General features: G+C 70.1%; 45 protein-coding genes and 1 pseudogene (2 of these 46 only partly in view). 26 read left to right on the top strand and 20 right to left on the bottom strand.

Translation table 11 applies throughout. The features are described from left to right. Together OG440_RS08765 and OG440_RS08760 are read left to right on the top strand one after the other, a co-directional pair. Positions 1 to 253 carry the 3' portion of a nucleotide pyrophosphohydrolase gene (locus OG440_RS08765; RefSeq protein WP_406006277.1) on the top strand. The gene continues 77 nt to the left of window position 1, outside the view, so only the last 253 of its 330 coding nucleotides appear in the window; its start codon lies beyond the left edge, outside the window; the stop codon is at positions 251 to 253. Between the two features lie 236 nt (positions 254 to 489). Continuing rightward, positions 490 to 969, top strand: a complete 480-nt coding sequence (locus OG440_RS08760; protein ID WP_406006276.1) for a DUF6099 family protein — start codon at positions 490 to 492, stop codon at positions 967 to 969. Positions 970 to 1,346: 377 nt separating this feature from the next. Here the strand turns inward: OG440_RS08760 and OG440_RS08755 are convergent, their stop codons facing one another. After that, a complete protein-coding gene (locus OG440_RS08755) occupies positions 1,347 to 1,532 on the bottom strand; it encodes a hypothetical protein (protein WP_406006275.1) in 186 nt (61 codons plus the stop codon). A 244-nt stretch (positions 1,533 to 1,776) separates the two neighbouring features. Here OG440_RS08755 and OG440_RS08750 point away from each other — a divergent pair, with 244 nt between their 5' ends. The 4 genes from OG440_RS08750 (at position 1,777) to OG440_RS08735 (ending at position 8,256) form a co-directional block, all read left to right on the top strand. Then, positions 1,777 to 2,700, top strand: a complete 924-nt coding sequence (locus OG440_RS08750; RefSeq protein WP_406006274.1) for an LLM class F420-dependent oxidoreductase — start codon at positions 1,777 to 1,779, stop codon at positions 2,698 to 2,700. A gap of 207 nt (positions 2,701 to 2,907) precedes the next feature. Next, positions 2,908 to 3,849, top strand: coding sequence for a DUF4232 domain-containing protein (locus OG440_RS08745; protein ID WP_406006273.1), 942 nt, complete (start codon positions 2,908 to 2,910; stop codon positions 3,847 to 3,849). Between the two features lie 319 nt (positions 3,850 to 4,168). Continuing rightward, complete coding sequence (locus OG440_RS08740) at positions 4,169 to 5,641, top strand: 3' terminal RNA ribose 2'-O-methyltransferase Hen1 (protein WP_406006272.1); 1,473 nt, start codon at positions 4,169 to 4,171, stop codon at positions 5,639 to 5,641. Beyond that, on the top strand, positions 5,638 to 8,256 hold the full coding sequence (locus tag OG440_RS08735; protein ID WP_406006271.1) for a polynucleotide kinase-phosphatase: 2,619 nt from the start codon (positions 5,638 to 5,640) through the stop codon (positions 8,254 to 8,256). Before OG440_RS08740 ends, OG440_RS08735 begins: the two co-directional genes overlap by 4 nt. A 225-nt stretch (positions 8,257 to 8,481) precedes the next feature. Here the strand turns inward: OG440_RS08735 and OG440_RS08730 are convergent, their stop codons facing one another. Beyond that, the gene (locus OG440_RS08730) at positions 8,482 to 9,417 is read right to left on the bottom strand and encodes a hypothetical protein (protein WP_406006270.1); all 936 of its coding nucleotides are present in this window, start codon (positions 9,415 to 9,417) and stop codon (positions 8,482 to 8,484) included. Next, positions 9,414 to 10,550, bottom strand: a complete 1,137-nt coding sequence (locus OG440_RS08725; protein ID WP_406006269.1) for an SPFH domain-containing protein — start codon at positions 10,548 to 10,550, stop codon at positions 9,414 to 9,416. The genes OG440_RS08730 and OG440_RS08725 overlap by 4 nt, the downstream gene beginning before the upstream one ends. A 216-nt stretch (positions 10,551 to 10,766) precedes the next feature. Between OG440_RS08725 and OG440_RS08720 the strand changes: the two genes are divergently transcribed. Together OG440_RS08720 and argF are read left to right on the top strand one after the other, a co-directional pair. Next, positions 10,767 to 11,990, top strand: a complete 1,224-nt coding sequence (locus OG440_RS08720) for an arginine deiminase (RefSeq protein WP_406006268.1) — start codon at positions 10,767 to 10,769, stop codon at positions 11,988 to 11,990. Between the two features lie 138 nt (positions 11,991 to 12,128). Then, complete coding sequence (argF, locus tag OG440_RS08715) at positions 12,129 to 13,142, top strand: ornithine carbamoyltransferase (protein ID WP_406006267.1); 1,014 nt, start codon at positions 12,129 to 12,131, stop codon at positions 13,140 to 13,142. Between the two features lie 149 nt (positions 13,143 to 13,291). Here the strand turns inward: argF and OG440_RS08710 are convergent, their stop codons facing one another. Further along, positions 13,292 to 13,753, bottom strand: coding sequence for an ATP-binding protein (locus OG440_RS08710; RefSeq protein WP_406011297.1), 462 nt, complete (start codon positions 13,751 to 13,753; stop codon positions 13,292 to 13,294). A gap of 312 nt (positions 13,754 to 14,065) precedes the next feature. On the opposite strand from OG440_RS08710, the gene OG440_RS08705 reads away from it, so the two are divergent. Beyond that, entirely contained in the window at positions 14,066 to 14,893 is an 828-nt protein-coding gene (locus OG440_RS08705) for an enoyl-CoA hydratase family protein (protein ID WP_406006266.1), read from the top strand. A 2-nt stretch (positions 14,894 to 14,895) separates the two neighbouring features. Then, on the top strand, positions 14,896 to 17,283 hold the full coding sequence (locus tag OG440_RS08700) for a bifunctional salicylyl-CoA 5-hydroxylase/oxidoreductase (RefSeq protein WP_406006265.1): 2,388 nt from the start codon (positions 14,896 to 14,898) through the stop codon (positions 17,281 to 17,283). Between the two features lie 136 nt (positions 17,284 to 17,419). Here the strand turns inward: OG440_RS08700 and cysC are convergent, their stop codons facing one another. The 3 genes from cysC to OG440_RS08685 form a co-directional block, all read right to left on the bottom strand. Then, positions 17,420 to 18,016: an adenylyl-sulfate kinase gene (cysC, locus tag OG440_RS08695; protein WP_406006264.1), complete on the bottom strand. Its 597-nt coding sequence runs from the start codon at positions 18,014 to 18,016 to the stop codon at positions 17,420 to 17,422. 109 nt (positions 18,017 to 18,125) lie between these two features. Next, entirely contained in the window at positions 18,126 to 18,953 is an 828-nt protein-coding gene (locus OG440_RS08690; protein WP_406006263.1) for a PaaX family transcriptional regulator C-terminal domain-containing protein, read from the bottom strand. Positions 18,954 to 18,968: 15 nt separating this feature from the next. Then, positions 18,969 to 20,687, bottom strand: coding sequence for an AMP-binding protein (locus OG440_RS08685; RefSeq protein ID WP_406006262.1), 1,719 nt, complete (start codon positions 20,685 to 20,687; stop codon positions 18,969 to 18,971). A 457-nt stretch (positions 20,688 to 21,144) separates the two neighbouring features. Here OG440_RS08685 and OG440_RS08680 point away from each other — a divergent pair, with 457 nt between their 5' ends. Next, complete coding sequence (locus OG440_RS08680; protein ID WP_406006261.1) at positions 21,145 to 22,281, top strand: acyl-CoA dehydrogenase family protein; 1,137 nt, start codon at positions 21,145 to 21,147, stop codon at positions 22,279 to 22,281. After that, a complete protein-coding gene (locus OG440_RS08675) occupies positions 22,278 to 22,679 on the top strand; it encodes a RidA family protein (RefSeq protein WP_406006260.1) in 402 nt (133 codons plus the stop codon). The genes OG440_RS08680 and OG440_RS08675 overlap by 4 nt, the downstream gene beginning before the upstream one ends. Positions 22,680 to 22,881: 202 nt before the next feature. Here OG440_RS08675 and OG440_RS08670 read toward each other — a convergent pair whose 3' ends face one another. Next, complete coding sequence (locus OG440_RS08670; RefSeq protein WP_406006259.1) at positions 22,882 to 23,085, bottom strand: DUF5999 family protein; 204 nt, start codon at positions 23,083 to 23,085, stop codon at positions 22,882 to 22,884. A 230-nt stretch (positions 23,086 to 23,315) separates the two neighbouring features. Here OG440_RS08670 and OG440_RS08665 point away from each other — a divergent pair, with 230 nt between their 5' ends. Further along, positions 23,316 to 23,744, top strand: a complete 429-nt coding sequence (locus OG440_RS08665; RefSeq protein ID WP_406006258.1) for a DUF6299 family protein — start codon at positions 23,316 to 23,318, stop codon at positions 23,742 to 23,744. A 126-nt stretch (positions 23,745 to 23,870) separates the two neighbouring features. Here OG440_RS08665 and OG440_RS08660 read toward each other — a convergent pair whose 3' ends face one another. The 5 genes from OG440_RS08660 to OG440_RS08640 form a co-directional block, all read right to left on the bottom strand. Then, complete coding sequence (locus tag OG440_RS08660; protein ID WP_406006257.1) at positions 23,871 to 25,013, bottom strand: ABC transporter ATP-binding protein; 1,143 nt, start codon at positions 25,011 to 25,013, stop codon at positions 23,871 to 23,873. Continuing rightward, a complete protein-coding gene (gene modB / locus OG440_RS08655) occupies positions 25,010 to 25,828 on the bottom strand; it encodes a molybdate ABC transporter permease subunit (protein WP_406011296.1) in 819 nt (272 codons plus the stop codon). The genes OG440_RS08660 and modB overlap by 4 nt, the downstream gene beginning before the upstream one ends. A gap of 38 nt (positions 25,829 to 25,866) precedes the next feature. Beyond that, positions 25,867 to 26,694 (bottom strand): molybdate ABC transporter substrate-binding protein, encoded by an 828-nt coding sequence (gene modA, locus OG440_RS08650; RefSeq protein ID WP_406006256.1) that lies wholly within the window; start codon positions 26,692 to 26,694, stop codon positions 25,867 to 25,869. Between the two features lie 286 nt (positions 26,695 to 26,980). Next, on the bottom strand, positions 26,981 to 27,445 hold the full coding sequence (locus tag OG440_RS08645; protein ID WP_406011295.1) for a cadmium resistance transporter: 465 nt from the start codon (positions 27,443 to 27,445) through the stop codon (positions 26,981 to 26,983). After that, on the bottom strand, positions 27,442 to 27,837 hold the full coding sequence (locus tag OG440_RS08640) for a molybdopterin-binding protein (RefSeq protein ID WP_406006255.1): 396 nt from the start codon (positions 27,835 to 27,837) through the stop codon (positions 27,442 to 27,444). The genes OG440_RS08645 and OG440_RS08640 overlap by 4 nt, the downstream gene beginning before the upstream one ends. A gap of 527 nt (positions 27,838 to 28,364) precedes the next feature. Here OG440_RS08640 and OG440_RS08635 point away from each other — a divergent pair. Beyond that, on the top strand, positions 28,365 to 29,636 hold the full coding sequence (locus tag OG440_RS08635) for an MFS transporter (RefSeq protein WP_406006254.1): 1,272 nt from the start codon (positions 28,365 to 28,367) through the stop codon (positions 29,634 to 29,636). A 211-nt stretch (positions 29,637 to 29,847) separates the two neighbouring features. Here the strand turns inward: OG440_RS08635 and OG440_RS08630 are convergent, their stop codons facing one another. From OG440_RS08630 to OG440_RS08620, 3 genes are all read right to left on the bottom strand, one after another. Further along, positions 29,848 to 31,377 carry a UDP-N-acetylglucosamine 1-carboxyvinyltransferase gene (locus OG440_RS08630; RefSeq protein WP_406006253.1) on the bottom strand — a complete coding sequence of 510 codons (1,530 nt, stop codon included), beginning with the start codon at positions 31,375 to 31,377 and terminating at the stop codon, positions 29,848 to 29,850. 64 nt (positions 31,378 to 31,441) lie between these two features. After that, complete coding sequence (locus tag OG440_RS08625) at positions 31,442 to 31,642, bottom strand: DUF4236 domain-containing protein (RefSeq protein ID WP_267021210.1); 201 nt, start codon at positions 31,640 to 31,642, stop codon at positions 31,442 to 31,444. Positions 31,643 to 31,743: 101 nt separating this feature from the next. After that, on the bottom strand, positions 31,744 to 32,118 hold the full coding sequence (locus OG440_RS08620) for a hypothetical protein (RefSeq protein ID WP_406006252.1): 375 nt from the start codon (positions 32,116 to 32,118) through the stop codon (positions 31,744 to 31,746). Between the two features lie 67 nt (positions 32,119 to 32,185). On the opposite strand from OG440_RS08620, the gene OG440_RS08615 reads away from it, so the two are divergent. The 5 genes from OG440_RS08615 (at position 32,186) to OG440_RS08595 (ending at position 39,987) form a co-directional block, all read left to right on the top strand. Then, positions 32,186 to 32,761: a hypothetical protein gene (locus OG440_RS08615; RefSeq protein WP_406006251.1), complete on the top strand. Its 576-nt coding sequence runs from the start codon at positions 32,186 to 32,188 to the stop codon at positions 32,759 to 32,761. A 150-nt stretch (positions 32,762 to 32,911) separates the two neighbouring features. Further along, the gene (gene acnA / locus OG440_RS08610) at positions 32,912 to 35,635 is read left to right on the top strand and encodes an aconitate hydratase AcnA (RefSeq protein WP_406006250.1); all 2,724 of its coding nucleotides are present in this window, start codon (positions 32,912 to 32,914) and stop codon (positions 35,633 to 35,635) included. Between the two features lie 328 nt (positions 35,636 to 35,963). Continuing rightward, a complete protein-coding gene (locus OG440_RS08605) occupies positions 35,964 to 36,689 on the top strand; it encodes a response regulator transcription factor (protein ID WP_406006249.1) in 726 nt (241 codons plus the stop codon). Between the two features lie 203 nt (positions 36,690 to 36,892). Further along, positions 36,893 to 38,422 (top strand): ATP-binding protein, encoded by a 1,530-nt coding sequence (locus OG440_RS08600; protein WP_406011294.1) that lies wholly within the window; start codon positions 36,893 to 36,895, stop codon positions 38,420 to 38,422. A 500-nt stretch (positions 38,423 to 38,922) separates the two neighbouring features. Further along, positions 38,923 to 39,987 (top strand): lytic polysaccharide monooxygenase, encoded by a 1,065-nt coding sequence (locus OG440_RS08595; RefSeq protein ID WP_406006248.1) that lies wholly within the window; start codon positions 38,923 to 38,925, stop codon positions 39,985 to 39,987. 411 nt (positions 39,988 to 40,398) lie between these two features. Here OG440_RS08595 and OG440_RS08590 read toward each other — a convergent pair whose 3' ends face one another. Continuing rightward, positions 40,399 to 41,391: an acetylxylan esterase gene (locus tag OG440_RS08590; RefSeq protein ID WP_406006247.1), complete on the bottom strand. Its 993-nt coding sequence runs from the start codon at positions 41,389 to 41,391 to the stop codon at positions 40,399 to 40,401. Between the two features lie 272 nt (positions 41,392 to 41,663). Here OG440_RS08590 and OG440_RS08585 point away from each other — a divergent pair, with 272 nt between their 5' ends. The 6 genes from OG440_RS08585 to OG440_RS08560 all read left to right on the top strand — a co-directional run bounded on the left by OG440_RS08585 (position 41,664) and on the right by OG440_RS08560 (position 49,698). Then, positions 41,664 to 42,656, top strand: coding sequence for an ABC transporter permease (locus OG440_RS08585; RefSeq protein ID WP_406006246.1), 993 nt, complete (start codon positions 41,664 to 41,666; stop codon positions 42,654 to 42,656). Next, a complete protein-coding gene (locus OG440_RS08580; protein WP_406006245.1) occupies positions 42,653 to 43,567 on the top strand; it encodes a carbohydrate ABC transporter permease in 915 nt (304 codons plus the stop codon). The genes OG440_RS08585 and OG440_RS08580 overlap by 4 nt, the downstream gene beginning before the upstream one ends. Positions 43,568 to 43,600: 33 nt before the next feature. Then, positions 43,601 to 45,256 (top strand): extracellular solute-binding protein, encoded by a 1,656-nt coding sequence (locus tag OG440_RS08575; protein ID WP_406006244.1) that lies wholly within the window; start codon positions 43,601 to 43,603, stop codon positions 45,254 to 45,256. Next, the gene (locus OG440_RS08570; RefSeq protein WP_406006243.1) at positions 45,253 to 46,761 is read left to right on the top strand and encodes a GH39 family glycosyl hydrolase; all 1,509 of its coding nucleotides are present in this window, start codon (positions 45,253 to 45,255) and stop codon (positions 46,759 to 46,761) included. The genes OG440_RS08575 and OG440_RS08570 overlap by 4 nt, the downstream gene beginning before the upstream one ends. Before the next feature lie 208 nt (positions 46,762 to 46,969). Next, positions 46,970 to 47,656, top strand: a complete 687-nt coding sequence (locus OG440_RS08565) for a hypothetical protein (RefSeq protein WP_406006242.1) — start codon at positions 46,970 to 46,972, stop codon at positions 47,654 to 47,656. Further along, on the top strand, positions 47,653 to 49,698 hold the full coding sequence (locus OG440_RS08560) for a beta-galactosidase (protein ID WP_406006241.1): 2,046 nt from the start codon (positions 47,653 to 47,655) through the stop codon (positions 49,696 to 49,698). The genes OG440_RS08565 and OG440_RS08560 overlap by 4 nt, the downstream gene beginning before the upstream one ends. Here OG440_RS08560 and OG440_RS08555 read toward each other — a convergent pair. The 3 genes and pseudogenes from OG440_RS08555 to OG440_RS08545 all read right to left on the bottom strand — a co-directional run bounded on the left by OG440_RS08555 (position 49,692) and on the right by OG440_RS08545 (position 56,274). After that, positions 49,692 to 51,819, bottom strand: a pseudogene (locus tag OG440_RS08555) (alpha-glucuronidase). The gene OG440_RS08560 and the pseudogene OG440_RS08555 sit on opposite strands and share 7 nt — an antisense overlap. 26 nt (positions 51,820 to 51,845) lie before the next feature. Next, positions 51,846 to 52,370 carry a hypothetical protein gene (locus OG440_RS08550; protein ID WP_406006240.1) on the bottom strand — a complete coding sequence of 175 codons (525 nt, stop codon included), beginning with the start codon at positions 52,368 to 52,370 and terminating at the stop codon, positions 51,846 to 51,848. A gap of 109 nt (positions 52,371 to 52,479) precedes the next feature. Beyond that, entirely contained in the window at positions 52,480 to 56,274 is a 3,795-nt protein-coding gene (locus OG440_RS08545; protein ID WP_406006239.1) for a GH92 family glycosyl hydrolase, read from the bottom strand. A gap of 382 nt (positions 56,275 to 56,656) precedes the next feature. Between OG440_RS08545 and ngcE the strand changes: the two genes are divergently transcribed. Then, positions 56,657 to 57,671: the 5' portion of an N-acetylglucosamine/diacetylchitobiose ABC transporter substrate-binding protein gene (ngcE, locus tag OG440_RS08540; protein WP_406006238.1), read on the top strand. Its footprint extends 449 nt past the window's final position; only the first 1,015 of its 1,464 coding nucleotides appear in the window; the start codon lies at positions 56,657 to 56,659; the stop codon falls past the right edge of the window.

The raw sequence follows: 57,671 nt of genomic DNA, 5'->3' as shown, positions 1-57,671 counted from the left end.
CTTCCACACCCCCAAGAACCTCGTGTCGGCGCTCAGTGTGGAGGCGTCCGAACTGGTCGAGATCTTCCAGTGGTTGACGCCGGAGGAGTCCGGGCGCGTGATGGACGATCCGGACACCGCCCACCGGGTGACGGACGAGGTCGCCGACGTGCTCGCCTATCTGCTCCAGCTGTGCGAAGTGCTGGGTATCGATCCGCTGGTGGCGCTGGACGCGAAGATCGACCGCAACGAGCGCAGGTTCCCGGCGCCGTAGCGGTGAGGTGGCGGTGCCGTGAGTGGCGGCGCCGTCGCGTCGGCTCGAAGGTGAGCCGAACAGTCCGTTTTCACTCTCCGGAGTCGATGAGCGGACCGAAATCGATTTGTTGTCCACAGATTTCGGTCTTCCTCTGGCTTTTCGCACCACACGCCCTCACTCTGGGTAGTGGAGTAGTGGACACGGATGTTCGGGCGGACGTGCGGGCAGCACGTCGGGGCAGACGGGGGCAGCGCATGGACGCGGTGCGGCTCATCCTGACGAGCAGGCGCGCGCTCGCGGGCGGTGGCGAAGGAGCGAGGATCCTCGCGGAGGTGTGGCAGGCGCAGGCCCTGGCGCAGGCGATCGGCAGTCGCCTCGCCGTATCGGGCCCGCCCGAACTGCGCGGCGAGGCACTGGGACTGACGGAGCTGGCGGGCAGAGGCTGCGGTGTGCTGGGCGCGCCGGATCTCGACCCCGGGGACCTGCTCGCCGCCCGGCTCACCGAACTGGACGACGCCCGCCGGGCGCTGCTCGATCTGAGCGGCCTGCTGGGCGAGGTCGGAATCGCCCTGGTCGGCCTGGCGAGCTCGGCTGACGAACACGGCACGTACTGGAAGTGCATGGAGGCCATCGACGCGGCGGACGAGTCCCGCGACCGGGTCCTGGAGATGCTGCGCAAGCTGGCGGCGAGAGAGGAACGGGAGGAAAGAGAGGGCGCATTGCCGGAGAGATGAGGAAGGCCGACCTGCCCGGGGGTGCGGTACCTGCTCTTGGCGTTGGGGGTCAGGGGTCCGCCTCGGGCGTCTGTCGCCCGCGTCCCCCCTCCGGCGTCCCGCGTTTGGTGTCTGGTGTCTGCGACGGGCGTCCGGCGTCCGGTACCTGGCGGTGGCTCGCGCCTGGCGTCCAGTTGCCCGCGTCCGGCGTCCGGTGCCCGCATCCGATGCCTGGCGTCCGCGTCCGGTGCCCGGCCCTCACGCCCTGACCGACGTCCGGAACCCGCACCCGGTGCCTGGCGTCCGGCGGTCGGGATCAAGAGGGGGCAAGGCGGAGAGGGGGAGGGAGGGAAGGGGAGGGAGGGAGGGGGGAGGGGGCGGGGGCGGGGGATGAAGCGTCAACCCACCAAGCCACCGTCCTCCCCCAGCCCTCGCCGCGATCCCCCGGTCGCCTGGAATTCCGAGTCCAACGCCGAAAGATCCGCGTTCAGCGCCGCCATCAGCTCCTCCATCTGCTCCAGCAACCCCTTCGGCTCGGCTGTGGCGGGCGACCCGCCCTGCTGCGGCACGGCCTCTTCGGACACGGCGGCCTCCTCGGCCCTGACCGGCTCCCCGCGGAGGGCCGATGCGGGTGACGTCCCGGCGCCGACCGGCCGGGTACGGGTGCCGGGCCCCCGGCTCCGCCCGCCCAACGATCACCAGAGGGGCGGGTCACCGGGCCGGGCAACCCCCCACGCACGACACGGACGTTTTTCACCCGACCCGGGGACGGCCGGGGGAGACGGGACCGGTGGGGTTGACGGGAAGATCGGAGTGCAGGATGGAGGTATGGATCTGCGTATCTTCACCGAGCCCCAGCAGGGGGCGACCTACGACACCCTCCTCACCGTGGCGAAGGCCACCGAGGACCTCGGGTTCGACGCCTTCTTCCGGTCCGACCACTATCTGAAGATGGGCGACGCCAGCGGTCTCCCGGGCCCCACGGACGCCTGGATCACCCTCGCCGGGCTCGCCCGCGAGACCAAGCGCATCCGCCTCGGCACGCTGATGACCGCCGGCACCTTCCGGCTGCCCGGCGTTCTCGCCATCCAGGTCGCGCAGGTGGACCAGATGTCCGGTGGACGCGTCGAACTGGGCCTGGGTGCGGGCTGGTTCGAGGACGAGCACACCGCGTACGGCATCCCCTTCCCGAAGGAGAAGATCGGTCGGCTGGAGGAACAGCTGGAGATCGTCACGGGTCTTTGGGCGACGGAACTCGGCAAGACCTACGACTTCCACGGCACGTACTACGACCTCACCGACTCACCCGCGCTCCCCAAGCCCGCGCAGGCGAAGATCCCGGTGCTGATCGGTGGCACCGGCGCGACCCGGACGCCGCGGCTGGCCGCGAAGTTCGCGGACGAGTTCAATATGCCGTTCGGCTCGATCGAGGACAGTGAGCGTCAGTTCGGCCGGGTGCGGGCCGCCGCGCAGGAGGCCGGCCGCGCCGCGGACGCGATCACCTTCTCCAACGCTCTCGTCGTCTGCGTCGGAAAGGACGACCAGGAACTCGCCCGGCGTGCCGCCGCGATCGGCCGCGAGGTCGACGAGCTGAAGGCCAACGGGCTGGCCGGTTCCCCGGCGGAGGTCGTCGACAAGATCGGCCGATACGCCGAGGCCGGTTCCCGGCGGTTCTACCTCCAGGTTCTGGACCTGCACGACCTCGACCACCTGGAGCTGATCTCCGCCCAGGTGCAGGCGCAGCTGAACTAGTACGGGCGGCAGGGGCGCGGGGGTGCGGAGGCGCAGGGACGCCGGCACGCAGCGACGCGGGCGGCGGGGGCTCGGGTACCGGCTTGGACATCGTTGTCCTGCTTGTCGGGCAGCCCGGGCGCGCCGTCGGTCATCTGTGACACGGCTGTGACCGGAGCTGTGGCTTCCGTCACAGTCGGCGGGGTCAGGCCCTGGTGAGGTGGCCTGATGCGCAGACCTCTCCCACTCCTGCCGGCCTTCGCCGCCCTGCTGCTCCTCACGGCATGCGGGTCGGAGCACGGCGGCACGCGGAACGGCGGCGTCGGCGCGAGCGGTTCGACGCCGGGGGCGCAGGTCACCGAGCCCGCCGTGGACGGGGTCCGGATCACCTCGGTGACCCTCCCCTCCGCGTCCGCGACCCTCAGCGCGTCCGGCGGCGGCCCCGTCGAGGCCGAACGTCTTCCGGCCGACCCGGGCGCCGGCTCCGACATCTCGGCCGCCTACGAGGTCACCAACTCCGGTACCGAAGAGCTGACGTACACCATCCGCTTCGAGTTCAGGACGAGCGCGGGCGAGGTCATGAGCAGCGAGCCGGTGACCGTGCGGTCCGTGGGGGCAGGCCGTACGGTACGGGGCACCGTCCGGCGGGGGATGCTCGAGCCGGGGTCGTCCCTGGTGACGACGGTGAAGGTCGGCGAGGTGACCAAGGTCCCGGCGGACGAGGCGCCGACCGAGGCGGGGGTCTGCCCGCCGTCCGGGATCCGCGTCTCGGCGGACGACGGCGACGCCGCGATGGGGCTGCGCGTCGTGGGACTCGTCCTGGAGAACTGCGGGAAACGGGACTACACCCTGGACGGCTACCCACAGGTGAGCCTCCTGGACGGGGACCAGGAGCCGATCGACGGCGTCGAGATCTTCCAGGGCAGCGGCGGCATCTCGACCGTCACCGGCTTCGACGACCCGCCCCGGCCCGTCACCCTGAAGCCCGGTGAACGCGCGAGCGCCGGCCTGATGTGGCGCAACACCACTGACTTCGGCACCGCGGTCGACGTCCCCTACGTCCGGGTACGCGCCAGGTCCGATGCCGCTCCCGTGACGGTGACCCCCCACCTGGACCTCGGCACCACCGGAAAACTGGGCGTCAGCCCCTGGCGAAACATGCCGGAGTAGAGCCCCCCGACCGGCCCCGGCGAGTCACCCGTCCCCGCCGCCGCCCGGGCGATCTCGCGGTCCTCGTCACCTCGCGTTCCCTGAGCCCCCGTGCCCAGCGCCCCGTGCCCCCGGGCGGTACCTCCCGCCTGCCCGACCCTTCCGGGAGATCCCCGATCCCACCGTCAACGCACCCGTCCCGGTGTCTGACCAGCGCGGACGGCGGTCGACCGGCTGGAAAATCGCGGGTGGCGCGGAAACGTTCTCTGTACGTTGTAGGGGTGCGCGAGCGCACGATCAGCGCTTTCGCTCCTTCTTCCGAACCCACCGAGGCACCCACGTGTTCCTGACGATCAGCACCACCGGCACCCCCGCACGTCCTGCCACCGACCTGGGCTTTCTGCTGCACAAGCATCCCGACAACGCGCAGGCGTTCTCCACCTCCTACGGCAAGGCCCACGTGCTCTATCCCGAGGCCGATGCCGAGCGCTGCACCGCGGCGCTGCTGTTGGAGGTGGACGCCGTGGCGCTGGTCCGGCGCGGCAAGGGCAAGGGCCGGGGCGGTGCGCCGGACGCGGCTCTCGCGCAGTACGTCAACGACCGTCCCTACGCGGCGTCCTCGCTGCTCGCGGTCGCCCTGAGCGGTGTGTTCTCCAGCGCGATGCGGGGCGTGTGCGCGGCGAAGCCCGAACTCCCTTCGCAGCCAAGGCCGTTGCGCGTGGAGGTGCCCGCGCTGCCCGCCCGTGGCGGCGTCGACCTCGTACGCGGCCTCTTCGAGCCGCTCGGCTGGGCCGTGAGCGCCGAACCGGTGGCTCTCGACCCGGAGTTCACGCAGTGGGGCGACTCGCGGTATGTGAGCCTGGTCCTGGAGGCGGAGACGCTCACCGTCGCCGAGGCCCTGCGTCATCTGTACGTCCTGCTGCCCGTCCTCGACGACGCCAAGCACTACTGGGTCTCCTCCGACGAGGTCGACAAGCTGCTGCGCGCCGGTGAGGGCTGGCTGTCCGAGCACCCCCAGCAGAAACTGATCACCAGCCGTTACCTCTCCCGCCGGTGGTCGCTGACCCGGCAGGCCATGGAGCGGCTGGAACTGGTCCGGCTCGCCGAGGCAGACGACAGCGAGGTCGACGAGATCGACAACGCGGTCGCGCCGGAGGCCGAGACGGAGGAGCGCCCGACCCCGCTGGCCGTGCTGCGCCGCGAGGCGATCGTCACGGCGCTGACGGAGTCCGGGGCCGCCCGGGTCCTCGACCTCGGCTGCGGCCAGGGCCAGTTGGTGCAGGCACTGCTGAAGGACCCGCGCTTCACCGAGATCGTCGGCGTCGACGTGTCGATGCGCGCGCTCACCATCGCCTCCCGCCGGCTGAAGCTGGACCGCATGGGCGAGCGGCAGGCCTCTCGCGTCCGGCTCGTCCAGAGCTCGCTCGCCTACACCGACGCCCGCCTCAAGGGCTACGACGCCGCCGTGCTGAGCGAGGTGATCGAGCACCTCGACCTGCCCCGGCTGCCCGCCCTGGAGTACGCGGTGTTCGGGGCGGCCCGCCCGCGTACGGTCCTGGTGACGACGCCGAACGTCGAGTACAACGTCCGCTGGGAGAGCCTCCCGGCAGGTCACGTCCGGCACGGTGACCACCGCTTCGAGTGGACCCGCGAGGAGTTCCGCGGCTGGGCGGCCACCGTCGCCGAACGGCACGGCTACGCCGTCGAGTTCGTCCCGGTCGGCCTGGACGACCCGGAGGTCGGACCGCCCACCCAGATGGCCGTTTTCACCCTGAGCAGCGTGACCGAGAAGAAGGAGGCGAAGGCAGCATGACCGACACCCAGGTTTCCCCGGAGCAGGGCCGTGTACTGCCCGTCACCGACCTCTCCCTCGTCGTCCTGATCGGCGCGTCCGGGTCCGGCAAGTCCACCTTCGCCCGCCGCAACTTCAAGTCCACCGAGATCATCTCCTCCGACTTCTGCCGAGGTCTGGTCTCCGACGACGAGAACGACCAGAGTGCGACCAGGGACGCCTTCGACGTCCTGCACTACATCGCGGGCAAGCGCCTCGCGGCGGGCCGGCGCACGGTGGTGGACGCCACCAGCGTGCAGCCGGACGCCCGCCGCCAGCTGGTCGAGCTGGCGAAGCAGTACGACGTGCTGCCCATCGCCATCGTGCTCGACGTGCCGGAGGAGGTGTGCGCCGAACGCAACGCGGCCCGCACCGACCGCGCCGACATGCCCCGCCGGGTCATCCAGCGCCACACCCGCGAACTCCGCCGCTCACTGCGCCATTTGGAGCGCGAGGGCTTCCGCAAGGTGCACGTCCTGCGAGGTGTCGAGGACGTCGAGCACGCCTCGGTCGTCACCGAGAAGCGCTACAACGACCTGACCCACCTCACCGGCCCCTTCGACATCATCGGCGACATCCACGGTTGCGCCTCCGAACTCGAAAGCCTGCTCGGCAAGTTGGGGTATGCCGACGGAGTCCACCCGGAGGGCCGGCAGGCCGTCTTCGTCGGCGACCTGGTCGACCGGGGACCGGACAGTCCGGGCGTCCTGCGCCGCGTGATGGCGATGGTCAGGTCGGGCAACGCCCTCTGCGTGCCCGGCAACCACGAGAACAAGTACGGCCGCCACCTGCGCGGCCGCAAGGTCCAGCACACCCACGGCCTGGCCGAGACCATCGAGCAGATGGAGAGCGAGAGCGAGGAGTTCCGCACCGAGGTACGGGAGTTCATCGACGGCCTCGTCAGCCACTACGTCCTCGACGGGGGCCGGCTCGTGGTCTGCCACGCCGGTCTGCCGGAGAAGTACCACGGCCGCACCTCCGGCCGTGTCCGCTCGCACGCGCTGTACGGCGACACCACCGGCGAGACCGACGAGTTCGGCCTGCCGGTGCGCTACCCGTGGGCGGAGGACTACCGGGGCCGTGCCGCGGTCGTCTACGGCCACACGCCCGTCCCGGAGGCCACCTGGCTGAACAACACCATCTGCCTGGACACCGGCGCCGTGTTCGGCGGCAAGCTGACCGCGCTGCGCTGGCCGGAACGCGAGCTGGTCGACGTACCGGCGGAGCAGGTCTGGTACGAGCCGACGAAGCCGCTGCGCTCCGAGGCGCCCGGCGGCCACGACGGCCGTCCGCTGGACCTGGCGGACGTGCACGGCCGACGCATTGTCGAAACCCGTTACGAGGGTCAGAACCGTGTCTCGATCCGGGAGGAGAACGCGGCCGCGGCCCTGGAGGTCATGAGCCGCTTCGCGGTGGACCCGCGGCTGCTGCCGTATCTGCCGCCGACGATGGCCCCCACGGCCACCTCGCACGTCGAGGGCTACCTGGAGCACCCGGTGGAGGCGTTCGCGCAGTACGCGCAGGACGGTGTCGCCCGGGTCGTGTGCGAGGAGAAGCACATGGGCTCGAGGGCGGTGGCCCTGGTGTGCCGGGACGCGGAAACAGCGCGTAAGCGTTTCGGCGTGGACGGCCCCACCGGATCCCTCTACACCCGCACGGGCCGGCCGTTCTTCGACGACGAGAGCGTGACGGAGGAGATCCTCGGCCGGATCAGGACGGCGGTGGACGAGGCGGGCCTCTGGTCGGAGCTGGCCGCACCCGACAGCGCCTCCGGCACGGTGGACTGGCTTCTGCTGGACGCCGAGCTGATGCCCTGGTCGCTGAAGGCCTCGGGGCTGCTCCGCTCGCAGTACGCGGCCGTGGGCGCCGCGTCCCGCGCGGTCTTCCCGGGCGCCCTGTCCGCACTGGAAGGCGCGGCGGCGAGGGGCGTCGACGTCGGCGACCTCCTCTCCCGCCAGCGTGAACGGGCATCGGACGCGGCCGCGTTCACCGAGGCGTACCGCCGCTACTGCTGGCCGACGGACGGCCTGGACGGCGTACGGCTGGCCCCGTTCCAGATCCTCGCGGTGCAGGGCCGCAGCCTCGCCGACCTGCCCCACGACGAGCAGCTGTCGCTCCTCGACCGGCTGGTGGAACACGACAACACGGGCCTGCTCCAGACGACCCGGCGTCTCTACGTCGACACGGCCGACCCCGAGTCGGTCCAGGCCGGCGTCGACTGGTGGCTGGAGATGACGGGCCGAGGCGGCGAGGGCATGGTCGTCAAGCCGCTGGGCGCCCTGGTCCGAGGGGGTGCGCCCCCCTCGGGCGACGCCGGGAGCGGGGGAGGGCAGGGCCGTCTGGTCCAGCCCGGCATCAAGTGCCGGGGCCGCGAATACCTGCGGATCATCTACGGCCCGGAGTACACCCGCCCCGACAACCTCACCCGCCTGCGCGGCCGCTTCCTCAACCACAAGCGGTCGTTGGCGATCCGCGAGTACGCCCTCGGCCTGGAGGCCCTGGCGCGCCTCGCCGAGGGCGAGCCGCTGTGGCGCGTCCACGAAGCGGTGTTCGGCGTACTGGCCCTGGAATCGGAGCCGGTCGACCCGCGACTGTGACCGGAACGACGACGGGCTCGACGCGGCGAGCGTGCGCCGGGCCTACCGGCACACCGGTCCGCCGGAACCGGAGACGGGAGGACGGGAGGACGGGGGCGGGCGTGCCGACGGGAAGGCCCTGCGGCTCGACCCGACCCGTGGCGCCGCGGCTCCGCCCCCGCCCGGCGTCCGGGAGTGCGCGCTGCGGCTCCGCCCCCGCCCGGCGGGCGGCGGTGGCGCTGGGGCTCAGCCGACGAGTCGCAGCGCCGCCTCCGCCCGCCCCACCCGTACCCGCTGCCCCCAGGTCAGTTCCACCGCGTCGCTCTCGATCCCGTCACCGAAGGCGATGAGCCGTTCCGACTCGACGGTGAGGGTCAGCCGGCTGCCGGCCGCGAGCTCGCCGGCGACCAGCGAGGTGCCGGTCGCCGGCGACGGCCAGGCCTCCCGGACGAACCACACCAGCCGGTCCTCCGTCGGACCCGGAAGGCGCGGGCCCACGTCACTCCCGCCCCCGCCACCACGTCCGCCACCGCCGCCCCGCTCCTGCCACACCGACCGGATCCAGCCGGTCGCCCCGGTGCCCGTGCCCACCAGTACCCCGGAGGAGGCCTGGGCCTCGACGGCACCCCCGTCGTCGTCGAGGCCCAGACGGTAGCGGGCGGTCTGGTGTCCGGCGGCGCCCAGATAGATCTCGTTGAGCGCCAGCAGCCGCTGGGTGTCGTCGGCCACCGCCTCCACCATGGTCAGCCCCTGCGAGCCGGTGCCCGCCGCGAACACCGAGGGCAGGAGCAGCCGGGCGTCCGCGGGGCTGTGGCGGACCAGGACGCCCGGGTTGCGGCCGGGGTCGGTGTCGATGCCCACCACCGGCTGCCCGGCCAGGTACTTGGCGACGTTGGCCACCAGCCCGTCCTGGCCGACCACGACCACCACGTCCTCGGGTGCGAAGAGGAAGCGGTCCAAGTCGGCCCGCTCCACGTGTGTCTGACGCCAGGTCAGCGGAATCGCGGCCGTCACCTCCGCCATGGCCCGCCTGGTGCGCCGGTGGCGTTCGGCGACCTCCTCGATGTCCCGGCCCCTTGAGGAGAGGAAGAAGGCGGCCTGGCCGTGGGTGCCGTGCCGGGCCACCAACTCCTCGTACTCCGTGGTGCGGTGGACCAGTACGGCCCGTGGGGCGAGACTCATTCCCGTTCCTCGCCGCCGAGCCTCGACAGGAGACCGGTGAGGACGTCCGGAGAGATCGTCACGCTGTCGATGCGTGGCAGGTTCTCGGCGAGACGGGTCCGGGTGAGGGCGTGCAGGGTCGCCACGTCGACGTCGGCGTGTACGCGCAGCCACGCCGCCTGGGCCTGGGCCCGCGCCTCGCCGACCTCGCGCGCCGCCTGCGCCTCGGCGTGGGCGAGCTGGACCGTGCGCGCCGCCTCCGCCTGGCTCAGCCGTTCGGTGCGCTGTGCCTCGGCATCCGCCAACCGCACCTGCTTCGCGGCCCCGGCCTCCGCCAGCTTCACCGCCCGCGCGGCTTCCGCCTCCGCGAGCCGTACGGACCGGGTGGCCTCCGCCTCGGCCCGCACCTTGTCCGCCGCCGCGTTCTCCTCCGCCTCGCGGCGGGTGTTCGTGCCGCGCTGCTCGACCAACTGCTCCTCACGACGGGCCAGTTCGATCTTGCTGGCCAGCTCGTTCTCGGCGATCGTCCGCTCCCGCTCGACGGCCACCGCCCGCCGTTCGTACGTCGCCCGGTCGGCCTCCTGCTGGATCTGCTCACGTGCCGGGGTGCGCAGCGCCCGCTCCACCTCCGGTTCCGGACGCAGCGCGACGACCCGTACGGCCACGATCTCGATGCCCGTGGCCGGCAGTCGCGGCTCCGCCGCCAGCCCCGCCGCGACCCGCTCCCGTACCGACTTCACGCCGTCCACCAGCGCCGACGCCAGCGACGTCCGCGCGAGGACGTCCAGTGCGTGCTGCTGCGCCGTCTCGGTGAGCAGGGTGCCGAGTTGTTCCAGGGGCGCGCTGCGCCACACCCCGGTGTCGGGGTCGATGGAGAAGTCGAGGCGGGCGGCGGCGACAGCCGGGTCGCTGATCCGGTAAGTCACCGTCGCCTGCACCGCCACGTCCTGGAAGTCGACCGTGCGGGCATGGAAGGTCATCGCCAACTCACGGTCGTCCACCGGTACTTCGGAGAGTGCCGCGCTCAGTGAGCGGAACCAGAAGCTGAGCCCGGGGCCGTCGTGCGCGAGCGTGCCGGAGCGGTGGTGGCGCACGTGCGCCGTCGGGGCGCCGCGCAGATGGCGCCAGCCGAGGCGCCGGGTGATGTCGGCCATGAGAGGCCCCCCTCGTCATTTCTCGTCAGTGCGACGATAAAGAAACGATAGTCGCCCGTTCCTCTTGTCGTCAAGGGGACGAGAAAGGCTGGAGGGCGGAGGGAGGTCGACGGGAAGGGCGGAGGGAGGGGGAGGAAAGCGGGAAGGGGGGAACAAGCTCGCGCGGAAACGGTCCAGTAGGGGGTGAAGCCGGTCTCCGGTGGTCAGGATGGAGACATGGGATTCCATGTCGACTCCGAGGCCGGGCGGCTGCGCCGCGTCATCCTTCACCGGCCGGATCTCGAGCTCAAAAGGCTCACCCCCAGCAACAAGGACGCACTTCTCTTCGACGACGTGCTGTGGGTGCGCCGGGCGCGCGCCGAGCACGACGGTTTCGCCGACGTGCTGCGCGACCGCGGCGTCGCCGTACACCTCTTCGGCGACCTGCTCACCGAGGCGCTGGAGATCCCGGCGGCCCGAGCGCTCGTCCTGGACCGTGTCTTCGACGAGAAGGAGTACGGGGTGCTCGCCACCGACCACCTCCGTGCCGCCTTCGAGACGCTCCCCGCCCCGGAGCTGATGGAGGCCCTCGTCGGGGGCATGACCAAGCGGGAGTTTCTGGAAGCGCATCCCGAACCGACTTCCGTGCGCTTCCACGTCATGGACCTCGACGACTTCCTCCTCGACCCGCTGCCCAACCACCTGTTCACCCGTGACACCTCCGCCTGGATCTACGACGGTGTCGCGATCAACGCCATGCGCTGGCCGGCCCGGCAGCGCGAGACCGTCCACTTCGAGGCGATCTACCGGCATCACCCCCTCTTCCGCGGGGAGCCGTTCCGCGTCTGGTCGGAGGGGCAGGCCGACTATCCGTCCACGATCGAGGGCGGCGACGTCCTCGTCATCGGCAACGGCGCCGTGCTGATCGGCATGAGCGAGCGCACCACCCCGCAGGCCGTCGAGATGCTCGCCCACAAGCTGTTCGCGGCGGGCTCGGCCGAGACCATCGTCGCCCTCGACATGCCGAAGCGGCGCGCCTTCATGCACCTCGACACCGTCATGACGATGGTCGACGGCGACACCTTCACCCAGTACGCGGGCCTCGGGATGCTCCGCTCGTACACCATCGAGCCGGGCGTCGGCGAGAAGGAGCTGAAGGTCACCGACCATCCGCCGGAGCACATGCACCGCGCGATCGCCGCCGCCCTCGGCCTGAGCGAGATCCGGGTGCTCACCGCCACCCAGGACGTCCACGCGGCGGAGCGTGAGCAGTGGGACGACGGCTGCAACGTCCTCGCCGTCGAGCCGGGTGTGGTCGTCGCCTACGAGCGCAACGTCACCACCAACACCCATCTGCGCAAGCAGGGCATCGAGGTGATCGAGATCCCCGGCAGCGAGCTGGGCCGGGGGAGGGGCGGGCCGCGCTGTATGAGCTGCCCCGTCGAGCGGAGTGCCGTATAGGCGTACGGACGGGCGTACGGGTGCCGCTCGGGTGTCTGTATAAAAATGTTGAGTATCGTATAGACTTCCGGGCGTCCCTGTCACCGCAGTCCCGTGCACCGCGCACTGCACTCTTCACCGCACTTCTGGAGCGACCCCATGGCGACAGTCCCGACCGCCCTCGCCGGCCGCCACTTCCTCAAGGAGCTGGACTTCACCGGCGAGGAGTTCCGCGGCCTGATCGAGCTGGCAGCCGAGCTGAAGGCCGCCAAGAAGGCCGGGACCGAGGTGCAGCATCTGCGCGGCAGGAACATCGCCCTGATCTTCGAGAAGACCTCGACGCGCACCCGTTGCGCGTTCGAGGTCGCCGCCGCCGACCAGGGCGCCTCCACCACCTACCTCGACCCGTCCGGCTCCCAGATCGGCCACAAGGAGTCGGTGAAGGACACCGCCCGCGTGCTGGGCCGGATGTACGACGGCATCGAGTACCGCGGGTCCAGCCAGGAGAAGGTCGAGGAGCTCGCCGCCCATGCGGGCGTGCCCGTCTTCAACGGCCTCACCGACGACTGGCACCCCACCCAGATGCTCGCCGACGTGCTCACGATGACCGAGCACTGCGCCAAGAATCTCGTCGAAGACGGTTTCGTCCTCGCCTACCTCGGCGACGCCCGCTTCAACATGGGCAACTCCTACCTGATCACCGGCGCCCTGCTCGGCATGGATGTCCGGATCGTCGCGCCCAAGGAGTACTGGCCCGGCGACGAGGTGATCGCGCGGGCCCGCAAGCTGGCGGAGGGCTCCGGGGCCACGATCCTGCTCACCGAGGACCTCGCCGAGGGCGTCACGGGCGCAGATTTCGTCGCCACCGACGTGTGGGTCTCCATGGGGGAGCCCAAGGAGGTCTGGGACGAGCGGATCGCCGCCCTCGGCCCGTACGCCGTGACCATGGACGTCCTGCGCGCCACCGGCAACCCGGACGTCAAGTTCCTGCACTGCCTCCCGGCCTTCCACGACCTCGGCACCAAGGTCGGCCGCGAGATCCATGAGAGCCACGGCCTGGACTCCCTCGAGGTGACGGACGAGGTGTTCGAGTCGGCCCACTCGGTCGTCTTCGACGAGGCGGAGAACCGGCTGCACACGATCAAGGCCGTGCTGGTGGCGACACTCGCCTGAGCGGGCGGCCCGGATCCACGGCCGGATCCGCGGACCTGCGGGACGTGGGAACCGCACGCTCCGCGGGCGCACGCTCCACGTCCGTCACGGGCGCCGCGGCCCCCGGGTCCCGGCGCGCGGCACGCCCGTAGGGAGCCGGCCGTCCGACGTCACGCCGGGTGCGGCCGCCACTGCTGCGGGACGGCGGACAGCCTGAACCACACCGCCTTGCCCTGCTCGGTGGGCCGGTGCCCGCAGGACGAGCTGAGCGTGCGGACGAGCAGCAGCCCGCGCCCGTGCTCCTGCCAGGGGTCGGGCTCCTCCCCGGAAGGGTGAGTGAGATCGCCGGGCGGCACCGGGTCGGGATCGTGCACCTCGACCCGGCAGCCGGTCGGGCGCAGCTCCACCACCAGCTCTATCGGGGCGTCCCCGGCGGTGTGCTCCACGGCGTTGGCCACCAGCTCGGCGGTGAGCAGCTCCGCGGTGTCGCTGTCCGCTCCGTGCTTCAGCTCGGCCAGCGCCGTGCGGACCAGCGCACGGGCCACCGGCACGGCCGCGGCGGAGTGCGGCAGCGCGATACGCCAGGAGGCGGGCGGCTCGGAGGGGCGTTCGTGCAAGGCGAGTCCGTTCATGGCGCAGGGTCCGGTGATCGACATCAGGCGGTCCTGCTTTCAACTTCAGGAATGGTACGGCGGCCTCCGGCAGAGGCGCTCGTCGGGCGCCGTACGGGACCTTCGGCCCCTGCCGGCGGCTTACCCGCGTCAACGGTCTCTCTCGCGCGCCTGATCCCGTTGTTACCGCGTTATCGACGACCGGTGACGTGTGTGACGAGAACATGCCGTGCGGTGACACAGTGTTTCTTCCCGGCGGCTCTATCGCGTACTCATGACGACAGTCACCAGAAGGTGATAACTTCGGGGGTGACTGTCGAGGAGGCCGCCCTCATGAGTCCCTTCACCGGCTCCGCCGCCCGCACCTCCGACTGGCACCACCTGCGCGTCGAGCGCACCGACGGCATCGCCACCGTCACCCTGGCCCGTCCCGAGAAACTCAACGCCCTCACCTTCGGCGCCTACGCCGACCTGCGCGACCTGCTCGCCGAGCTGTCCCGGGAGCGGTCGGTCCGCGCCCTGGTACTGGCCGGCGAGGGCCGCGGCTTCTGCTCCGGCGGAGACGTCGACGAGATCATCGGCGCCACCCTTGGCATGGACACCGCCCGACTCCTCGACTTCAACCGGATGACCGGCCAGGTCGTGCGCGCCGTACGGGAGTGCCCGTTCCCGGTCATCGCGGCCGTGCACGGCGTCGCGGCGGGCGCCGGCGCGGTCCTCGCGCTGGCCGCCGACTTCCGGATCGCCGACCCCAGCGCCCGCTTCGCGTTCCTCTTCACCCGCGTCGGCCTCTCCGGCGGCGACATGGGCGCCGCCTATCTGCTGCCCCGGGTCGTGGGCCTCGGCCACGCCACCCGGCTGCTCATGCTCGGTGAACCGGTCCGCGCCCCCGAGGCCGAACGCATCGGCCTGATCAGCGAACTGACCGACGAGGGCCGGTCCGACGAAGCCGCCCAGGCACTCGCCCGCCGCCTGGCCGACGGACCCGCACTGGCTTACGCCCAGACCAAGGCGCTCCTCACGGCGGAACTCGACATGCCCCTGGCCGCGGCGGTGGAACTGGACGCCGCGACCCAGGCCCTGTTGATGAACGGCGAGGACTACGCGGAGTTCCACGCAGCGTTCACGGAAAAGCGGTCTCCGAAGTGGAGGGGACGGTAGGCGTGGCGGCCGACGTGCGGACATCCTCCCCGGGGGCGCGGGACAGTGACAGCGGCGGCTCCGCCGCGCGGGAGCGACCGGCCACCACGCGCCCGCAGCCGCCCGCGTCGACCAGCCACCCCCTGCGCGTCGCGATCGTCGGCGGCGGCCCCGGCGGCCTCTACGCCGCGGCCCTGCTGAAACGCCTCGACCCCGCCCGGGAGATCACCCTCTGGGAACGCAACGCCCCCGACGACACCTTCGGTTTCGGAGTGGTCCTCTCCGACGAGACCCTCGGCGGCATCGAACACGCCGACCCGCAGGTCTACGCGGCCTTCCAGCGGGACTTCGTCCGCTGGGACGACATCGACATCGTGCACCGCAACGCCCGGCACACCTCCACCGGACACGGCTTCGCCGCCCTCGGCCGGCGCAGGCTCCTGGAGATCCTGCACGAACGCTGCCGCTCCCTCGGCGTCCACCTGCGCTTCCGCACCGAAGCCCCGGCCCCCGCACGGCTCGCGGAGGAGTACGACCTCGTCATCGCCGCCGACGGTGTGCACAGCACCACCCGTGAGGCGTACGCCCGGGTGTTCCACCCCCGGGTGGACGGTCACCGCTGCCGCTACATCTGGCTCGCCGCGGACTTCGCCTTCGACGCCTTCCGCTTCGAGATCGCCGAAACGCCCCACGGAGTGATGCAGCTGCACGGATACCCCTACGCCGCCGACTCCTCGACCGTGATCATCGAGATGCGCGAGGAGGTCTGGCGGGCAACCGGTTTCGACGAACTCGACGAACGGGAGTCGGTCGAGCGCTGCGCCAAGATCTTCACGGACGCCCTCGGCGGACGCCCTCTCACGTCCAACAACTCCACCTGGACCACGTTCCGGACCGTCGTGAACGAACGCTGGTCCCACGGCAACGTCGTCCTGCTGGGCGACGCCGCCCACACCGCCCACTTCTCCATCGGCTCCGGCACCAAACTCGCCGTCGAGGACGCCCTCGCGCTGGCCGCCTGCCTGCACGAACACCCGGATCTGCGTACGGCGTTGACCGCCTACGAGGAGGAGCGCAGGCCCGTCGTCGCCTCCACCCAGCGGGCCGCCCGCGCCAGCCTGGAGTGGTTCGAGAACATCGGCCTCTACCTCGACCAGCCGCCCCGCGCGTTCGCCTTCAACCTCCTCACCCGCAGCCGCCGCGTCACCCACGACAACCTCCGTCTGCGCGACCCCCACTTCACCGAGGCCGTGGAGCGGGAGTTCGGCTGCCCGCCCGGCACACCCCCGATGTTCACCCCGTTCCGGCTGCGCGGCCTGACCCTGCGCAACCGGGTCGTCGTCTCACCCATGGACATGTACTCGGCGGCCGACGGCCTGCCCGGCGACTTCCACCTCGTCCACCTCGGCGCCCGCGCCCTCGGCGGGGCCGCCCTGGTGATGACCGAGATGGTGTGCGTGTCACCCGAGGGACGCATCACGCCCGGCTGCACCGGCCTCTACACCGATCGCCAGGCCGACGCCTGGCGGCGCGTCACCGCCTTCGTGCACGAGCGGGCGCCGGGTACCGCGATCGGTGTCCAACTCGGCCACTCGGGGCGCAAGGGCTCGACCAAGCCGATGTGGGAAGGCATGGACGAACCACTGCCCGACGGCAACTGGCCGCTCGTGGCCGCCTCCCCGCTGCCGTACAAACCGGGCGGCCGGCTGCCACGCGAACTCAGCGGAACTCAACTCGCCGACATCCGACGTGAGTTCGTGGTCGCCGCCGAGCGTGCCGTCCGGTCCGGTTTCGACCTGCTCGAACTGCACTGCGCCCACGGCTACCTGCTGTCCGGCTTCCTCTCCCCGCTGACCAACCGCCGCACCGACGCCTACGGGGGCTCGCTCGGCGCGCGACTCCGCTTCCCGCTGGAGGTCTTCGACGCGGTCCGCGCGGTATGGCCGGCGGAACGACCGATGACCGTCCGTATCTCCGCCACCGACTGGGCCGAGGGCGGCACTTCGGCCGACGACGCCGTCGAGATCGCCCGTGCGTTCGCCGCGCACGGCGCCGACGCGATCGATGTGTCGACCGGCCAGGTTGTGGCCGAGGAACGGCCCGAGTTCGGACGCTCCTACCAGACGCCGTTCGCCGACCGGATCCGGCACGAGGTGGGAGTGCCGGTGATCGCGGTCGGCGCCATCTCCTCCTGGGACGACGTCAACTCGCTGATCCTGGCAGGCCGTACGGACCTCTGCGCCCTCGCCCGGCCGCACCTCTACGACCCGAACTGGACCCTGCACGCCGCCGTCGAGCAGGGCTACACCGGACCGGGCGTCGACTGGCCCGCCCCCTACCGGGCCGGCAGCCGCCCCCCGCGCACCGGACGCTCGGACACGCCCAAACCGCGTCTGACACTCACCAGTTGAGGGAACAGCCGGAGGCCGTTCCGGAAGCCGGCCCGGCGGAAAGATGGGAAGCCCGGCCCGGCAGGAACCAGGAAGCCCGGCCCGGGAAGCGCGCCGGGCTCCGGTTCGGAGGCCGTCGCGGCCGAGGCCGCCGCGCTCACACCAGCCCGCGTGCCGCCAGCACCGCGTACACCGCGTCCGCCGAGTCCGGCGGGGTCCGGTCCTGCGTCGTCAGGACGAGCTCGGGGTCGACCGGTGCCTCGTACGGGTCGTCGACGCCCGTCAGCCCGGTCAGCTCGCCCGCGGCCTGCCGGGCGTACAGCCCCTTCACGTCCCGCTCGCGGCACACCTCGACCGGGGTCGCGACATGCACCTCGATGTACGGCGTGCCGCTCGTCTCGTGCCGGAGCCGCACCGCCTCGCGGCTGTCGGCGTAGGGCGCGATCACAGGGACGACGCAAAGGACGCCGTTGCGGGCGAGGACCTCCGAGACAAGGCCGACGCGCTGCACGTTGACGTGCCGGTCGGCTCGGGAGAAACCGAGGCCGGCGGAGAGGAAACGGCGTATCTCGTCACCGTCGAGGACCTCCACCCGATGTCCTTCGCGCTTCAGTCGATCGCTCAGGAAACGGGCGATCGTCGTCTTGCCCGCGCTCGGCAGCCCCGTGAGCCAGACCGTGGCCCCCTGCGCCTTCGGTGTGACGGTCCTTGGTGCGACGGCCCTCGGCGTGACGGCCCTCGGCTTTTCGGTCATGCGCAACAGTCCTCTTTCCTGCCCGTCGTACCCCCGTCCCGCCCCCGTGGAACGGTAGGTAAGAAGTCTGAGAAGACCGCTCGAAGAGTCTGAGCTTTGACTGAGTGACTCATGGCGCGTGCGGGGTCACTCCCGCGAACTGCGCCCCCGCGTCCCGCAGTCGCTCGTGCAGTTCCCGGAACACGGCCGCCGAGCGGGTCCCGGGCCAGCCCTCGGGCAGCAGGCGGACGGGCAGGCCGGGGTCGGTGTAGGGCAGGTGACGCCAGGAGTCCAGGGCGAGGAGGTAGTCCCGGTAGGCCTCCTCCGGCGGGGTGTCCGGCCGCTGCCGCCAGGCGTGCAGCACGCGCGCGTGGTCGTCGAGGAACGTCTCGTGCTCCTTGGCGATGGCCGCCAGATCCCACCAGCGGGCGACGGACTCGACGGTCGGCGCGAAGCCGAGGTGCTCACCCCGGAAGAGGTCGACGTACGGGTCGAGGCGCAGCCGTCGGAGGGTGTGCCGGGTCTCGTCGTGCAGCCGTGCCGGCGCGATCCACACGCCCGGTGCGGCGGTACCGAACCCCAGGCCCGCGAGCCGCGATCGCAGCACGTGCCGCTTCTGCCGCTCCGACTCCGGGACGGAGAACACCGCCAGCACCCAGCCCTCGTCCGCCGGCGGGGCGGTGGCGTAGATGCGCCGGTCGCCGTCTTCGAGCAACTGCCGTGCCTCGTCGGACAGTTCGTATCCGGCCGCGCCCTGCGCGGTGCGGGCGGGCAGCAGCAGTCCGCGCCGCTTCAACCGGGACACCGAGGAGCGCACGGAGGGCGCGTCGACGCCGACCGCGGCCAGCAGCCGGATCAGCTCGGCGACGGGCACCGGGCCCGGTGCGAAGCGGCCGTACGCGCCGTAGAGCGTGACGATGAGAGACCGGGGTGCGGGCTGATCGGACACGTTGATCATCTTAGGTCTTCGGTATCACTGCTGGTCACTATTGGTGTCATCGCCGACGTGATCTTCACAGTGGCCTTCGGTACGGTTCTCGTCGGCGCCTTCGGGGGCCACAGGGCCGGGGTCGTCGCCGTGGCCGTCGATGTGGTCTTCGGTGCGCAGCCTGAATCTCTGGAGCTTCCCGGTCGCCGTGCGGGGCAGCCCGTCGAGGAAGACGAACGCGCGCGGGCACTTGTACGGCGCCAACTCCTCCTTGAGGAAGGTGCGCAGCACCTCGGGGTCGCGCGGGGCGCCGGCCCGCAGGACGACGAACGCGACGACCACCTGCCCCCGTTGCTCGTCTGCCCGCCCCACGACCGCCGCCTCCACCACGTCCGGGTGCCGCAGAAGCGCGTCCTCGACCTCCGGGCCCGCGATGTTGTACCCGGCCGAGATGATCATGTCGTCGGCGCGCGCGACGTACCGGAAGTAGCCGTCGGCCTCACGGACGTAGGTGTCGCCGGTGACGTTCCAGCCGTCCCGCACGTACTGCTGTTGACGCGGGTCGGCGAGATAGCGGCAGCCGACCGGGCCACGCACGGCGAGCAGGCCGGGAGCGCCGTCGCTCACGGGCTTGCCGCCGGCGTCCTGCACGCGCGCCTGCCAGCCGGGGACGGGGATCCCGGTCGTGCCGGGCCGGATGTGTTGGTCGGCGGCCGAGATGAAGATGTGCAGCAGTTCGGTCGCGCCGATGCCGTTGATCAGCCGGAGTCCGGTCCGCTCGTGCCAGGCCCGCCAGGTGGCGGCGGGCAGGTTCTCGCCGGCGGACACGCAACGGCGCAGCGAGGAGACGTCGGGCGCGTCGGGGCGGCTCGGGTCGTCGAGGTCGTTCAGCATCGCGCGGTACGCGGTCGGCGCGGTGAACAGCACGGTCACCCGGTGGGCGGCGATCGCGGGCAACAGTTGCCGGGGGCCCGCCTGTTCGAGCAGCAGAGCGCTGGCGCCCGCCCGCATCGGGAAGACGACCAGCCCGCCGAGTCCGAAGGTGAAACCGAGCGGGGGACTACCGGCGAATACATCGTCAGGAAGCGGTTTCAGTATGTGCCGGGAAAAGGTGTCGGCGATCGCCAGCACGTCCCGGTGAAAGTGCAGACAGCCCTTGGGGCGGCCGGTGGTGCCGGAGGTGAAGGCGATCAGCGCCACGTCGTCGGAAGCGGTTTCGACGGCTTGGTACGGCTCCTGCGGCGCCGACCGGTTCAGCAGGTCGTCGGGAGCGTCACCGCCGAACGTCGTGATCCTGAGCCCGGGTATCTCCGCCTTGGCCAGGTCGTCGACGGCCCGGATGTCGCAGAGCGCGTGCTCCACCCGCGCGATCTCGCACATGGTGCGCAGCTCGTTCGGCCGCTGCTGGGCCAGGACGGTGACCGCGATCGCACCCGCCTTCAGCACCGCCAGCCAGCAGGCCGCGAGCCAGGGCGTGGTCGGGCCGCGCAGCAGCACACGATTGCCGGGGACGACGCCGAGATCGCCGCTGAGCAGATGGGCGATCCGGTCGACGCGGGCCCGCAGCTCCCGATACGTCCAGGTCGGCCCGGAGACGGTGTGGAAAACGGGCCGGTCCAAGGCGGCGTGGTCGAGCAGCTCGGCGGCGCAGTTCACCCGCTCGGGGTAGTCCAGTTCGGGCAGATCGAACCGGAGGTCGGGCCAGTGGCCGGGCGGCGGAAGGTGGTCGCGCGCGAAGGTGTCGACGTGGGCCGAGACGTTCATGGGCGTTCGCCCCCTTGCCTGGATGGACTGTCCGGCTGGGCTGCCCGGGCGGGCGTCGTCGTGGGGTCGCGCAAGGAGCGTAGCGCGTTGGTGACGACAGTCAACGGTACGCGATATCGTCGTAGGGAGGCGGGCCGGCGGCTGAAGGCGGCGAGGCGGCCCGAGCGGGACGTACGGAACACGAAGACGGCAAGACACGGGGCGACTGGAGCGACGCGGCAGAAATACTTGCGGCACGCCGTGCGCCCCGGCGGAAGCAGCAGCTCCGAGACCGAAACAGCAGAAACAGCACGGCAGAAACAAGCACGGCAGAAACACGGACGGCGGTAACACGCACGGCAGATACAGGTACGACAGAAACAGGCACAGCGGAACAAGTACGGCAGAAACAAGCACAGCGGAAACAAGCCCAGCGGAAACAGGTACGGCAGGTCACGCACGGCGGAGGAGACAGGCGATGCCCGCATTCTCGCTCGAACCGGCACAGGCCGCCTGGTGCGCCGAACTGCGCGCCCTCGCCGCCGAACGGCTGCGCCCACTCGTCGAGAAAGGCGAACCAGGTCGCGTCAACCGCCCGCTGGTCGCCGAGCTGGGCCGGCTCGGTCTGCTGCCGCGGCTGTTCACCTCCGGCGCCGTCGACCTCTGCCTCATGCGCGAGTCACTCGCCTACGCCTGCACGGAGGCGGAGACCGCGCTCGCGTTGCAGGGACTGGGCGCGCATCCGGTGCACGCCCACGGCACCCCCGACCAGCGACGGCACTGGCTCCCCCGCGTCACCGACGGCACCGCGATCGCCGCCTTCGCCCTGAGCGAGCCGGGCGCGGGCTCGGACGCGGCTGCGCTGTCCCTGGCCGCCGAGCCGGACGGGCCGGACGGCTGGCGGCTCACCGGTGAGAAATGTTGGATCTCCAACGCTCCCGAGGCCGACTTCTACACCGTCTTCGCCCGCACCACCCAGGGGGCCGGCGCCCGGGGCGTCACCGCGTTCGTCGTTCCCGCCGACCGCGCGGGCCTCACCGGTTCCGCCCTCGACATGCTCTCCCCGCATCCCATCGGCGCCCTCCGCTTCGACGCCGTCCCGGTCACCGTGGACGACATGCTCGGCGAGCCGGACCGCGGTTTCCGGGTCGCCATGGGCACCCTCGACCTGTTCCGCCCCAGCGTCGGCGCCTTCGCCCTCGGCATGGCGCAGGCCGCACTCGACGCGACCTTGGCCCACACCGCCCGACGGGACGCGTTCGGCGGCAAGTTGAGCGGGCTCCAGGCGGTCACCCACCAGGTCGCCGAGATGGCCCTGCGCACGGAGGCGGCGCGGCTGATGGTCCGGGCCGCGGCGACGGCGTACGACAGCGGCGCGCCGGACGTCCCGAAGCGTGCCGCGATGGCCAAACTGTTCGCCACCGAGACGGCGCAGTACGTCGTCGACACGGCCGTCCAACTCCACGGCGCACGAGCCCTGCGCCGTGGCCACCTGCTCGAACACCTCTACCGGGAGGTGCGCGCACCTCGGATCTACGAGGGAGCCAGCGAGGTCCAACGCGGCATCATCGCGCGGGAGTTGTACGCCGAATTCACCGACCCGGAGGCCAGGTGACCATCCAGCGAGTCAACCCCCCCGAACTCTCCCCGCCCCTCGGCTTCTCCCACGCCGTCGTCGCGACCGGCGAGCGGCTCGTCTTCCTTGCGGGCCAGACCGCTCTCGACGTCGACGGGAAGATCGTGGGGGAGTCCCTGCCGGATCAGTTCACCCGGGCGTTGACGAATCTGCTGGCCTCGCTGACGGCGGCGGGCGGTACGGCGTCCGACCTGGCGCGCGTCACCGTCTACGTCACGGATGTCGCCGCCTATCGCGAGCGGGCTGCCGAACTGGGTCGCATCTGGAGGGAGTTGGCGGGCCGCGACTATCCGGCGATGGCGGTAGTCGGGATCGTACGACTCTGGGACGAGCAGGCACTCGTCGAACTGGACGGGTTCGCGGTACTCGGCCGCTGAAGCGGGGGTGCCGGGACCGGTTTCCGTAAGCGGTATCAGGGACCGGTTTCCGTAAGCGGTGTCGGCAACCCGATTCGCCTACCTCCGTCGCGACCGTCATCGGCGAAGCCGGCCGGAGCGAGCCGACCCCGTTCGTCCCGACCATGCGCGGTTACGCGCGGTCAGGCAGGGGCGAGCAGCGTCAGGCGGGGCTCAGGCAGGGTCAGGCGGCGATGGCCAGTCGGTCGGCGGTCACCCGGTGCGGGTCGACGATCCGGCCGTCGGGCAGCAGTTCGCCGGAGTCGTCGAAGACGATCGTGCCGTCGCACATCAGGTTCCAGCCCTGCTCGGGGTGGGCGGCGACGATGTGCGCGAGGTGTACCGGGCGGACGTCGGCAGAAGCGCCGGGAAGCTGGTGAGAACACATGGAGCACCTCCACGTCGGTGGGGTCGGCCGTCCGGTCGGCCCCCATGAACAGACCATGCACCCGTCCTGCGGGCATCTCCAGAGGGTGCTCGCAAGCGTGACAGCACCAGGACAACTCCAGGACGGTTCGTCGACGACCGGTGCGGACTCGCCACCGAAGGAGTGACGATCACCGTCCCGGGCGTGTCCGCCCGGTACCTGTGGAGGCCCCACAAACAGGAGGTTCTCCCATGTCGTTGCGCCCCGCCCTCTCCGCGGCCGTCGGTGCCGTACTGCTGCTGCTCGCCGCCCCGGCGGTCACGGCCACCGCCGATCCGTCGGAGTCCGTCACCGTCGGGCCGGTCGGCAGCATCGCCTCGGACGGCACCGTCACCCTCTCGGGCACCTACCGCTGTGTCGGCAACACGGGTCCCGTCTTCGTCAGCTCCTCGGTCGGTCAGGGCTCCGGCAAGGTCCGGCACGGTATCGGCGGCACCCGTGCGGTGTGCGACGGCGCCGAGCACGCCTGGAAGAACACCGGCAAGGTCACCCCGGCCGACCTCGCGCCCGGAGAGGCCCACGTCGAGGCCACGTTGATGGAACTCCGCCCCGAGGGGAGCCTGCCGCTGCCCCGCTTCCACGCGACGCAGGAGCGCGACATCACCCTGACCGTCGGCTGAGCGACGGGTCCCGCTCGACGGGTCCTGCGCGGAGGGGTCCCGCGCGGCGGGCGGCACCGACCGGTCCAGACAGGTCCACACCGGTCCAGACAGGTCCACACCGGTCCCGACCGGTCCGCTCCCGCCTCAGACCGGGTAGGCGTGGGTCTGCGTGGCCTTCACCGTCGCCCAGACCCGCGCCCCCGGGTGCAGATCGAGTTCGGCCGCGGCGACCGTCGTGAGGTCCGCGGCGAGCGGGAGTTCGCCGGTGAGGTCGGCGCGGATCTGGTCGCCGTGGGTTTCCAGGCCCGCGACCTCGCACTGCCAGAGGTTGCGGGCACTGGCGCCGGTCGGGCGGTCGCGGTAGAGGGTGACGGCGCTCGGCGGGAACGCCACGAACACCGGGCCGGACAGGATCTCGGTGGTGGTGATGGGCGGGCCGGCGTCGAGGCGGACGGTATGGCCGTCGGACTCGCCCCGGTAGAGATTCAGTCCGACCAGCTGGGCGATGTAGTCCGTACGGGGGTGCCGGGCGATGTCGGCCGGCACGCCCTCCTGGACGACCCGCCCGTGCTCGACGACGACCAGCCGGTCGGCGAGCACCATGGCGTCCAGCGGATCGTGCGTGACCAGGACGGCTACCGCCTCGAACTCGGCCAGGTGGCGCCGGAGTTGGGCGCGGACCTCGAGCCGGGTGCGGGCGTCCAGTGCCGCCAGCGGCTCGTCGAGGAGCAGCAGCCGCGGGCGGGTGGCCAGCGCACGGGCCAGCGCGACCCGCTGGGCCTGGCCCCCGGACAGCCTGCGCGGCTTGGCGCCGGCGTGCGCCGCCAGACCGAGGCGGTCGAGCCACTCGGCCGCCTGGGCGCGGGCCTCCGTCTTGGTCGCGCCCTGACAGCGCGGGCCGAAGGCCACGTTGTCCAGGGCGGTCAGATGCGGGAAGAGGAGATAGTCCTGGAAGACGACGCCGACCGGGCGGGACTCCGGCGGCGTACCGTCCAACGCGCGGCCGTCCAGCCGTAGCCGGCCGCCGGTGAGCGGCGTCAGACCGGCGAGGGCGCGCAGCGCCGTGGTCTTGCCCGCGCCGTTCGGACCGAGCAGGGCGACCACCTCGCCCGGCGCCACACTCAGCGCCACGTCGAGCCGGAACGAGCCGCGCTCCACCACCAGATGGGCATCGAGCCCGTCGACGGACATGTCCGCGCGTACGTCGGAGCCGTCCGTGGACGGGCCGGTGCGGCGGACGTGGTGTACGGCCCGGGAGTCGGCGGCGGTCTCCTGGGGTTCGGTCATCGCGCGGTCATCCAACGGTCGCGCAGACCCACCAGTACCGCGACGGACACCGCCAGCAGGACCAGGCTGAGGGCGATGGCGGCCTCCGGGTCGCTCTGAAGGGCCAGGTAGACGGCCAGCGGCATGGTCTGGGTACGGCCGGGGAAGTTGCCGGCGAAGGTGATCGTCGCGCCGAACTCGCCGAGCGCCCGGGCCCACGCCAGGACCGCGCCGGCCGCGATGCCCGGCGCGATCAGCGGCAGCGTGACCCGGCGGAACGCGGTGAAACGGGAGGCGCCGAGGGTGGCCGCCGCCTCCTCGTAGCGCGGGTCGGCGGCGCGCAGGGTGCCCTCGACACTGATGACGAGGAACGGCATCGCGACGAACGCCTCGGCGATCACGACCCCGGTGGTGGTGAACGGGAGCGTGACGCCGAACCAGGAATCCAGCGACTTCCCGACGACGCCGTTGCGGCCCAGCGCCATCAGCAACGCGACACCGCCGACCACCGGCGGCAGGACGAGCGGCAGCGTCACGAGGGCCCGGACCAGGCCACGCCCCGGAAACTCGACGCGGGCCAGCAACCAGGCCAGCGGCACGCCGACGACCAGACTCACGGCGGTGGCGGCGGTGGCGCAGACCAGCGACAGCCGGAGCGCCTGCCACACCTCGGCACTGGTCAGCAGCTCGGGCAGGCTGCGCCACGGAGCCCGCACCAGCAGGGCGATCAGCGGCACGACCAGGAACGCCAGGCCGATCAGCGCGGGCACCAGCAGGGGCAGCGGCACACCACGCACCTGGGCCCGGACACGCCGCCGTCGCGGGACACCTCGCATGGTGTCGGCCGCGACGTCGGACTTGCCGGTCGGGAGGGTCACGGCTTGAGGAACCCGGCCTCGGTCAGGACCTTCTGGCCCTCGGCGGACCGCACCAGCGCGATGAACGCCTCGGCCGCCTCGGTGTCGTGCGCGTCCTTGAGCCGGACGATCGGGTAGTCGTTGACGGCATCGGCCGACTCGGGGAACTCCACACCCTCCACCTTGCCATCCGCCGCGTGCACATCGGTCTTGTAGACCACCGCCGCGTCGGCCTCCTTCAGCTCCACCTTCGTCAGGGCGGCCTTGACGTCCTGCTCGTAGGAGACGGGGGTGAGCTTCAGCTTGGCGGCGTCGAGGGTCTTCTGGGCGGCGGCGCCACAGGGCACCGTCTTGTCGCACAGCACGACCTTCAAACCGGTTTCGGTGAGGTCCTGGAGGGAGGAGATCTTGTCGGGGTTGCCCGGCAGGGTGGCGATCTCCAGCTGATTGCGGACGAACGTGGCGGCCGTTCCCGAGGCGTCGCCCGCGTCCGTCACGATCGCCATCGTCTTGGGGCTGGCGGACGCGAACACGTCGGCCGGGGCGCCACCGGTGATGCTCGCGGCGAGGGAGTCGCTGCCGCCGAAGCTGAAGGTGACCTTCGTTCCGGGGTGCGCCTTCTCGAACTCCTTGCCCAGCGTCGTGAAGCTCTCCTTTAGCGACGCCGCGGCGAACACGGTGACCGTGCCCGACAGCTCGTCCGACCCGGACGCGGCCGCCGAGGAGCCCGACTTCGCGGACGAGGAGTCGTCGGACGACGAGCAGGCGCTCAGGGCCAGCAGCGCGGTGACTCCCAGAGCCGCCACCTGCATCGGTCGGCCGGTCCGGCGCACGGTACGGGTCATCACGGGTCCACTCCCTCTGGTCCTGACGGACACACTCGCCTGCGGTACCGGCGGACCGGCTTCGGACTCGTCCGGCAGCTCTACCGCTCTACTGCATGCGCTGATCATACTGCCGCAGATACGAGGCGAAAGTCTCTTGCCGCTTTGCATGAGCAGGGACAGAGGTAGAAGGGGGTGGCATGTGCGTTTCTATGGGAGGAGGGCCATGTGTCGTCGTCCAAGCCGTCCGGCAGGCGATCGCCCGGCCGCCGACCGCTCAGCGGCCGACCGCACTCCGCCTCCGCCGCTACAGGCCGAACGCTCCGCCCTCGACGGGGATGAGCAGCCCGAGGGAGATCAGGACCGACGGCAGCAGGACGTGGCCCCACCGGCTCAGCGCCCCGGCGACGAGGGGGCGGGTGGCGAAGAACCGCCCGGCGAAGCACCACACGCCGACCAGGATCAGGAAGACGACGGCGTACACGCTCATCCCGCCGGCTCCGGCGGTGGCGAACACGGGAACGTAGGCGCCGACGTTGTCGCCGCCGTCGGCGAGGGGCACCGCGGCGACCTCCACGACCTTGGGCCCACCGTCCTCCTCGCCCGCCTCCCGCTCTCCGTCCGCCTCGTTCCGGTGCCGCCACCCCTGCCATGCGGCTTTGAGGCCGAGCGCGAGGGGGAGCAGGCCGAGGTACGGGATCACCGACTCGGGCAGGAAGGTCGCGCCGAACGCCGCGCAGGACCGACGACGGCGCCCGCTCCGCGCGCTCAGGTCCGGTCGATGTGCACGTTGGTCGACTTCACCCGGGCGGTGGCCTCGACCCCGACCTCCAGCCCCAGTTCCTCCACGGCCTCCCGCGTCAGCAACGACACCAGCCGGTGCGGCCCGGCCTGGATCTCCACCTGGGCGGCGACATCGCCGAGTTTCACGGCCGTGACGATGCCGGGAAAGGCATTGCGGACCGAGGTGTACGAGGTTCCCTCTTCGCCGCCACCGGCCTTCGCCAGCTCCACCGAGAAGGCGGCCAGATCCCTGCCGTCGATGAGGCGTCGTCCGCCTTCGTCCCGGTGTGTGGCCACCCGGCCCGCGTCCGCCCACCGCCGCGCGGTGTCCGGACTCACCCCGAGCAGACGCGCCGCCTGGCCGATCGTGTAGGACTGCATAGCCGCCAAGATAGGCGATCAACGACGACCCGCTCGTGCACGGGGGCCGCATCCCACCGCCGCCGCGAAGAACCGATGCCCGGCGAGATCTCGTCCGGGACGGCGCAGGTCCTGATCGAGCGTGACTCGCGTCTGCCGTGACCGCCCTCGGAGGCGGCGGGCTGGACGGGGATGTCACGCCACGGATCCCGGCGGCGCCGGCGGTGGCGGTCGCACGGTCTCGACGCTGCCCATCGCCGGCAACGATCGGCCACGTCCTGCCCACCCTCGACGGCGGCCGGCTGCACCAGGCCGTGGCGCATCCAGCGGACCGGTTTCGTGAGCACGACAGGGATGGGGAAGGATGCGACAACAGGCACCGCCCCTTCATGGTCATCGGGCGTAAGACGCGCAAATGATCAGGAACCCCGTGCCTGCACTGCCACCCACTCACCACTCACCACCCACTCACCACCCAACAGCCCACCTGAACAGAGAACTTGTAGCCGGCCTGCAATGATCACCGGAGTCACCAGGGAGCCCGCAGCATGACCGGCACCACGGAGGCCCCTGGCGGCTCGGCCGCGGTCGACGATTCGGCACGCAGTGTCACGCGTCCGTTCTACGTCTACGCCGTGCTCGCCAACACGCTGTTCCAGCGCGGCGTATTCGTCCTCTTCCTCTATGCGCGAGGCTTCTCCGTCGGGCAAGTGGCCCTCCTTCAGACACTGCTCTACCTGGTCAGCGGACTCGCGGAATTGCCGACGGGAGTCATCGCCGACCGCATGGGCAGGCGTGCCGGCATCGTGATCGGCCAGGTGCTGATCGCTGGATGCCTGCTCGGCCAGGTGGCGTCCTCCGACTACTGGGTGTTCCTGGCGCTGTTCACCGGCCAGGGTGTGGGCATGGCGTGCGTGTCCGGTTCGGACACCGCCCTGCTGTACGACCTGCTCGTGCGTCGGGGCGCAACGGCCGGCTACGTCAAGATCAGGTCCCGGTTCACCATGCTCGGGACGGTCACCTCGGGGGCCGCCATCGTCCTCGGCGGCCAACTGCAGCGCTTTTCCTGGGGAGTCGTCTACGTCGGTTCGGCGGCGTGCCTCGTCCTGGCCGTGGTGGTGCTGATGTCACGGGTGCCCGAGATCCGCGGCACGGACGCGGTGGACGAGCAGGACGGAGCCGAGAAGGAGCACGGCGACGCCACAGCATGGCGGGCGATGCTTCGGGTCGCCACGCCGGCACTCGTGACGCTTGTCGTGGTGTCCGGATTGATGCACGCCACTTTGACGCCGTACATCATTTTCACGCAGAAGACCCTTGCCGATCAGGGAGCGGGCACCGCACTGGTCAGCGTGGTCATATCGGCGGGATTCTTCGTCGGCGGCCTCACCCCGCTGCTGTCGGACCGCGCGGAGCGGCGCATCGGGTACCGGGTCATCGTCCCGGCGTCCCTCCTGACGCTCGCCGTGGCGATCGGCCTGAGCGGCCTCGGCCTTGTCCGGGTCACCATCGCGGCGTTCCTGCTCCTGGTCGGAATTCCCGAGATCACCGCCGTGCTCGTGGACAACGTGTTCAACGAGGCAGTGCCATCACGCCACCGGGCGAGCCTGCTGTCGACGATCGCATTCGTGGAGTCGGTGCTCATCGGCACCGGCTATCTCGTCCTCGGCGCACTCATGGACGAGCTGGGCTCCGGTGTGGGCATGGCCACCTACGCCGCGGTGCCCCTGCTGGCATGTCTCCTGTGGCTCCCGGTGCTCTTCCGAGGGGGGCGGGTGACCACCGAGATCGAGAGGCCCGCCGAACAAGAGGCATCCTGACCGTAGCCGTAGCCGTAGCCGTAGCCGTAGCCGTAGCCGTAGCCGTAGCCGTAGCCGTAGCCGTAGCCGTAGCCGGCGCCTCGGCTCGCCGAGATCGGCCTTGGAGGCGCCCGATACAGGCGCAAAGCACCGGGGGAGTCCCGCGGATGCCGCCTTACCCCACTCCGACTCGCTCAGTGGCGGGTCGGCTGGGGTGCGGCGGCTTCGCTCATCAGATGTCCCGGAAGATCTCGATCTGTGCCCCCACGGAGTTCAGTCGCTCGGCCAGATCCTCGTAACCGCGGTTGATGACGTACACGTTGCGCAGCACCGAGGTGCCCTCCGCCGCCATCATCGCCAGCAGGACGACCACCGCGGGACGCAGGGCCGGCGGGCACATCATCTCGGCGGCCCGCCAGCGCGTCGGGCCTTCGACCAGCACCCGGTGCGGGTCGAGGAGTTGCAGCCGTCCGCCGAGCCGGTTCAAGTCCGTCAGATAGATCGCGCGGTTGTCGTAGACCCAGTCGTGGATGAGGGTCTTGCCCTGCGCGACGGCCGCGATCGCCGCGAAGAAGGGGACGTTGTCGATGTTCAGCCCGGGGAACGGCATCGGGTGGATCTTGTCGATCGGCGCCTCCAGCTTGGAGGGCCGGACCGTGAGGTCGATCAGTCGGGTGCGGCCGTTGTCCGCCGGGTACTCCGGCGTACGGTCGTGGTCGAGCCCCATCTCCTCCAGGACCGCCAGCTCGATCTCCAGGAACTCGATGGGCACCCGGCGCACCGTCAGCTCCGACTCGGTGACGACTGCGGCGGCCAGCAGGCTCATCGCCTCGACCGGGTCCTCGGAGGGCGAGTAGTCGACGTCGACGTTGATGTTCGGCATGCCGTGCACGGTGAGGGTGGTGCTGCCGATGCCCTCGACCCGCACACCGAGCGCCTCCAGGAAGAAACACAGGTCCTGGACCATGTAGTTGGAAGAGGCGTTGCGGATAACGGTTACGCCGTCGTACCGGGCCGCCGCCAGCAGAGCGTTTTCGGTAACCGTGTCCCCGCGCTCGGTCAGCACGATCGGCCGGTCCGGGCGGACGGCGCGGTCGACAACGGCGTGGTACTGCCCCTCCGTCGCCGCGACCTCCAGCCCGAACCGGCGCAGCGCGATCATGTGCGGCTCGATGGTCCGCGTACCGAGGTCGCAGCCCCCGGCGTACGGCAGCTTGAAGTGGTTCATCCGGTGCAGCAGCGGACCGAGGAACATGATGATGGAACGAGTGCGTACGGCGGCGTCGGCGTCGATCGCCGCCATGTCCAGCTCGGCCGGCGGCACGATCTCCAGGTCGACACCGTCGTTGATCCAACGAGTCCGTACACCGATGGAGTTCAGCACCTCGAGGAGACGGTAGACCTCCTCGATCCGGGCGACCCGGCGCAGCACCGTACGCCCCTGGTTGAGCAGTGAGGCGCACAGCAGGGCCACGCAGGCGTTCTTGCTGGTTTTCACGTCGATGGAGCCGGACAACCGACGGCCGCCCACGACCCGCAGATGCATCGGTCCCGCGTAGCCCAGAGAGACGATTTCACTGTCCAGGGCTTCACCGATTCGAGCGATCATCTCAAGGCTGATGTTTTGGTTGCCTCGCTCGATGCGGTTGACGGCACTCTGGCTGGTTGCGAGCGCCTCGGCCAGCTGCGCCTGTGTCCAGCCCCGGTGCTGACGGGCGTCACGGATGAGCTTGCCGATGCGTACGAGGTAGTCGTCTGCCATGAGGTTGAGGTTATCTCAGATATGAGATGGCACCTCTTGTGGGGTCCATTCGGGTGACGTCCCGTCAATGGTGCCCGCCCTTACGCGTACGGCGCCACCCGAAAGGTCCGGGCAAATCAACCGATGTCGTACGACGTCCGGTACTGCTGTGCGTGTGACGCGGTCCGTGCTTGCCACCGCCGGTCGTGATCGACCAGGAATGCCGGTTGATGTTCAGTCGCACCCCGGGGAGGATGCGGAAACTCTTGCGGAAAGTGAGGGGCATCGAGCCTCCTTCGTCGCGTGGCGTCCGTCCGCACACGTCTACCCCGACTCGGCGGGCCCATGACCGGGCGCGTCCTCAATGCCCTTTCCTCGGACGCTCGTTCAAGCGCCGAAACCCGGCACGGCTGTCACGGTCATCATCGCCATCGCCATCGCCATCGCCATCGCCATCGCCATCGCCATCGCCGTCGCCGTCGCCGTCTCTGTTGCCGTTACTGTCACCGTGGCCGGCGCGTACGCGGTGGTGAAGCAGCCGCTCTCGTGTCGGTCGCTGCTCCGAGCCGGGGTCGGCGCCTCCGCCGCCGGTCGGCCGCCGGTCGGCCGCCGGTCGGCCGCCGGTCGGCCGCCGGTCGGCCGCCGGTCGGCCGCCGGGAGGGCTGCCAGGTGGGCCGCGGCGGGTTGCGGGTGGGCCGCGGTGGGCCGGATCGGATCGGCCGGGCTGGAGACATCAGGTCGGACACGTGGGATCGGAGACACCAGGCCGGCCGGGCGGAAAACGCTCGGCTGTCGCTCGGCTGGAAACGCCGGGCTGGAAACTTGCGACGTGAGAGAGCGGAAGTACGCGCGGATCGAGCGGGAGAGACGGTTTCTGCTGGCCGGACCCCCGGCACCTTCGTCGGTAACGGTTACCCGGTTGATCCGGGACCGCTATCTGGAGGGAACGCGGCTGCGGCTGCGGTGGAGCGAATGCCCGGACACCGGATCCCGGGAGCTCAAGCTCACCCAGAAGGTGCCCGCGAACCGGCCGGGCGCGGTCCAGGGTCTGATCACGAACACGTACCTGTCCCGGGCCGAGTACGACCTCCTCGCCTCACTGCCGGCGGCGGTGCTGTCCAAAACGCGGTTCAGCGTGCCGCCGCTCGGGGTCGACGTCTTCGACGGTCCGCTGAGGGGGCTGGTTCTCGCGGAGGCGGAGTTCTCCGGTGACGAGGAGGCGCTGGCCTTCGTGCCGCCCGCGCGGTGCGTGGCCGAGGTCACGGATGACGTGCGCTTCACCGGCGGCATACTCGTCAGCGCTTCCCGGAGGGAGCTGTCGGCCTGGCTGGCCGATTACGGCATCGGGCTTTCTCCGAGGCCGGGCAGCGAGCCCGGGCATGACCATTCAGCCCCCATGTACTAGAGTTATCTCGACATCGAGATATCTGCCGAGGCGCCCCGCAGCCGCCCACCCCAGTAAGGGTGCCCTAACTTAGCCTCACCTTAGCGGATCGGCCAAGTCTGCGTGGCGGCAGGATGCGGTGGTAAGCGCACATCAAAGAAGGAGACTGTCGTGTCGGCGAACAGCTTCGACGCCCGCAGCACGCTGCAGGTGGGCGACGAGTCGTACGAGATCTTCCGGCTGGACAAGGTGGAAGGCTCGGCTCGCCTTCCGTACAGCCTGAAGGTGCTGCTGGAGAACCTGCTCCGTACCGAGGACGGCGCGAACATCACCGCCGACCACATCCGTGCGCTCGGCACCTGGGACTCCCAGGCCCAGCCGTCGCAGGAGATCCAGTTCACGCCGGCCCGCGTGATCATGCAGGACTTCACCGGCGTGCCCTGTGTCGTCGACCTCGCCACCATGCGTGAGGCCGTCAAGGAGCTCGGCGGCGACCCGGCGAAGGTCAACCCGCTCTCCCCGGCCGAGCTGGTCATCGACCACTCCGTCATCGCCGACAAGTTCGGCACCAACGACGCCTTCGCCCAGAACGTCGAGCTGGAGTACGGCCGCAACAAGGAGCGCTACCAGTTCCTGCGCTGGGGCCAGACCGCGTTCGACGACTTCAAGGTCGTCCCGCCGGGCACCGGCATCGTCCACCAGGTGAACATCGAGCACCTCGCTCGCACGGTCATGGTCCGAGGCGGCCAGGCGTACCCCGACACCCTGGTCGGCACCGACTCGCACACCACCATGGTCAACGGCCTCGGTGTGCTGGGCTGGGGCGTCGGCGGTATCGAGGCCGAGGCCGCGATGCTCGGACAACCGGTTTCGATGCTGATCCCGCGCGTCGTGGGCTTCAAGCTCACCGGTGAGCTCACCCCCGGCACCACCGCCACCGACCTGGTGCTGACCATCACCGAGATGCTCCGCAAGCACGGTGTCGTCGGCAAGTTCGTCGAGTTCTACGGCGAGGGCGTCGCCGCCACCTCGCTCGCGAACCGCGCCACCATCGGCAACATGTCGCCGGAGTTCGGCTCCACCGCCGCGATCTTCCCGATCGACGACGAGACGCTGAACTACCTCAAGCTCACCGGCCGCTCCCCGCAGCAGGTCGCGCTGGTCGAGGCGTACGCCAAGGAGCAGGGCCTCTGGCTGGACCCGCAGGCCGAGCCGGACTTCTCCGAGAAGCTCGAGCTGGACCTCTCCACGGTCGTCCCGTCCATCGCCGGCCCGAAGCGCCCGCAGGACCGTATCGTCCTCGCGAACGCCGCCGAGCAGTTCAAGACGGACGTGCGCAACTACGTCGACTCCGTGGACGAGGCGGGTCAGGAGTCCTTCCCGGCCTCCGACGCCCCGGCCGTCGCCCCGAACGGCGCCCCGTCCAACCCGGTCACGGTGACCGCCCCCGACGGCTCGACGTACGAGATCGACCACGGTGCGGTGACGGTCGCGGCCATCACCTCCTGCACCAACACCTCCAACCCGTACGTCATGGTCGCCGCCGCGCTCGTCGCGAAGAAGGCCGTGGAGAAGGGCCTGACCCGCAAGCCCTGGGTCAAGACCACGCTCGCCCCGGGTTCGAAGGTCGTCACCGACTACTTCGACAAGGCGGGCCTCACCCCGTACCTCGACAAGGTCGGCTTCAACCTCGTCGGCTACGGCTGCACCACCTGCATCGGCAACTCCGGCCCGCTGCCGGAAGAGGTCTCCAAGGCCGTCAACGACCACGACCTCGCGGTCACCTCGGTCCTCTCCGGCAACCGGAACTTCGAGGGCCGGATCAACCCCGACGTCAAGATGAACTACCTGGCCTCCCCGCCGCTGGTCGTCGCCTACGCCCTCGCGGGCTCCATGAAGGTGGACATCACGCGCGACGCCCTCGGCACGGACCAGGAAGGCAAGCCGGTCTTCCTGGCCGACATCTGGCCCTCCGAGGCCGAGGTCAACGACGTCGTGGCGAACGCCATCGGCGAGGACATGTTCAACAAGTCCTACAAGGACGTCTTCGCCGGCGACGCCCAGTGGCAGGCGCTGCCGATCCCGACCGGCAACACCTTCGAGTGGGACGCCGAGTCGACCTACGTGCGCAAGCCCCCGTACTTCGAGGGCATGACGATGGAGACCACCCCGGTCACCGACATCGTCGGCGCGCGTGTCCTGGCCAAGCTCGGTGACTCGGTCACCACCGACCACATCTCCCCGGCCGGTGCCATCAAGGCCGACACCCCGGCCGGCAAGTACCTCACCGAGCACGGTGTCGAGCGTCGTGACTTCAACTCCTACGGCTCCCGCCGAGGCAACCACGAGGTCATGATCCGCGGTACGTTCGCCAACATCCGCCTGCGCAACCAGATCGCGCCGGGTACGGAAGGCGGTTACACCCGCGACTTCACCCGGTCCGACGAGGGCGCCCCGGTGGCGTTCATCTACGACGCCTCGCGCAACTACATCGAGCAGGGCATCCCGCTGGCCATCCTGGCCGGCAAGGAGTACGGCTCGGGCTCGTCGCGCGACTGGGCCGCCAAGGGCACCGCGCTCCTCGGCGTCAAGGCCGTCATCGCCGAGTCGTACGAGCGCATCCACCGCTCGAACCTCATCGGCATGGGCGTGCTCCCGCTCCAGTTCCCGGAGGGCGCCAACGCCGAGTCCCTCGGCCTGACCGGCGAGGAGACCTTCTCCTTCACCGGCGTCGAGGAGCTCAACAACGGCACCACCCCCCGCACGGTCAAGGTCACCACCGACACGGGGGTCGAGTTCGACGCGGTCGTCCGCATCGACACCCCCGGCGAGGCCGACTACTACCGCAACGGCGGCATCATGCAGTACGTCCTGCGCAGCCTGATCCGCAAGTAACCGATCGGACAAGCGGTTCCACAACGGATCGAGCCGCGGCTCGGCGAACGGTGGGGCAAGCAGTACGGAACGGCATTGGAGGGCCGCATCCCCGGCAGCGGGGGTGCGGCCCTCCGTCGTGCCGCTCGGAGAACGGCCCCCGTGGCCTACGCGAGCCAATGGCCGCTCGGATCAAGGAAGTTGGCGGACGAGGCGGCGGGCCGCCGGGATCCGGGGAAGGAAGCCGCGAGAATGCGCGGACCGGAGCGGGTGGGAAAACGCCGGTTCGCACGGCTTCGGCCCAGTCGGAACACAGGGTTCCCTCAGCCAACCGGGACACGATCAGGACATGGCTGGCATCTCCGGTACCCGAAGCGGACGGGTCCGTGTTCTGATCGTCGACGACGAGCCCGCGCTCACCGAAGTGCTCTCCGTGGCCGTCACCGAGGCGGGCTGGCGCCCCTACCCGGCCGCCGACGGGCACAGCGCCCTCAGGATCGCGCGCGGCTGCGCCCCGCACGCCGTCGTCCTGGACGGCATGCTGCCCGACCTCGACGGCATCCAGGTGCTGCGCCGGCTGCGCTACGAGAACCCCGAGTTGCCCATCCTCATGCTCACCGCCCGCGACGCGACGGAGTTCCGCATCGACGGGTTGGCGAACGGCGCCGACGACTACGTGACGAAACCGTTCTCCCTGGAGGAGGTCGTGCTGCGCCTGCGCGGACTGCTGCGCCGGTCCGGTGCCGAACGGACCCGCACCGACGACTCCGTACGCGTCCTCGGCGACCTGGTGGTGGCCGGCGAGTCCCGCGAGGTGCACCGCGACGGCTCGCGGATCACGGTGACCGCCAAGGAGTTCGAACTGCTCAGCCTGCTGATGGAGCACCCGCGGCAGGTGCTGAGCAAGTCGCAGATCCTCGACCACGTGTGGACCGGTTCCTTCGACGGCGGCGGAAACCTCGTCGAGGTGTACATCTCCAGCCTGCGCCGCAAGATAGACCGCGGCCGCCCACCCATGATCCACACCGTGCGCGGGCTGGGGTACGCCATCAGGCCCGTGGAGGACGGAAGATGAGGACGCGTGCGAGTGGCGGCCACCCGAAGGACGCCGGTTCGCGGGAGCTTCCTGCGCGCGATGCCCGTCCGGACAGCGACGGCCGGTGGGATCTCCGTCAGCCCGACGCCCGCGCCCGGGACGCCCATGAGCCGGACGCCCGAGGGCGGGACATCCGTGAGCCGGACTCCCGAGTGCGGGACGCCCATGAGCCGGACACCCGAATGCCGGATGCCCGTGAGGCGGACGCCCGTCCGCGGGGCGGTTCGCTGCGCACCCGCCTCCTGATCTTCATCAGCGTCGTTCTGGTCGCCGTCTGCGCCGTGATGGCGCTCACCACCGTTTTCGCCCAGCGCGCCTACCTGCTGGGCAACCTGGACGACCGCGTCGCCGACGCCGCGGAGCGCAGCCTGGGCGGTGCCTCGCTCAACCCGGATCTCACGCGGGACCTCACCTTCCTCGACGAGAGCGGCCATCCGGCCGGGATGCTCGCCGCCCGCCTCGACGCCGACGGCGTCGTCCTCGCGGCGGCGACGGTGGGCCAGGACGCTCCGCCGCGGAACCTGACGGAAACCCAGATCGCCTCCTTGAAAGGCATCGGAACCGACGGCGGCCTGCACACCAGGACGGTCCCCGGCCTGGGGACCTATCGCCTCACCGGACTCGACGCCGACGGCGTACGGGTGCTCACCGGTCTCCCGATGGACGACGTCCAGGACATGATCAGAGGTCTGGTGGTCGTCGAGGCGGTCGTGGCCGTGGTGGGTCTGGCAGCCGCCGGCTGCGTCTGCGCGGTGGTCATCCGCCGCCAGTTGCGCCCCCTCGGCAGGGTCGCCGCCACCGCCGTGGAGGTCTCGCACGCCCCGCTGTGCCAAGGCGAGGTAACCGGTCTCACCAGGGTTCCCGAACGGGACACCGACCCCGGCAGCGAGGCGGGTCAGGTGGGCGCCGCCCTGAACCGCATGATCGACCATGTGGAGTCCTCGCTCGCCGAACGCCAGCGCAGCGAGGAGCGGATGCGCCGCAGCGAGGAACGCATGCGCCGCTTCCTGGCCGACGCCAGCCACGAACTGCGCACCCCCCTCGCCTCCATCGCCGGTTACGCGGAGCTGATGAACCGGGGCACGGACCGCATCGAACCGGGACTGGCCTGGCGCCGGGTGACGGCCGAGTCTGCGCGGATGACGGGCCTGGTGGAGGACCTGTTGCTGCTCGCCCGTCTGGACGAGGGCCGGCCACTGCAGTCCGCCGAGGTGGACCTCGCGGCGCTCGTCGCCGAGGCGGTGTGGGACGCACGCGCCGCGGGCAGCGGTCACGACTGGCAACTGGAGCTGTGCCTCGACGAGGCGCCCCTGGTCCTGGGGGACGAGGCACGCCTCCACCAAGTGGTCGCCAACCTGTTGGCCAACGCGCGTGTGCACACGCCCGTCGGCACGAGCGTCGTGGCGGTGGTGGAGGCACGGCGGGGCGTGGGCGCGGTACGCGTCCGGGACGACGGCCCCGGCATCCCGGACGACCTCCTTCCGACGGTCTTCGAGCGCTTCACCCGCGCCGACGCCTCCCGGGCCCGCGCCGCCCCAGGCAGCGGCGCCGGTCTCGGCCTCGCCATCGTCGCGGCGATCACGGCGGCCCATGGCGGTCACATCGCCGTGCACAGCGAACCGGGCTGCACGGAGTTCACGGTGGAACTGCCGCTGGCGGGGGATACCGGCGCGGACACGCTGACCTGGAGTCCGCAGGTGTCGGTGCGCTGAGCGAAGCGCCGCCGAGACGCGGGGCGGCGAACCCGCCAGGGGCCACCGTGGGACGTCAACCAGGCCCGGTCACCACACTCGGCCGGCCAGCCGTCCACCTCAACCACTTCGGTGCCAGGCCCGGTCACCACATTCGGCCGGCCCGCCCGGCGGCGGGGGGTGTCCGTCTCCGCCGCCTCGACCCGGCCCGGGCAGGGAGGGAAACAGATCCGCGGTCCCGCCCTGACATCGGCTGTCGGCCGGGGTGCGACGACGCGTGAACGTGGCGGAGTGGCAGCCAGGGCCGTCCGCGCCCGTTTACAAGTGGGCCGTACGGCGCTACCTTCCGCCACAGGTGAGGTGGGAGCGCTCCCATATGTGCTCGCGTCCGATGGACCGGAACCTGTCGGGCGAGACTCCGGGAGGCTCCCGCCTCACGCCCCCACACCCGCATCCGCAGTGCACCCCCTGCACGCACTTTCCGTACACGGAAGGCGGACTCCCTTGTCATGCAATCTGTCATGATCACGTCAGACTCGAAGTCGAGGTTACGCACCCGCGCCCTCCTCCTCGTCCTCCTCGCCCTGCTGGCCACCGTCCCCGCCCTCGGCTTGATCGTCACGACCGGCGGCAAGGCCGAGGCTCACGGCACCCCCATGAAACCCGCCAGTCGCACTTTCCTGTGCTGGCAGGACGCGCTGACCGACACCGGTGAGATCAAGCCGGTCAATCCCGCCTGCAGGAACGCGCAGCAGGTAAGCGGTACCACACCGTTCTACAACTGGTTCTCGGTACTGCGCTCCGACGGGGCGGGCCGCACGCGCGGCTTCGTTCCGGACGGCCGGCTGTGCAGCGGCGGCAACACCAACTTCACCGGTTTCGACGCGGCTCGCAGCGACTGGCCGCTCACCCACCTCACCTCGGGCGCGACCGTCGACTTCTCCTACAACGCCTGGGCGGCGCACCCGGGCTGGTTCTACGTCTACGTGACCAAGGACGGCTTCGACCCGACCCAGACCCTCACCTGGGACGCGATGGAGAGCCAGCCCTTCCTCTCCGTCGACCACCCGCCGCTCAACGGCAGTCCGGGCACGGTCGAGGCCAACTACTCCTGGACCGGCCGACTCCCGACGAACAAGTCCGGCCGGCACATCATCTACATGGTCTGGCAGCGCTCGGACAGCGCCGAGACCTTCTACTCCTGCTCCGATGTCGTCTTCGACGGCGGCAACGGTGAGGTAACCGGTATCCACGAACCGGGCAATCCCACCGAGCCCGTTCCCGGTACCTGCACCGCCACCCGGCGTACGACCAACAGCTGGACCGGCGGCTACCAGTCCGAGGTGACCGTCACCAACTCCGGCGACGTGCCGATGCTCGGCTGGATGGTCGACTGGACGCTGCCCGGCGGCCAGTCGGTGGCCAGCCTGTGGAGCGGCAACGCGACGTACGACGGGCAGGCGGTGATGGTGCACAACGCCGACTGGAACGGCTCGTTGAGTCCGGGTCAGAGTGCGACGTTCGGTTACGTCGTCTCCGGTTCGGGCGGTGACAGTGCCACCAGCCTTCCCTGCAGGGTCGGCTGAACGAGAGCAGCTCAGGGCGGGCCCGGTGGGCGGCGAGCCGCGCGCCCACCGGGCCCGCGAGCCGGTCCTGCCCCAAGGGGGGAGCGGGGCGGTCCGGGGTGTCCCGCCCGGACGGTGTCACGGGGGGGAGGTCGCGGTGCGACAACGTTGTCCGAACGTCGCGTGGACGACCCTACCGGGTCAACGCGTGTAGGAGTCAACCGCGTTGGGCGGAAGTGGCCGGGAAGCGTCTGCCCGCGCCCGAGTGCCTGCAAATGCGTTCTCGCGCCGGCGAAACGCGTGGGCACCGGTCCGGCACCCGCGCCGCATCGCGCCGCGCCGCATCGCGAACGCACGGGCGCGCCCGCCGGTCCCGGGGGCCACGCGCGGCATCGGCTGTCGTGAGCGGACGGCGGCGTGACGTGCAGGACGTCAGCCGCCCAATATGGCTGCCAGCCAGCGGAGTTGGCGTGCCACCTGTTCTGCCTCACCGCCTTCGTGCCCGTTGAACGGATACGCGGACATCTCCCTCCGGGGATCGGCGCCGTCGCTCAGCTCCCCGTACCGGTTGAACGCGGCGTACGCCCCGCTCGGCGGACAGACCGTGTCGCGCAGGCCTGTGCCGAAGTGGGCGGGGGCCTGGGCGCGGCGGGCGAAGGAAACGCCTTCCACGTAGGAAAGCGTGCGGTATGCGGTTTCCTCGACTCCGCGGTGGACGGAGAGGTAGGAGGCGATCTCGCCGTACGGACCCATGTCGGTGAGGTCCAGTGCGCGCCGGATGCCGCACAGGAGTGGGGCCGTGACCAGGACGGCGGCCAGGTCGGGGACCAGGCCCGCGACGGCGAGGGCGAGTCCGCCGCCCTGGCTGTTGCCGACGGCGACCGCGCGGGCGGAGTCGACACCCGGCAGCGCCCGAGCCGCCGTCACCGCGCGCACCGCGTCCGTGATCAGTCGGCGGTAGTGGTAGTCGCGCGGGGAGAGAAGGCCGCGCACCGCCGGACCGGGTCCGCCGGGCGCGGTGGCGTGCGGGTCCGGGGTGGCACCCCCGTTGCCGTACTGGTCGCCCTGACCGCGGTTGTCCATCAGCAGGTGGGCGTACCCGGCGTTCACCCACGTCAGACGTTCGTGGGGGAGACCCCGGCCGCGTCCGTAGCCGACGAATTCGACAACCACCGGAAGCGGTTCCCGCGCACCCGCCGGCAGGCTGAACCAGGCGCGCACCGGATCCCCCGTGAAGCCCCGGAAGGTCACGTCCCAGGTGTTCGTGAGGCGGAGACCGGTTTCGACGGGGTGTACCGACACCAGCGGGGCGCGCTGCCCGGCCTGCTTAAGAGTGTCCCTCCAGAACGTGTCGAAGTCGTCGGGCTCGTCGGGCTCGGGGCGGTGGCGTCGCAGTTCCGCCGGCGGCAGGTCGAACGCGGGCACGAGGGCACCTCGCAGGAGTCGGGAGCGGTCGATCGTTGCGTGGCTCAGCCAGAAATTTGCGGTGGACGGTAGCACTCGACTTCCCGGTTCTACCCCGCCCGTTGCGGAATCCAACGCCTTGCGTCGTCCCACCAGCCCACCGTGCAGCACCCATTGACAGCGCTTTCCGTGTGCCCGTACGTTGCCGCAGAGTTACCGGTAAGGGCACGAAAGTTTCGAGATCACGCGTCGGCGAATCGAGCGTTTCGAAGTACGCCCCGGGAGGCCCGAGCATGAGCACCTCCACCACATCGGCCCCACCTCCAGGAACCCAGGACCCGTCGCCCAAGACCCGGCACGGGCCCGCGCGTCCGGTCTCCGCGCGCCGCGGCTGGCGGCGGTCACTGCGCCGGGACTGGCAGCTGTACTCGCTGGCCGTGCTGCCGCTGATGTTCTTCCTGGTCTTCCGTTACCTGCCGATGATCGGAAACGTGATCGCGTTCCGCCGCTTCGAGCCGGGCGGTTCGATCCTGGGGGAGCAGTGGGTGGGACTGCGCTATGTGCGGATGTTCCTCACCGACCCCACCTTCTGGCAGGTCTTCCGCAACACCCTGTGGCTCGGCGGACTGACGCTGGTGTTCTGTTTCCCCATCCCGATCGTCCTGGCGCTGCTGCTCAACGAGGTGCGCCGACGCTCGCTGAAACGGTTCGTGCAATCGGTTTCGTACCTTCCGCACTTCCTGTCGATCGTGATCGTCGCGGGCGTCACCCTGCAGATGCTGGCGACGGACGGCCCGGTCAACCATGTGCTGGACTGGTTCGGCCGTGATCCGGTCCGGTTCATCCAGGAACCCGGCTGGTTCCGCACGATCTACGTCGGCTCGGAGATCTGGCAGACCGCGGGGTGGGGCACGATCCTCTACCTCGCCGCGCTCACCACGATCGACGAAAACCTCTATGAGGCCGCCCGGATCGACGGCGCGAGCCGCTGGCGGCAGATCTGGCATGTCACCCTGCCCGGTATCCGCCCGACCATGGTCACGTTGCTGATCCTGAACATCGGCACGTTCATGGCGGTCGGCTTCGAGAAGGTCCTGCTGCTCTACAACCCGCTGACCTACCCGACGGCCGACGTGGTCTCGACCTACCTCTACCGGGCCGGCGTCGAGTCCAACAGTTTCAGCTACGCCGCCGCGATCGGTCTGTTCGAGGCGATCATCGGCCTGGTGCTGGTCACCGGCGCGAACCAGTTGTCGCGTCGCACGGTGGGGACGAGCCTGTGGTGAGCCTTCTGACGTCCCGTACTTCGCGTCCGCGCGCCTCCGCGCACCAGCCCACGCGGGGGCACCGCGTCTTCCACGGCGTGAACGGCGTGATTCTCACCCTCGTCGTCCTGGTGACCCTCTACCCCTTCGTCAACATCATCGCCCGGTCGTTCAGCGGGGAACGCCAGATCCGTGCCGGTGAGGTGACTCTGTGGCCGGAGGGGTTCAACCTCACCACCTACAGAATCGTTTTCCACGACTCGATGTTCTGGCGCAACTACGCAAACACCGTGCTCTACACGGTCGTCTCCACCGTCATCGCCATGGTTCTCACGACCTGCTACGCCTATGTCCTGTCGAAGAGGAACCTCAAGGGGCGGGGCGTCCTCGTCGGAGTCGCCGTGTTCACCATGTTCTTCACCGGCGGCCTCATCCCGAACTACGTCCTCGTCACCAGCCTCGGCCTGAAGAACTCCGTCTGGGCGATCGCGCTGCCCAACGCGATCAGTGTCTTCAACCTGCTGGTCATGAAGGCCTTCTTCGAGAGCCTGCCGACCGAACTGGAGGAGGCCGCGGAGATCGACGGCCTGAGCACCTACGGCATTCTGCTCAGGGTCGTGCTGCCGCTCTCCAAGGCCGTCATCGCGACGATGGTGCTCTTCTACTCGGTGTCCTTCTGGAACTCCTGGTTCTCCGCGTACCTCTACATGGACCGGAGCGACCTCATGCCGGTCACCGTCTACCTGCGCAACATGCTCTCCGGTGCCACGACGGGCGGCAACGCGGGAGCAGCCACGGAGGAGTTGAGCCAGGTGGGGGCGAACATCCAGGCGGTCACGATCGTGCTGACCTCGCTGCCCATTCTCTGTGTGTACCCGTTCGTCCAGCGCTATTTCGTGTCGGGCGTGATGCTCGGCGCGGTCAAGGGCTGAGAGCCGTACCTCCTACGGAACAAGGGAGCATCCGTGAAGAACGCCGGTCAACTGTCCCGACGCCAGATCCTCGCCGCGGCAGGCTTCATCGGCCTCACCACTCTCACCGGGTGTGGCAGCGGCGACGACGAAGGGGACTCGAAGGACCTGTCCAAGAAACAGAACGGCGCGATGAAGGAATACCGTGCCGGCCAGCAGTTCAAAGCGTCGAAACCGCTTTCCTTCTCGGTCCTGCACAACAACAACCCGGGTTACCCGTTGAAGAACAGCTGGCTCTTCTGGAAGGAACTCACCCAGCGCACCGGCATCACGCTGAAACCCGTCGACGTTCCGCTGAGCGACTACGAGAAGAAGCGCAGCGTCCTCATCGGCGCGGGTGACGCCCCGTTCCTGATCCCCAAGACGTACCACCCCTCCGAAGTCGCCTTCGTCTCGTCGGGAGCGATCCTCCCGGTGAGCGAGTACGTGCACCTCATGCCCAACTTCCAGGACAAGGTCAGAAAATGGAAGCTGGAGCCGGAGCTCGACTCCATCCGGCAGTCCGACGGCAAGTACTACCTCCTCCCCGGCCTGCACGAGAAGGCCAAGTCCGGCTACTCGCTGTCCTTGCGCACGGACGTCCTGGAAAGACTCGGCCTGAGCCTGCCCACCACCTGGGACGAGGTGTACGAGGTCTTCAAGGCGCTCAAGGCCGAATACCCCGACCGCTACCCCTTCAGCGACCGCTGGAGCACCAACACACCTTTCCCGGCGGCCGCGTTGCTCAGCTACCTCGGCCAGGCGTACGGCGTGAAGGCGGGCTGGACCTACGACAACATCAGTTTCGACCAGACGGCCGGGAAGTTCGTCTTCACCGGCGCCAGGGACGGCTACCGCCAGATGGTCGAGTACCTGAGAAAGCTGGTGGCCGAGAAGCTGATGGACCCGGAGAGCTTCACCCAGACGGACGAGGACGCGGTGCAGAAGCTGCTGGGTGAGAAATGCTTCGCGATCAGCGCCAACCCGCAGGAGCTGGTCCAGAAATACCGCTACAACCTGGAGAAACAGGTGAGCGGAGCGAAGATCGAGATGGTGCCGGTGCCCCTCGGCCCGGCCGGCCCGGTGGTGCTGGGCGGCGCTCGGCTGGAAAACGGTGTCATGGTCTCCGCCAAGGCCCTCAAGAGCGACACCTTCGTCGCGATGATGCAGTTCGTCGACTGGCTCTGGTACGCGGACGAGGGGCAGCGGTTCGCCAAGTGGGGGGTCCAGGACGTCACTTACACCCGGACCGGTGACCAGTACACGCTGGAGCCCGGCATCAGCCTCATGGGTTCGAACCCGGACGCCCCGAAGGACCTGCAGAAGGACTACGGATTCTTCAACGGTGTGTTCACCTACGGCGGCAGCTGGGCACTGGTCTCCTCTTCCTTCAGCCCCGACGAGAAGAAGTTCCAGGACGCGATGGCCCAGCGCGAGGAACTGCCGATCGACCCGGCTCACCCGTTGCAGTCCGTGGAGCAGGAGCAGGCATCGCTGTGGGACACCCCCCTGAGGGACCACGTCACCCAGAACACGCTCAAGTTCGCCATGGGCAAGCGCCCGCTGTCCGAATGGGACGACTACGTCTCCGAGTTGAAGGCCAAGAACATGGATCAGCTCGTCGGCCTGCACAACAAGGCGCGTGAACGCTTCCAGAAGGAGAACGGGTGACGACTGTTCCCGCCGAGCCGACAGGCCGGCTCTCCGACGCCTGGCGACACTGTGTGGGCACCGGCCGGGTCGAACTCGCCCTGCGCCGCGACTACCAGGACTCCCTCGCCCTGATACAGCGCGACATCGGATTCCGGCACATTCGCGGCCACGGCCTGTTCAGTGACGGCATGGGCGTCCACCGCCCGTACGACCATGAGGGCGTCCGTCACGTCCACCACTCGTTCACCTACGTCGACCAGATCGTCGACGCCTATCTCGCGGCCGGCATCCGCCCCTTTCTCGAACTCGGCTTCATGCCCGCAGAGCTGGCCTCCGGAAGCCGCACCGTCTTCTGGTGGCGGGGCAATGTCACACCGCCCCGCTCCCACCGCGAGTGGGCCGCGCTGGTGCGCTCCACCATCGCCCACCTTGTCGACCGCTATGGCCTCGACGAGGTCCGGACCTGGCCGATCGAGGTGTGGAACGAGCCGAACCTGCCCGACTTCTGGCAGGACGCGGACGAGACGGCGTACCACCGCTTGTACGAGGTCACCGCACACGCGGTGAAGGAGGTGGACGCCGGCCTCCAGGTCGGGGGCCCGGCGATCTCCCCGGGCGCCGACGACTGGCTGGAGCGCTTCGCCGAGTTCGCGGAACACCGGGAGGTGCCGGTCGACTTCGTGTCGAAACACGCCTACAGCTCGGGACCCGCGCAGCACGTACCGTTCGGGGTCCACCAGACCCTGGCCCCGGCATCCGACCTCCTCGACCAGTTCGCCACACCCCGCGTACTCCTCAAGGGCACCCGGCTGGCAGACCTGCCGGTCCACATCACCGAGTTCAACTCCTCCTACCGTCCCGACAACCCGATCCACGACACCGCTTTCCACGCCGCTTACCTGGCGCCCGTCCTCGCGCACGGCGGCGACCACACCGACTCGTTCTCGTACTGGACGTTCAGCGACATGTTCGAGGAGACCGGTGTGCCCACGGCTCTCTTCCACGGCGGGTTCGGACTGCTCACCCACCGGCAGATCAGGAAACCGACGTACCACCTGTACGCGTTCATGGCGCGGATGGGCCCCGACCTGCTCGCCCTCGGCGACGACCACCTGGTCACCCGCCACCCGGACGGCCGGATCACGGTCCTGGCCTGGGCGCCCGTCGATCCGACCGGCGAGATCCCCGGCCCCGACCGGCACGTGCTGCGGCTCTCCCTTCCGGTCGGGGCGGGCGAGGTGTTCGTCCGCCGGTCCACCGTCGACGACGAGCACGGAAACGCCTGGACCGCCTGGCGGCACATGGGCAGTCCGCGTTCGCCGAAGCCCGGACAGCTGGACGTCCTGCACGAGGCGTCCGAACCCGCACGCGCCCACCGGCGGCTGCCCGCGAGGGAGGGCCGCGTCGACCTGGACCTCACGCTGACCCGCCATGAGATCACCCTCGTAGAACTCACCCCGGTCGCTGACGAGACACCTGCCTGGTGGGACGAACGACGCCTGCTCGGCGGGACGGCGACATGAGGGCGGTAAGCGTTTCGACACCGATTTCCCCCGCCCCCGGGCGCCCCGCGCAGGCACAACGGCCTGATGAGCGGCGGCGCGAGCGATGTCGAAACCGGTTTCCGGCCCGGCCGGCCACCACTCCGCGGCAGAGCCACCCGGGCGGCCGGCTGAACCGTTGCGGAACCGGTTTCCCCCCCCGCAGCCCGCCGACGGCAAGGAGAGCCTCATGAGCACCGCGACCAGCGTGGGCGGCTTCGGCATCGGGCCCCTGTCCCGCGCCGCCGCCCTCCTGCACACCCTCCTCGCCGTCGAGGCCCTCCTCCTCGCGACGGCCGCCCCCGGACTCGTCGGCCTGTTTTTCCTGGGCCCCGACCCGGCGAACCTGCCCCTCGCCGCCGGCTGTCTGCTACCGCTCGGCCCGGCCCTCTCCGCCGCGCTGTACGCCCTGCACCACCGCAGCCGCGACCTCACCGACCTCCACCCGGCCCGCGACTACCTGAGAGGCTGGCGGCTCAACACCCGTCCCGCGCTGAAGCTCTGGGCACCCCTGCTGGCCTGGCTCACCGTGATCGCGTTCACGCTCATCCACTTCGCCGAGACCGGACTGCCCGGCTGGTGGGCGGTGCTCCTCGGGGTGATCGGGGTGGTCTCCCTCCTCTGGGGCGCCCACGCGCTCGTCCTCACCTCGCTGTTCGCGTTTCGCGCCCGTGACACCGTCCGTCTCGCCGCGTACTTCCTGCTCCGGCGCCGGCGCGCCACTCTCGCCGCGGCCTCCCTGCTCGCCCTGGCCGGCGGTCTGACCACTCTGCTCACGGAAGCCCTGCCCGCTCTGCTGGCCGCACCCCTGCTGCTCTCCCTGCTCAGGTCGAGCGAGCCGGTGATCGTCGAGACTCAGGAGGACTTCACCGTATGACCGAGCCCGACACCGGAAGCGGCGGCCGTCTCCCGCACACCGCCAGGATCCCGTACGGCGGCGACTACTGCCCCGAGCAGTGGCCGCGGGACGTCTGGGACGAGGACCACCGCCTGTTCACCCAGGCCGGTGTCGACACCCTCACCGTGGGCGTCTTCATCTGGTCGCTCACGCAACCTGATGAAAGCGTTTACGACTTCTCGGTCCTCGACGGCATCCTCGACCGCGCCGCCGCCGAGGGGCGGCAGGTCTGCCTCGCCACCGGGACCGCCGCCCTCCCACCCTGGCTCGCGAAGAAGTACCCCGAGGTCAACCGCACCGACTTCGAGGGCCGCCGACATCGACACGGTCAACGGCACAACTTCTGTCCCAGCTCACCCGAGTACCGGCGGTCGGCCATGGCTATGGCCGGACGTCTCGCCGAACGGTACGCCGAGCACCCGGCATTACTGGCCTGGCACATCAACAACGAGTACGGCGGAGCGTGTTACTGCGACCTGTGCGCCGACGCCTTCCGCCGCTGGCTGCGGGAACGGCACGGCACACTCGACGCGCTCAACGGCGCCTGGTGGACGACGTTCTGGTCGCACCGCTACACCGACTGGGACCAGATCGAGCCGCCGAGCGCCCTCACCGAACACTGGCGAGGTCCCGACCACACCGCCTTCCAGGGCGTCACCCTCGACTACCGGCGCTTCATGACCGACGCCTTGCTCGGCTGCTTCGTCGGCGAGAAGAAGGCGATCCGCGCCCACGACGCCGACACGCCCGTCACCACCAACCTGATGGGCACCTACCGTCCGCTCGACTATCACCGCTGGGCGCCCCACCTCGACTTCGCCTCCTGGGACAACTACCCGCCCCTCGACGCCCCGCCCACCCGACCTGCCTTCGCCCACGACCTGATGCGCGGCCTCAAGGGCGGCGCCCCCTTCTGGCTGATGGAGCAGACGCCGTCCACCACCGCCTGCCGTGACGTGAACCCCCTGCGCCGCCCGGGCGAACTCCGCCTCGCGACCTGGCAGGCCATCGCGCACGGGGCGGACGCCGCCCTCTACTTCCAGATGCGCGCCTCACGCGGCGCCTGCGAGAAGTACCACGGTGCGGTGATCGGGCACGCCGGCCGCGCCGACACCCGCGTGTTCCGCGAGGTCGCCGCCCTCGGGCGGGAACTGAGCGAGCTCGGAGCGGCCACCCTGGGCGCCCGGACCCCGGCCCGCACCGCGCTCCTCTTCGACTGGGACAGCTGGTGGGCGCTCGAGATCTCCGACGGCCCCTCGCGACTGGTCCGCTACCAGGACGTCGTACACGCTTACTACCGGGCCGCCCGCGAAGCCGGGGCCGACGTCGACGTCGTCGGGGTGACCGCCGATCTCACGCCGTACGACGTGGTCCTCGCCCCGGTGCTCCACCTGGTCCGGGGAGACCTGGCGAAACGGCTGGAGGCGGTGGCCCGACGAGGCGGCACCGTCCTCGCCACCTTCCTCACCGCCCGCTGCGACGAACACGACCGCGCCTTCCTCGCCGACGTCCCCGGTCCCCTGGCCCCCCTCATGGGCATCCGTGTCGACGAATGGGACGCCCGACACGATCATGTCGAACAGCCGGTCCTCATAGGTGAGTTCGCGACGTCGGCCCGTCTCGTCTTCGAGATCGTGCAGCTCCGCGGCGCCGAACCGATCGCCATCTACGGCGCCGACTTCTACGCCGGCACCCCGGCCGTGACCCGTCACCCCTTCGGCGCGGGACAGGCCTGGTACGTGGCGACCGCCCTCGACCAGCCCGGCGTCGACCACGTCGTCCGCCGGGTCCTCGCCCGCCATGACCTGATCGGCCCCTACGCCGGCCATCCCGCCGTCGAGAGCGCCACCCGCGTCACGGCCGACGGAACCCGTTTCCTCTTTCTCCTCAACCACGTTCCCGAGTCCGTCCGGATGCCGGCCCACGCGGCCGCGACCGACCTCCTCACCGGCAAGCGGGTCGAACAGGGCGACGTGCTCGCCCTCGACCCGCTGGGCGTGGCCGTTCTCCGGCTTCAGTAGATCGTGCGTCCCCGGCCGTCCGGGATCCCGGACTTCCGCAGGAAGTAGCTGTTCACCTGGTCCCGCCATTCGCGTGCGCCGCGCACCTGTTCCTCGTACCGTTCCGCCACGCGCGCGTGCCACGCCGGTTCCATCAGGTCCGCGAGGCCCGCCCACACCCGGCGGGCCTCCTCGGCTTCCTCCACGCCCTCGAAGTGCGTGTCGTAGATATGGCTGCACAACCGTTTTCCCGCTCCTCAGCACATGCCCGTACGGCACGTGATGGAAGAACAGCAGCAGCTCGTCGGGGCACGACGCGGCCGACTCGTACAGCTCGGCCCAGGGCTTGGCGTACTGCGCCGCGTAGCCCGTGCCGGTGGCCGCGCTCCGGTCGACGCCGATACCGTCCCGGTCGGCGAAGTGGTACGTCCCCCAGGAGGTGTACTCGTAGCCGTCGACACTCGGTCCGTAGTGGTGGCCCGGTTGGACCATGAAGCCGACGCCGAGCGGCGCGGTGTACTTCTCGTAGGTGCGCCACGAGCCGTGCAGCACCGCTCGCAACCCGGCCGCCAGCTGCTCGGAAGCCGTCGGAAACGTGAGCGCGATCCACTCGTCCAGGATCCGGCGCGGGTCGGCATCCGGGTGCCAGGCGAGCCGGCCGAAGGTGTAGAGGTTCGCCTGCGCCAGCGGATGCCCGGTCCAGAACGGGTCGTCACCGACGTTGGCGACCGCCACCAGCCCGCCCTGCGCCAACTCCAAGACAGCGGGCTGCTGTTCACCCTCCGGCTGAAAGCGCAACGCCTCGCTCCACATCGGTCCCAGCCAGCACACGTGCCGTTGCTGCCCGGTGTACTCCTGCGTGGCCTGCACCTCCACCGCGACCCGTGTGCGAGGCAGCGCTCCCAGCACCGGCGAGACCGGCTCACGCACCTGGAAGTCCATCGGCCCGTGCTTCACCTGGAGCACGACGTTCTCGGCGAACTTCCCGTCCAGAGGCGCGAAATGGTCGTACGCGGCCCGCGCCCGGTCCGTCGTACGGTCCCGCCAGTCCTGGCGGTGGTCGTACACGAACGCCCGCCAATGGACGGTGCCGCCGTGCGGAGCGAGAGCCGCGGCCAGCATGTTCGCGCCGTCCGTGTGTGAGCGGCCGTACGTGAACGGGCCCGGCCGGCCCTCCGAATCGGCCTTCACCACGAACCCGCCGAAGTCCGGGATCACCGCGTACACCTCCCGCGCCGCCCGCCCCCACCAGCCGCGCACCGCCTCCTCCAGCGGGTCGGCGGTGGACAGCCCGCCGAGCACGACCGGCGCGGCGAAGGTCACGGACAGATGCGTGCGGATCCCGTACGGACGCAATGTGCGCGCGATGTCCGCGACTTCGCCGATCCGGTCGGTGAGAAGGTGCGCCTCGGTCTCGTGCACGTTGACGTTGTTGACCGAGACGGCGTTGATCCCGCAGGCCGCGAGAAGCCTGGCGTAGGCCCGAACGCGTTCCGGCTCCGCGCGGGCCCGCCCGTCCCGCCAGAAGAGGGAGCCGCCCGCGTACCCGCGTTCCACCTGGCCCATGACCGGATGGACGGCCACGTTGTCCCAGTGGTCCAGCATCCGCAGCGCCGTCGCCGGGCGATGCACCTCACGCACCCGCGTGCCACGGAAGGCGTCCTCACCGAGCCGCACGACATGGAACAGGCCGTACAACAGGCCGGGTTGACCGCTCGCCGTGATGACGGTGGTCCCGTCGGCGCGCTCGATGACAAACCCTTCCGCGTCCGGTTCGCCGAGCTCGCCCGTGCCGCCCGGGCCACGCGGTCCGCCGGAGGCCGTCGGGCCGGCGAGTTCGCCTCGGCCCCTGGCACCTCCGGGACCCGGGCCGGCGGCGAGACCCGGAGCTGCGTCACCAGGGCAGTCGCCGTCGGTCAATCGCAGCACGAGGTCGTACGAGGACGAGGTGGACGATGCGCCCCGTACGACCACTTCGCCGCCGAACCGCGCGCAGGCGTGGGCCACTTCACCGTGCACCGTGTCGACCAGTGGGCCCGAGCCTTCGACCAGCGTGCGTCGGCGCCCCATCGGGCGGAACGCCTCCGGTGGCAGCCAGGCGGGGTCGATCCCCTCGATCAGGGCGGGCACGGTGAGCGGCATGGTCCCTCCCGGGTGATGCGGGCTGCCTAGGCGATGGCCGATCCGGTGCCGCGGGCGGCGCCGATGAGGTCGGTGAGCGCCGCGTCGTCGTAGACGGAAATGTCCACGTAAGCGCCTTCGGGCAGGTCGAAGTCCAGGACCTGGTAGTCCAGCACCGCCGTGGTGCCGGGCGGGCTGAAGGTGCCCAGGTCGTGGGCCACGCCGCCGGACGTGTAACCGACCTTGACGTAGTAGGTGTCACCGTCGTTGGCGGTGTCGTACACCCACAGCTTCTCGTCGTTGGGGTGGAACTCGACCTTGCCGACGAACGCGCCCGAGCTGGTCAGCTCCATCTTCACCGCCAGGCCGCCGGCGTCGTTCGCGAAGTAGGTGTTGTCGAACGGGTCGGTGAGGTTGCCACCGCTGCACGGGCAGTTGCCGGTGTCGTAGTAGTAGGAGTTGAACGCCGGGTTCGGGCTGTACGCCTGCGCCGGAGCCGCCGTCGCGAACAGGGCCCCCGCACCCAGCGCAGCACCCGCGAGAAGTCCCGTGAACCGTTTGATGATGCTCATGTACCGCATTCCCCCTCCGCGACGGGCCGCCCGGTGTACCCGGGCGGCCTGAGCATTCTGGAACACGGGGGACGCCCGGTACAGCGGGCCTTCGCCGTCGGTTACCGGATCAGGACAACAACTCGACTTCGGCCAGGCTGACTTGGCCGTCGTCGAGGACCAGCCGGTAGTGCGTGTACGTGCCCGGGTGCTGGAGCGTGAAGGCGCGTGTCTGCCGGTCCCACGGGAAGCTCTGGTCGGCGCGTCGATCCAGGTCGGTCCACGTCAGCCCGTCCGCGGAACCCTGGAGCACCCAACTCTTCGGCGCTTGGGCGTGGTCGGCGGACGTGAGGGTGTACTGCACCGCCTTCGTACCGCCCGTGACCGGCAGGGCAACCGTTCCCGACACCGTTTCCCGTGTGGCGGACGTGTCGTCGAACAGTGCGCCCGCTCCCTTGAGCACGTCCGTGCGCGGCGTCGGCACCTTGTCGTCCTGAGTGATCGAGACCGGGCCCGCCTTCTTCCCGGACCCCCACGACGAGGGCCGCGGTCCCATGCTGAACTCCAGGACCCCGCCCTTGGCGAGCAGCGTGTGAGGCAGCGAAGTCGACGTCCACGCGCGGCCGTTGACCTTCAGCCCTTGTACGTACACGTTCTTCGCGCTGTTCTTCGGTGCCTTGACCACCAGATCCTTGCCGTTCTCCAGGTGCACGGTCGCCTTGGTGAACAACGGTGAGCCGACGGCGTACTCGCCGCTTCCCATCACCAGCGGATAGAAGCCGAGCGCGGAGAACAGGTACCAGGCCGACTGCTCGCCGTTGTCCTCGTCGCCGTGGTAGCCCTGCCCGATCGAGCTGCCGGCGTAGAGCCGTGCGAGCACCTCGCGGGCCTTCGCCTGCGCCTGCCAGGGCTGGCCGGCCGCGTCGTACATGTAGATCGAGTGGTGGGCGACCTGGTTGGAGTGCCCGTACATGCCCATCCGCACGTCCCGCGCCTCCGTCATCTCATGGATGACGCCGCCGTACGAACCCACAAACTCCGGGGAAGCGGTTTCCGGGGTGGCGAAGTAGGTGTCGAGCTTCTTCGCGAGACCGTCGCGGCCGCCGTACAGGTTGGCCAGGCCGCGGCTGTCCTGCGGGGCGGTGAAGGCGTAGCCCCAGCCGTTGGTCTCGGTGTAGTCGTACCCCCACACCCGCGGGTCGTAGCTGTCCGAAGCGACCCGCCAGTCGCCCTTGTCGTCCTTGCCCTGGAAGAAGCCGGCCTTCGGGTCGAAGAGGTGCACATAGCCCTGGGCGCGGTTGCGGAAGTAGTCGGATTCCTCCTGGTAGCGCTTCTCGCCGGTCTGCCGGTACAGGGCCTGGCCCATGCGGGCGATGCCGTAGTCGTTGAGGTAACCCTCCAGTGCCCACGACAGGCCCTCGTGGGTGGCCGTGTCCGTGTAGCCGAGGAAGGGCGAGGTGGACATGCCCTTGCGGCCCACCCCCGACGCCGGGGGCACCACCGTCGCGTTCTTCAGGGCGGCCTCGTACGCGGCCTTGGCGTCGAAGCCGACCCCCTTGACGAACGCGTCCGCGAAGGCGACGTCGGACGAGGTACCGGTCATCAGGTCGGCGTACCCGGGCGAGGACCAGCGTGAGGTCCAGCCGCCGTCCTTGTACTGCTGGACGAACCCGTCCGTGAGTACACCGGCCTGGGTGGGCGTCAGCAGGGCGTAGGCCGGCCAGGTCGTCCGGTAGGTGTCCCAGAACCCGTTGTTCACGTACACCTTGCCGTCCACGATCTTCGCGCCGGTGTGCGTCGGGGTGTCCGGACCCGGCATCGGCGAGAAGGGCGACGCGTACCGGTACGTCGAACCGACCTTCTCGAAACCGGAGTTGGGGTACAGGTAGAGCCGGTACAGGCTGGAGTACAGGGTCGTGAGCTGGTCCTGGCTCGCCCCCTCGACCTCCACGGTGCCGAGCAGCCTGTCCCACTGCCGCTGGGCCCGCTGCCTGACCGTGTCGAAGTCGGTGTCCTGCGGGATCTCCTGGCGGAGGTTGTCGCGAGCCTGGTCGACACCGATCAGCGAGGTCGCCAGGCGCAGGGTGACGGTGCGGTCCGCGCCCGCGTCGAAACGCAGGTAACCCTTTACGCCGCTCGACGAGCCATCCGTCACGGGGGCGTCGAACTCGCCGTACACGAACAGCCGGGTGGCACCCGTCGACAGTCCCGACTTCACGTCCGAGTAACCCGTGACGACACCGGTTTCCTTGTCCAGGGTCAACCCCGCCTGGTCGGTGACGTTGTCGAAGACGACGCTCGCGTCCGAGCCCGGATAGGTGAAGCGCAGGGCGGCCGCGTGATCGGTCGGTGCCATCTCCGCCGTGAGACCGTTCTCGAAACGGACTCCGTAGTAGTACGGGCGGGCGGTCTCGTTCTCGTGCCGGAAGGCCAGGGCCCGTGCCGTCCGTCCGGTGTCCGGGACGCCGGCCGCGGCCGATGGCATCATCTGGAACGTCTGGCGGTCACCCATCCAGGGACTCGGCTCGTGGCTCGCGCTGAACGCCTGGATCGTGGGCAGATTGTCCGCGTTGTTCGCCCGCGCGTAGTCGTACAGCCAGCCGAGTGAGGAGGCGTTGGTCACCGGCGTCCAGAAGTTGAAGCCGTGCGGCACGGCCGTCGCGGGAAACGTGTTCCCACGCGAGAAACTCCCGCTGGAGTTGGTGCCGCGGGTGGTCACCGCGTAGTCCGACAGATGCGACTTCGGCGTCTCGGGGGCGACGGTGCGGAGCGCGATGTCGTCCACCCAGCCCCTGAACCGGGCCGGCCCGCCGGGGGAGTCGTAGGCCAGAAGGATCCGGTCGACCGTCTTCCCGGCCGCCACCGTCCCGATCCCCGACACCACGTCGTTCCACTGGTTGACGTACAGCACCTTCGAGGCGCCCTGGCCGCGAGGCGACAGCGGGAAGCCGTACTGATCACTCGCCCCGAGCCCGCTCAGGTACGTGCCGTCCGTGAAAGCGAGGTCGACGGAAACGTTGGTGGCCGCGTAGTCACGGTCGCCTTCAGCCATCCCCGGGAAGATCCGGTACGCCAGCTGCGTGCGGGAACCGACCCGGACGTTCACGTCGAAAATCTTGTTGTACGAGTACGCGTGGCCGGAAGCCGTGTGCCGACCCGCGTACCGCAGCGCACGTCGCCCGCTGAACCCGGCACCCGCCTTCGCCGTCGGTGAGCCGCTCGGCCCCCGGTCGACGACGCTGAGCATGTCCGGCGGCACGGGCTCGTCGCCGCCGCCCGTGCCGAACCGCACGTCGGCCAGCTGGAGGATCCCGGCGCCGTGATTGCGGGTGATCTCCAAGCGGAAGTGCCGATACGACGCCGGGGCCGCCAGGTTGTAGGTACGCGTCTGGAACCGCTCGGCGAAGGATTCCCCGGAGCGGGTGTCGAGGGGTGTCCAGGTGGCGCCGTCCGCCGAGCCCAAGAGGGTCCAGTCGGCGGGGTCGCGCTCGGCGACGTCGTTGGCCGAGGTGAGGGCGTACGTGCTCACCGGCGCGGGCTCGTCGAGGTCGAACTCGACCCACCCGGTGGACGCGAACGCCAGCCACTTGGTGCTTGCCTCGCCGTCGACGAGGTTCTCCTTCACCTCGCCGCCGGCCGTGTTCTCCGCGCTCGCCCGGACGTCCGTGACTCTGTCGGTCACCTCTCCCGGGAGCCCGCCGCCGTAGCCGCCGTCCACCCCCGAGGCCCGTTTGCCGCCGCCGGGCGTCGTGTCGACGGTGCTCTGCCAGTCGGGGGCGCGTTCACCTGCCTCGAAGGACGAGGCGAACCCCCGGCCGGGTACCGGCACGGGGGAGGGCAGCGCGACCGCCGTCCCCTGCGCGCCGACCGTCATGACCAGAGCGGCCGTGATCACGACCGCCCGCAACCGCCCGATCCGTTGCATGCGTGAGCACCCTCCCCGCACCGGACAACGCCCCGGACAACGTTGTCCTCGAGTTGCGCAGGAATCAGTAGGTGGCCAAGTGGACAGTGATGTCAAGGATGTTGATTGCGCCAGGCGAGGCTCATGTCATACGAATCTCCGGCAAGCCACCCACCGGCCGGTCATATTTCCTGGAGGTCTCAACTCGGAAAAGACCCATGGCCAACCTTGCGTTCGATCTTGCTCCGTTGGCAGGAAGTGGACTATACCTGTCGGCGATTCACCGTCCGATTCCGGCGATGCCGTCCGAACGCGCGATCCGTACGACCCTGCTTGACCTGACCGCGGTGCCGGGAAGGATCCGGTGCACCGCCTGAGTCCTGGAGAAGGCGAGGACTTGAGCATGGGATCCCACTCCGAGAACATCGGCTCCGAGAAGAACGGCTCCGCAGGTGTCGGCCGTCGAGATCTGATCAAGAGATCCGCGGCGCTCGGCCTGATCTCCGTCCCCACGATGAGCTTTCTGTCCGCCTGCGCCAGCAGTGGCGGGGGCGACGAGGACAAGGCCAAGGCCGGAAAGAAGACCGCGAAGAATCCGCTCGCGGTCAACGAGACCGCTCAAATGGAATTCGTCCTGTTCGACGGCGGTTTCGGCAAGGAGTACGCCGAGGACGCGGTGAAGATCTACGAGCAGAACTTCCCGAGCGCGAAGGTCAAGTTCTCCGCCACCCAGAAGATCCAGTCGACCCTCCAGCCCCGTTTCAACCAGGGCACCCCGCCCGACCTCATCGACAACTCCGGCGCCGAGCAGATGGACATGGGTGTCCTGGTCGGCAAGAAACAGCTTGCCGACCTCACTCCGCTGCTGGACGCCGCGTCGTACGACGACCCGAACAAGAAGGTGCGCGACACCCTGCGCCCCGGCATCGTCGAGATGGGCCAGTTCGACGGCGACCCGGTCTGGATCATGTACTACGCGTACACCGTCTACGGCGTCTGGTACTCGCAGAAGGCCCTGGACTCGCTCGACGCCACCTATCCCGAGACCTGGGACGAGATGCTTGCGGTGTGCGCGAAGGCCAAGAAGAAGGGCATCGCGGGCTGGACATACGCGGGCAAGTACCCGTATTACCTCCCCTTCTCGCTCTACCCGATGATCGGCAAGGTCGGCGGCCGGGAGGTCCTGGACGCCATCGACAACCTGGAGCCGAACGCCTGGAAACACCCGGCGGTAAAGGCTTGCTTCGACGCCTACTACGAGCTCTACAAGAAGGGTTACGTCCTCCAGGGCACCCCGGGCCTCGACCACATCCAGTCGCAGACCGCCTGGGCCAAGGGCAAGGCACTGTTCATCCCCAACGGCTCCTGGGTGGAGAACGAGTCGGCGAACGTCATCCCCGCCGACTTCGACCTGGCCG

The sequence above is a fragment of the Streptomyces sp. NBC_00637 genome (assembly GCF_045161545.1).
GTDB lineage: Bacteria > Actinomycetota > Actinomycetes > Streptomycetales > Streptomycetaceae > Streptomyces.
Note: the sequence above shows the minus strand (reverse complement) of the source record. Positions and strands in the feature narration are given on the sequence as shown.

Excerpts from the sequence above, each read along its gene's own strand:
- OG440_RS08550 (WP_406006240.1), bottom strand. The coding sequence starts at position 52,370 with ATGAGCATCATCAAACGGTTCACGGGACTTCTCGCGGGTGCTGCGCTG.
- OG440_RS08595 (WP_406006248.1), top strand. The coding sequence starts at position 38,923 with ATGATCACGTCAGACTCGAAGTCGAGGTTACGCACCCGCGCCCTCCTC.
- OG440_RS08725 (WP_406006269.1), bottom strand. The coding sequence starts at position 10,550 with ATGGCCGACATCACCCGGCGCCTCGGCTGGCGCCATCTGCGCGGCGCC.
- OG440_RS08640 (WP_406006255.1), bottom strand. The coding sequence starts at position 27,837 with ATGCAGTCCTACACGATCGGCCAGGCGGCGCGTCTGCTCGGGGTGAGT.
- OG440_RS08680 (WP_406006261.1), top strand. The coding sequence starts at position 21,145 with ATGCCCGCATTCTCGCTCGAACCGGCACAGGCCGCCTGGTGCGCCGAA.
- OG440_RS08750 (WP_406006274.1), top strand. The coding sequence starts at position 1,777 with ATGGATCTGCGTATCTTCACCGAGCCCCAGCAGGGGGCGACCTACGAC.
- OG440_RS08745 (WP_406006273.1), top strand. The coding sequence starts at position 2,908 with ATGCGCAGACCTCTCCCACTCCTGCCGGCCTTCGCCGCCCTGCTGCTC.
- OG440_RS08690 (WP_406006263.1), bottom strand. The coding sequence starts at position 18,953 with ATGATCAACGTGTCCGATCAGCCCGCACCCCGGTCTCTCATCGTCACG.
- OG440_RS08625 (WP_267021210.1), bottom strand. The coding sequence starts at position 31,642 with ATGCCCCTCACTTTCCGCAAGAGTTTCCGCATCCTCCCCGGGGTGCGA.
- OG440_RS08705 (WP_406006266.1), top strand. The coding sequence starts at position 14,066 with ATGAGTCCCTTCACCGGCTCCGCCGCCCGCACCTCCGACTGGCACCAC.
- OG440_RS08630 (WP_406006253.1), bottom strand. The coding sequence starts at position 31,377 with ATGGCAGACGACTACCTCGTACGCATCGGCAAGCTCATCCGTGACGCC.
- cysC (WP_406006264.1), bottom strand. The coding sequence starts at position 18,016 with ATGACCGAAAAGCCGAGGGCCGTCACGCCGAGGGCCGTCGCACCAAGG.
- OG440_RS08635 (WP_406006254.1), top strand. The coding sequence starts at position 28,365 with ATGACCGGCACCACGGAGGCCCCTGGCGGCTCGGCCGCGGTCGACGAT.
- OG440_RS08685 (WP_406006262.1), bottom strand. The coding sequence starts at position 20,687 with ATGAACGTCTCGGCCCACGTCGACACCTTCGCGCGCGACCACCTTCCG.
- OG440_RS08720 (WP_406006268.1), top strand. The coding sequence starts at position 10,767 with ATGGGATTCCATGTCGACTCCGAGGCCGGGCGGCTGCGCCGCGTCATC.
- OG440_RS08670 (WP_406006259.1), bottom strand. The coding sequence starts at position 23,085 with ATGTGTTCTCACCAGCTTCCCGGCGCTTCTGCCGACGTCCGCCCGGTA.
- OG440_RS08710 (WP_406011297.1), bottom strand. The coding sequence starts at position 13,753 with ATGAACGGACTCGCCTTGCACGAACGCCCCTCCGAGCCGCCCGCCTCC.
- OG440_RS08545 (WP_406006239.1), bottom strand. The coding sequence starts at position 56,274 with ATGCAACGGATCGGGCGGTTGCGGGCGGTCGTGATCACGGCCGCTCTG.
- OG440_RS08600 (WP_406011294.1), top strand. The coding sequence starts at position 36,893 with ATGCCGGATGCCCGTGAGGCGGACGCCCGTCCGCGGGGCGGTTCGCTG.
- OG440_RS08760 (WP_406006276.1), top strand. The coding sequence starts at position 490 with ATGGACGCGGTGCGGCTCATCCTGACGAGCAGGCGCGCGCTCGCGGGC.
- OG440_RS08735 (WP_406006271.1), top strand. The coding sequence starts at position 5,638 with ATGACCGACACCCAGGTTTCCCCGGAGCAGGGCCGTGTACTGCCCGTC.
- OG440_RS08560 (WP_406006241.1), top strand. The coding sequence starts at position 47,653 with ATGACCGAGCCCGACACCGGAAGCGGCGGCCGTCTCCCGCACACCGCC.
- OG440_RS08665 (WP_406006258.1), top strand. The coding sequence starts at position 23,316 with ATGTCGTTGCGCCCCGCCCTCTCCGCGGCCGTCGGTGCCGTACTGCTG.
- OG440_RS08585 (WP_406006246.1), top strand. The coding sequence starts at position 41,664 with ATGAGCACCTCCACCACATCGGCCCCACCTCCAGGAACCCAGGACCCG.
- OG440_RS08605 (WP_406006249.1), top strand. The coding sequence starts at position 35,964 with ATGGCTGGCATCTCCGGTACCCGAAGCGGACGGGTCCGTGTTCTGATC.
- OG440_RS08660 (WP_406006257.1), bottom strand. The coding sequence starts at position 25,013 with ATGACCGAACCCCAGGAGACCGCCGCCGACTCCCGGGCCGTACACCAC.
- OG440_RS08565 (WP_406006242.1), top strand. The coding sequence starts at position 46,970 with ATGAGCACCGCGACCAGCGTGGGCGGCTTCGGCATCGGGCCCCTGTCC.
- argF (WP_406006267.1), top strand. The coding sequence starts at position 12,129 with ATGGCGACAGTCCCGACCGCCCTCGCCGGCCGCCACTTCCTCAAGGAG.
- OG440_RS08730 (WP_406006270.1), bottom strand. The coding sequence starts at position 9,417 with ATGAGTCTCGCCCCACGGGCCGTACTGGTCCACCGCACCACGGAGTAC.
- modB (WP_406011296.1), bottom strand. The coding sequence starts at position 25,828 with ATGCGAGGTGTCCCGCGACGGCGGCGTGTCCGGGCCCAGGTGCGTGGT.
- modA (WP_406006256.1), bottom strand. The coding sequence starts at position 26,694 with ATGACCCGTACCGTGCGCCGGACCGGCCGACCGATGCAGGTGGCGGCT.